Source organism: Micromonospora sp. DT53 (assembly GCF_049841535.1).
GTDB lineage: Bacteria > Actinomycetota > Actinomycetes > Mycobacteriales > Micromonosporaceae > Micromonospora.
In genome coordinates, this window is the sequence record NZ_JBNCKM010000005.1 from 237168 (window position 1) to 294838 (window position 57671).

Sequence of the window (57671 nt, forward strand, 5' to 3'; positions counted from 1 at the left end):
TGAGCGCCGGCCCGCGCGGCCCGTCGACAGTCTTGTCGCCGGGGATCGCGGTGTACGTGGCGCCGCCGTCGGTCGACACGGTGACGTAGCCGTAGTCGTAGCCGAGCTCCGCGCCGTACTTGGCCTGGAACCGCAGCGTCGGGTCGGCGGTCGGCACGGCGACCGAGGTGACGGCCGTCGAGTCGAGGCTGTTGGCGTTGCCGGAGAAGAGCACCGCGTTGCCCGGCCGGTCCGGGTCCTGGTTGGTGGTCGTCCAGGACAGCGGAAGCGCGGGCAGGGTCTTGGCGCCCTGGAACTTCACCGATCGCAGGTCACGACCGCTGAGCACCTTGCCCTTGGCCGCGCCCAGCTGCACGTAGTCGGCACCGTTCGGCGCGACGCCCGGCGTACCGTTGGCCGCCGCGCTGGCCAGGTTGACCGTGGAGCGCAGGCTCGGCGTGGTGACCCGGCTCTTGGCGACGCCGAGGGTGATGCCGAGCTTCGACTCGCCGACGAGCTTGTCGAGCAGCGTCATCGACTGGAAATCGTGGATGACCTGGTAGACGTCGTGGACCCCGACCGTCTCCAGCTCGGCGTCCAGGCTCGCGAGGCCCTGCCGGGCACCGTCGCGGTGCAACCGGGACATGAACTCGGCGCCGTAGCGGTCGTACAGGAAGAGCATCAACGAGTACGCGTTGCCGTAGTCGGCGAGGACCGCGTTCGGGTTGGGGCTCTCGTCCCAGAGGGTGAGGGAGTTCTCCGGGCCGCCGCAGTCCCGCGGATTGGTGTTGTACGGCGTCTGGACCGTGCCGAACCCCTGGTAGCAGTAGAGGTGACCGTCGGCGCCCCGGTCGAAGACCGTGGCCTTCGAGTCGCTGTACCCGGTCAACGACATGGCGAAGTCGGAGAGACCCTCGTTGATCCAGTTACCCTCGAACGGGTCCGCGTAGTAGTGCGCGAGGTGCTGCCACTCGTGCGCGAACGTGCCCTCGTAGCTGTTCGGCCGGGCGCCCCGGCTGGTGCACAGGTCGCTGGTCGGCTCGTCCGGCGGGTTCGCCGTCATGCGGTGCAGCCAGTCGAACGCGTCGACTGTCATCACGTTGCGGTCGAGCAGCTCGTTGAACTGCGCGGAGAAGAACCCGGCGATGTACGTCGGTGCCGCCGGGAACGTGTAGTAGTTGTCGTCCCGCACGTTGTCGACGAGGGTGACGGTCTTGTTGCCGGCACCGGTGTAGACCCCACCGTTGCCGTTGGCGTCCGCACCGATCTGGGCGTTGGTGCCGTCCCGGTCCGGCGGGGTGCTGAAGGCGTTGGTCTCCTTCGGGTACATGTTCGTGTCGAACTCGTCGACGAGGTGCTTCACCTGCGCGTCGGTGATCTGCGTCGAGGTCGGCACCTGGGCGCGGCAGTCACCGGCCGGGAAGGACAGGTCGTTGGCGACCCAGACCTCGATGTGCTCACCGACCGCCCGCAGCGTGTAGTCCTTGCGGTAGACGGAGCCCTGGACGTCGTCGAGGCCGAGCCACTGACGGACCGTGCCGACCGGTGGCGTCTCGACCGACTGCGCCTGCCGCCGCGCGCCCGTGCGCGGCTGGTACCGCGAGGGCGTCGCGATCGGTCGACCGTCCAGCGTGAAGTCCTTCCGGGTGAGCTCACGCATGTCACTCGGCGGGGCGACCTTCGGCGCGGCGGCTTGCGCCGACGCCGGTGACGTCACGGCCACGACGGTGAGAGCCGGTAGGACGAGGACAGCGGCGAGCGCCCCAACCATGCGGGTGCGAGCCATGGAACCTCCTTCGGGTGTGCAACCCGGTTCCCGTGAGTCCGGTCGGGTGTCGACCGCTCACGATGATCACTTGAACCGGGACACGGTAGCCCGAGGCAACCTTCACCTTCGACGGGTTGGGAAAGCGATACATATCACCGAGCAGGAGCGGCAATCCGCAACATTCGGCTGCTCCGAGTCCTTGGCCAGGCCCGACGCACTGGCCAGTGTGGACACGAGAGCCCGAGCGCTTTGAAAAACGTTTAAGGAATTGTCGAGCACGGGCGGTGGGGGCGCCGGACCTGCGACAACTACGGCTACCAGAAATAGCCGGGGCCAGGCCCGTGTCGGCCTGGCCCCGGGGTCTGGTCGGGTCAGCTACGCAGCGTCCACCGCTGGTTCGTGCCGCCGTTGCAGGACCAGAGGATGAGCTTGGTGCCGTTGGCGGTGGCGGCGCCGTTGGCGTCGAGGCAGAGCCCGGACTGGGCGTTCGTCACGGTGCCGTTGCTGTTGACGTTCCACTGCTGGTTGAGCCCACCGTGGCAGTCCCAGATGATGACCGCGGTGCCGTTGGCCGTGCCGGCACCGGAGGCGTCCAGGCACTTGTTGCCGTACACGGTCAACTGCTTGCTGGCGGTCTGGGTCCAGCGCTGGTTGGCGCCGGTGGAGCAGTCCCAGAGTTGGGCCTGAGTGCCGTTGGTGGTCGAGGAGTTCGGCACCTCGGCACACCGACCGGACTGGGCACCCACGAGCTGTCCGTTCCCCGTACCGCCGCCGCCCTGCTGCTGCCGGACGATCGCTGTCGACTCGGCCGACCGGTTGCCCTGTGCGTCGACGACGTAGAGCCGGTACTCGCCCTGGGTGGTCGGCACGGCGATGGACGTGGCGGTGCCGGCCGCCCTGGTCATCGTCGCCCCGGCGGTGAAGGTGGTCGTGCCGAACGGAGCCAGCCAGACCGACTTGGTGGCGTCACCAATGCTCCGGATCGGAATCGACGCGGTGGCACTGGCGACGAATGTGCTGGCCGGCAGCACGTAGTTCGGTGCGGAGAAATTGCTCGCCGGAATGATGTCCCGGTACGCGTCCTCAAGGCCGGAATTCGCGGCGATGCCGTACGCCACCGCCGGCCAGACGTAGTCGGACGAGACGATGATGTCTGCGACAGTGCTGTTCGGCAGGTTCTTGTTCGAGACCTTGTTGATCGGGCCGTAGATCTGCGTGATGCTCAGATCGTGTTTCCGCCCGAAGTCGTCTGAGTTGATCATCCAGGTGACGTTCTTGTCGATACTCAGCACGTTGTCGCGGAACGTGATGAACGCCGATCCCTCATCCGGGTGCAGCCCGTACTTGTGGCCCGACGGAACACCCTGGAGGTAGTTGTTGGTGATGGTGGTCCCGGGCTGACTTCCCAACGTGTAGATGGGGGCCGTGTCACTGAGGCGCTGCACCGTGTCGATGATGTGGTTGTAGCTGATGGTGTTGTTTCGTGCCGTCGTGGTGGGCCGGTTGGGCACGATCGAGCCCGATGATCCGTCGAAGTTCCACCAGCCCCAGCCGAGCGTGATGCCGGACCACGGGGTCTTCTCGATCCGGTTGTGCTGGATGGTGAGGGTGTCGGCGAAGTACGCCGAGATGGCGCTGTGCCCGTTGAACAGGACCGCGCTGTCGTAGAGGTAGTTGTTCTTGATGTCGATGTTCTTCGGCAGCCCCTCGACCTGCGCGGAGTACTTCTCCCGGTTGGTCGAGGTGCCGTCTCCGATGTAGACGTGCTGCGGATGGCCCACGAGGATCGCTGAACCGGCGATGTCGTTTGTGTGGTTGCCGATCAACTGTGCGCCCTGCACGTCGTTGACCATGCTGATTCCGTCGGCACCTGTGTGTTGGATCCGGTTGCGTTGAAAGAGGATCCCGTCGGCGTTCTGCACCTGGACGATGCCGGGAACCACGTCGACGTTGCGGTAGTGGTAGACGTGGAAGTTGCCCTTGGCGTACACGTTCGCGCTCAGGTTGCCCTGCTGCGCCTGCTTGAGGACCGAGCCCGCGACGTTTACCAGGTTCCAGTCGGAGTGCTGCACCGTCAGGCCGGAGAACGTGATGTTGCGCGCGTGGCTGCTCGTCGAGGTGCCGGCAACCCGCAGCAGTGTGGTGACGTTGTTCGGAGCGTAGACCGTCGCGGTCGACATGTTCTCGGCGCTGGCCTTGTAGTAGTAGACCGTCCGGGTGCCCTTGTCGAAGTAGAACTCACCGGGGGCGTCCAGGAACTCGTAGGCGTTCATCAGCTTGTGGGTTCCGCCGACCTGCGCGTTGCCGTTGAACGACCCCTGGGCGATGGCCGCACCGGGTTGCTGGAAGAGGGCGACCCGGTTCGCGCCGTCGGAACTCGTGGTCACCTGGCGAACGCCCACGATGGCCGTGGTCCAGGTCGTGCCCGTCTCGATCTCGATGTCGTCCTGGTTGCGGGCGACGGCCGGGAAATCGTTCAGGCTGTATTTCGCGCCGTCACACTGCGACCCCGACTCCCAGGCCCACGCGGCCTGGTTGGCGGTGATGTTGTACGTCCCGTAACAGCCCCCAGAGCTGATCGTCTTCGATGCCATGTAGGCGCGCTTGTCATTGACGTAGAGCGCCCGCAGCTTGTTGGCGCGGTCGAGCGGCGCCTTCCAGATGTTGCCGCTGTGCTGGCTCCACCCGGTCACCTGGACGCCGCCGTCGAGGACCGGCGTCTCGCCGGGATAGGCAGCGTAGGCGACCCGGAAACCGTTGTTTCCGGAGTCGCTGGCACCGAACTCGACGGTGCTGGTGACCGGGTATCTCCCGCCGCGGAGATAAACGTTGATGTCACCGCTCATGGTCGAATTTATCGTGCGAACCACGTCCCGCGCGCGTTCAACCGTCTTGAACGGTGATTGCAGGGTTCCCGGGTTGGCGTCGTTACCGTCCGGGGCGACGTAGTAGGTCGCCTGGACCGCGGCCGAGGCCGGCACCTGGTTTGTCAGCACGGCCGGCAGCGTGGCGGCGACAAGCGCCGCCACCGCCAACACTGACATTCGAGCGGTGGATATGGCTGACTTCACGTCTGTTCCTCTCACTGGTCGTCGATGTGGTGCCCAAAGTGCGTATCGAGCGACGAGTACGGAACAGCGACGCCACTAAGGGCCGGCGGGGACTTCCGTCGCCCCGACCGCACTCTTTGTTAACCGCCCCGAAATTCTTACTGGGAGCGTAGGTTACACGTCTGACGAATGCAACCGGCAATTGGGGGGCGTCTATGTAGAAATACTCCCGGATCGGGCAGATCAGCCACCCTGGCCGCAGACCCCTACCCGCGTCGTCCGACGAATCCGCAGCGACGGGGCGCCAACGGCGAGCTGACCAACCACAGGCCGGGGCCGGGTCGACGATCGACCCGGCCCCGGCCTCCGCTCACCTGATGGAGAAGTCCGCCAGGCGCAGCGGGGAGTCGAACACCAGGTACACGTCGTGGGTGCCGGTGGCCCGGGCCAACCCGGTGCTGGTGCTGACGTACCGGTAGTCGTCGCCGGTGCTGGCCACGGTGGCCGTGCCCAGCAGTCGGCCGGTGGGCGACCCCGACCGGATCTGAATGGTGCCGGCGCCCGCGCCGGCCTTGGCGACAGTCGCGGTGAAGGTGCGTGCGCCGGCACGCAGCGCGGAACCGTCGAAGGAGATCCACTGGCCGGCGGCGGTGGCGCCGACCGCCGTACCGCTGGGCTTCGACTCGTCGACGAGCCGGACCCCCGCGTACCTGTCGAAGTTCTCCGCCCTGGTGGGACGGGACAGGTCGCGGGCCGGGATCGTCTCGCCGCGGACCCGGACCGCCGCGCGGGCCCGGATGTCCCCGGCGGACGCCCCGACCATCAGGTCGTGGACGGACGACTCGACCACCCACCGGCTGCGGGTGACGTCCCAGTGCGCCAGGTCCGCGGCGGGCAGGCGCAGAGTCACGGTACGGGTCTGCCCGGGCGCGAGTTTCACCTGCTGGAACGCCTTGAGCTGGCGGATCGGCGTGGTGTCCCGCGAGGTGCGCTGGTGGGTGTAGAGCTGAACGACCTCGGACCCGGCCCGACTGCCGACGTTCGTCACGTCGACACTGGCCGTGATGGTGCCGTCGGCCGCGACCGACTGGGCACCGGCACGCAGTTGGCCGTACCGGAAACGGGTGTACGACAGCCCGTGGCCGAACGGGTAGAGCGGCTTCGCGGTGCTGTACAGGTAGGTCTGCCTGGACGAGATGATGTCGTACTCCAGCAGGTCCGGTGGCAGTTGCGAGTCCGAGCGGTACCAGGTCTGGGTGAGCCGGCCGGACGGGTTGCGGTCGCCGAAGAGGACGTCGGCGACGGCGTGACCGGTCTCCGCGCCCGCGTGGGTGGTCCAGACGATGGCCGGTACGTTCTCCTGCTCCCATCGGATGGTGACCGGGTAGCTGGTCTGGAGCACGAGCACGGTGCGCGGGTTGGCCCTGGTCACTGCCTTGACCAGCGCCTCCTGGCCGGCGCTCAGCGCCGTGGAGGTCCGGTCGTGCGCCTCGCGGCCGTTGATGAACGGGTTGCTGCCGACCACCAACACGGCGGTGTCGGCCGCCTTGGCCGCCGCCACGGCCCTGTCGATTCCGCTGCTGATCACCTCGCGACTGAAGTGGGTCGCGGCGGCCGGGGTCGATGCGCCGAGCTTGAGGGCGCCATCGTCGCCGACCGTCACGTACGTGTCGGCGCCGAACCAACTCTCAGTGGTCTCGTACCCGGCGTAGCGCAGCACCACAGTGCCGTCGGCCTGCGGCTCCAGCTTGAACTGCTGCTGGACGTACCAGCCGTTGGGCTGCTCGTCGCGGGTGACGAACGGCCCCCAGTTGTAGCCGAGGTAGCGGCCGTTGGCGGCGTTGCGCAGCGTCACCACGTCCTGCCCCCAGTCGACCACGTCGAACTGGGCGACGAGCGCCGGGGTGGCGCCGGTCCCGAGGACCGGGTCGGCGTCGGTGGTGCCGGTGGCCGAGACGTACCGGCCGGTCGCCGCTACCTTCAGGGCGATCCGGTCCGCCCCGTCGAGCCCACTCACACTTGCCGAGTTGCCGAGCCGTTCGCGAATGCCGTCGAGCGCCGTCACCTGGTACGGCAGGTCACCGCCGTACCAGTCGGAGTACAGGGTGTCGGCCAGCGGACCGAGCACCGCCACCTTGCGGGTCCGGGCCGGGTCCAGCGGCAGCGCCTGCCGCTCGTTCTTCAGCAACACCATCGCCTCGCCGGCGGCCTGCCGGGCGAGTCGCTGGTGTTCGGGGCTGTTGATGACGTCCGGGGTGATGCCGCCGTACCGACCGCCGCCCGGGTCGAACTCACCCAGTCGGAACCTGACGTTCAGGATCTCGCGGATCCGGGCGTCGATGTCGGCCTCGGTGAGCAGGCCGGTCGCCAGCGCCTGCTTGATGGCGGTGATCGTCGGCTGCGCGTTCGTGTCGTCGGTGATGAAGCTGTTCAGGCCGGCCTTGATGATCGCGGCGTTGCCCTCGGCCTGGGTGGCGTAGTACCCCTGGGAGGCGACGAGGTTGTTCGGCGCCCAGGCGTCCGTGACGTTCATCAGCGGTTGGTCGGTCCAGTCGCGTACCACAGTGGCCAGGTCCGGGTCCACAGTGGCCGGACGGCCGTTGACCAGGTTGTACGCGGCCATCATGCCGGTCGCCGCGTCGGCGGCGATGGCCGGTCTGAAGGCGGCACGGTCGTACTCGTTGAGCACTCTGGGCGGCACGTTCGAGGAGGTCACGTCGCGCCGGACCTCGTTGTTGTAGGCCAGGTAGTGCTTGAGGGTCGGTGCGCTCTTCAGGTGGTTCGGGTCACCGCCTGTCATTCCCGAGCCGTACGCGGTGGAGATCTCGGCGGTGAGCAGCGGGTCCTCGGAGTAGCCCTCCTCGTTGCGGCCCCAGCGGGGGTCGCGCAGCAGGTTGACCACCGGGGCCCAGAGGTTGAGCCCCCAGACCCGGGGATTCTGCGCGTGGTAGCCGCGCGCCTCGTCGCCGACGGCCGAACCGACCTGCCGGATCAGGTCGGTGTTCCAGGTGCTCGCCATGCCCACCGGCTGGGGGAAGGCGGTGCCGCGAGCCTTGACCACCGCGCCGTTGTTGTCGATGTCGGTGGACCAGGCCACCCCGTGCAGCGCCTCGGTGCCGGTCTTGAACAGGCCGATGCCCAGCCGGGGAACGGCCGGCTGGTACTGGTGCAGCCAGGAGATCTTCTCGTCCTGGGTGAGGCGGCCGAGCAGGTCGTCGACCCGGGCGTCCACGGGTAGGCGGGGATCTCGGAACGGGTACGTGGGCTCGGCGAGCGCGGTGCCGGGAACGGCCGGTAGGGCTAGCAGGGCGAGCGCGAGCGCGGTGATTCCGCGCCGAAGGCGCCAGTTCCGCATGCGTTTCTCCTCATGTCGTACGACAGACGCCCAGCGGGCGCCCAGACCGACGTGACCAGGCTCGACACCCGGCTGACGGGCCTGAACGACGAATCGTCGAAGCGCTTCGACGACCCGGCCGCGTCACCACGGCCATGATTGTTGTGATCCGCGCAACTATAGATGTGCGCCAATGACCCGGCAATACCTGCTCGCCCTACCGGCCACCGCTGGGCCGCCCTCGGTAACGCCGCCAGAAGGAGAAAGGTCCTATGATTTCCAGCGGGAGGACCAATGACGCGGGGCACGGTACGTCGATGCTGGGGATAGCCGCGTCGCAATGGCGTGTACGGCTGCGCCGGTCGCTGGCCCTGCTCTCGATGATCGCCGTCGCGGTCGCCGGGTTCACCCTGCTCACCGGGGCCGCGGTGACCTCCCGGCTGGACGCGGTGGGCACCGTCACCGCCAACTACCGCCCGGTCTACGACCTGCTGGTACGCCCCCAGGACGCGGTGCTGCCACTGGAGCAGGAGCGCAACCTGGTCCAGTCGGGCCAGTTGGCCGGCATGCGTGGCGGCATCACCCACGATCAGTGGCACGAGATCCAGTCGGTGCGCGGCGTGTCGGTCGCGGCGCCGGTCGCGATGATCGGGTACGTGATGCGCACCGTGCCGGTGACTGTCGACCTGTCGGATCACCTCGACCCGACCGCCGAGCGTCAGGTGTTGCGGGTCCAGCCGACCTGGGCGACGGACGCGGGGCTGAGCCAGATTCCGGACGGGCCGGCGTTCCTCTACGTGACGCGTAACCGGCTGGAGGTGGTGCCCAACAGTGAGCTGACGAGCGGCGGGGGCCTGCCACCGCCGGAAGAGGTCGACGCCGACGGAAAGCGGGTGAAGATCTGCCCAGTGGCGGTGGCCGTCGGCACGCAGGACTGGCTCGCACCGACGGACCTTCGAGCCCGGTCGTCGTTGACCTGCGTCGGTGGCCCAGGTTCGACGGATCGTGAGGGAAAGCCGATGCGGCCGACAGTCACGTTGGCGTGGACGGTGCCGTTCCTGATGGCCGCTGTCGACCCGGAGTCGGAGGCCGCGCTGGCGGGGCTGGACCAGGCGGTCACCTCGGGCCGCTACTTCAGCTCGGCGGAAGCGCCGACGTCACGGCGACTGGACGGAATGCCGTACCCCTACTCGGTGCTCCCGATCCTCGTCGCGGACCGGCCCCAGGTCGACAGGACGCTCACCATCAGCGTGCAGCGCCTGGACGCTGATGTGCCCGAACTGGTCCGGAAATCCGCCGACGACCAGCGGCTGCGCGCCGCTCTGGTCAACGAGCCCGGCACGCCCGTCGCCCAACGGGCGATGTCGTTCGAAGAGCCGTACCAGAACATGCTCGACCGGATGCTCCGCCCCGACGACCTGGGCGTCGAGTACGACCTGGCAACGGCGAACACCAGGTGGCTCGACCAGTTCTGGACCGTCGGACCGCCGAAGAGGGTGCGGGCCGGGGACGGTCTGCGGGCCCTGCCGGATCCGTACGACCTGAAGATCTGGGGTCAGGGCGCCGACGACGGCGGGTCGTCCCGGCACGTGCCGATGGAGTTCGCCGACACCAGTGTGCGCAGCGCCGTCGCCGTGCATCGGAACCTGTCCCACGGGTACGACGAGCAGCCAGGAGACGTGGGCATGCCCGATGCCGCGCTGGGCGCGGTGGGCACCTTCGACCCCGGCAAGGTCTCGCTCGGCAGCGCACTGTCGGCGGTGCCCATGGACACGTACTTCAACCCGGGTGCCGAGGGCGCCGACGACGCGTCGCGGCAGGCGCTGGGCGGCCAACGCCTGGCTCCGAACTCGAATGTCACAGGGCTGCTCAGCCAACCACCGCTGATGCTCACCACCATGGCCTCCCTCCCCGCCATCTTCGACCCCGGCGCGTACAGCACCGAGCCCAGCTACCCGGAATACCAGCTCAACACCAGCGCACCGATCAGTGTGGTGCGAGTCCGGCTGGCCGGAGACGTCGGCATCGACACGGTTTCCCGCGAGCGAGTCCGGGTGATCGCCGAGGAGATCGCGCAGCGCACCGGCCTCCAGGTCGACATCACACTGGGATCGTCACCCACCGCGATGACCGTGCAGTACCCGGCGGGCAACTACGGCCGGCCCGACCTCGCCCTGGCCGAGCCCTGGGTGCAGAAGGGCGTCGCATCGGTGCTGGTCCGCGCGGCCGACCGCAAGAGCGTGCTGCTGTCCGTCCTGGTGCTCGCGGTGTGCGCGCTGGCAGTGCTCAACGCCAACACCGCCGCCATCCGCGCCAGACGCACCGAGTTCGGCATCCTCACCTGTCTCGGCTGGGGCCGGCGGCACCTCCTCCAGCTGATGTTCATCGAGATCGCCGGCATCGGTCTCGCCGCAGGCATCGCGGGCACCGGGCTGGCGCTCGGGATCGCGTTCGGTCTCGGGCTGAACATCGCGTGGAGCCATACCCTGCTCGCCGTACCCGCTGCGGTGGCCCTTGCCCTGCTCGCCGGCGGCTGGCCGGCCTGGCGGGCCGCCCGGCCGGACCCCGGCGAGATCATCCGCCCCGCCGTCTCGGGTTTCGCCATCCGCCGGCAGGCGCCGCGCCGGTTGGCCACCCTCGCCCTGGCCAACCTCGCCCGCACACCCGGTCGGACCGCGCTCGGCGCGCTGAGCCTGATGATCGGCGTGGCCGCGCTGACCATGTTGTTGGCGATCACGTTCGCGTTCCGGGGGGCGATCACCGGCACCCTGCTCGGTGATGCCATCACCCTCCAGGCCCGCACCGTCGATCACATCGCCGTGGCGGTCACGATCGTGCTGGGCATCGTGTCGGTCGCCGACGTGCTCTATCTCAACATCTCCGAGCGCGCGGCCGAGTTCGCCCTGTTCGGTGCCGTCGGCTGGACCGACGCCATGCTGAACCGGCTGGTCATCATCGAGGGCATTGGCATGGGCGCCATCGGCGGCATCCTCGGCGCCGCTGCCGGCCTGGGCGCGGCGGCGGTCTTCGCCGGGGGCGTCACCGCTCCGATCCTCTGGTGTTCCGGGGCCGCACTGGTGTTCGGCGTCGCCGTCTCGACCCTGTCCGTGGTGGTGCCGATCGCCGTGCTCCGCCGACTGCCCACCGCCCACCTGCTCGCCGAGGGGTGAGCGGCAAAGGAGTAGGTCCGATGGAACGGACGTCAGCTGCGACGTCGAGCACGGTCACCATGCCGCTGGTGTGTCTCACCCGGGTACGGAAGTCCTTCCCGCTGCCCGACGGCGTACCGCTGGTCGCGGTGAACGACGTCAGCCTCGCGATCGGCGCCGGCACCGCGATCGCGTTGACCGGGCCGAGCGGCTCGGGCAAGTCGACGCTCCTGCACCTGATCGGCGCCATCGAACGGAGTGACGGTGGCACCATCGAGGTCGGCGGCCAGGAGGTGACCGGCCTGTCCGGCCGGGGGTTGGCGGCCTACCGGCGACGGGTCGGCTTCGTGTTCCAACGGTTCCACCTGCTGCCCACGCTCACCGCCCTGGACAACGTCATGGCACCGCTGATCCCGTTCCGCACCGATTTCGACAAGGTCGCTCGGGCACACGAACTGCTGGCGACGGTGGGGCTCGCCGACCGGGCCGCCGCCCTGCCGTCGCGGCTCTCCGGCGGGCAGCAGCAACGGGTCGCCATCGCCCGTGCGCTGATCAACCGACCTGCCCTGTTGCTCGCCGACGAACCCACAGGCAACCTCGACAGTCAGACCGGCACCGCGATCGTCGACCTGTTGCTGCGGCTGCGCGACGAGCAGGGCACGACAGTCATCATGGCCACCCACGACACCGCCATCGCCGCGCGCTGCGACCGAACCGTCCAGATGCGGGACGGGCGCCTCAACTCATAGCTGACGGTTCACCAGCGGTAGAGCACGCTCAGGGTCAGCGCGGCCACCACTGTGGCGAAGAATACGGCCGGGCCCACCAGCTGACGGGAGCCGACGCGCAGGTGCGCGATGAGCGCGCCGATGAAGTACAGCACCAGCCCAGCGGCGGCGAGAGTGCCCAGCAGCGGTACGGCGAAGCCGGCCAGCAGCCCCAGCGAGCCTGCCGCCAGCGCTGTGCCCAACCACGGTAACCACGACCGTGGCACCCGCTTCATGTCGGCCTGGGCCTTCGGGTAGTCGTGGCCGATCAGGTAGGTGACGGCGGCGATGCCGGTGAAGACCGCCGCGAGAATGGTGACCGTGACATAGGCAGCGAACATGGTTCCTCCGTTGTGGTTGCTCGCTCCCTGGACGATCTGCCGCGGTGGAACGTGACGACTCCCGGGCGCCTCCGCGATCAGCTCGCCGGACGCAGCGCGGCGAACCGTACGCCGGTGGCCTTTTCGGACAGTTCCCACAGACGGCGGCCGTGCTCCGGGTCGGTCGCGGCAGCGGCGAGTTTCCCCGGCGCGGGGTGGCCGCGTAGCTCGCCCGGCCCGCCGGGGGCGACGAGTTGGCCGGGCTGCGCCCCGGGGTCGGTGGCGGCATACAGCTGCGGCCAGACGCCGCGGTCGACCGGCTGGGCCAGGAGTGGGTTGCCGATCCGGCCCAGCAGCAACCTCCAGATCGGCGTGGTGGCGCCGCTCTGCAGGTTGGTCGCGGTGTAGCCGGGGTGGGCGAGAAAGCTGCCCAGCGGGCTGGCCACGGCGCTGAGCCGCCGGTGCAGCTCGCAGCCGAAGATGGCGTTGGCCAGCTTGGACGTGTTGTAGAAGCCCATCGGGGAGTAGCCGCGCTCGCCGGTCGGGTCGGCGAAGCGCACCCTCGCCTGCCGGTGGTTGACCGAGGTGACAGTGACCACCCGTGGGTCCCGGCCGGCCAGCAGGAGGTCGAGCAGGAGCCCGGTGAGAGCGAAGTGCCCGAGGTGGTTCGTGGCGAACTGCACCTCGTGCCCCTGCGGGCTGAGGGTACGCGGCACGGCCATCACCCCCGCGTTGTTGATCAGCACGTCCACCCGACGGTGGTCGGCGTGCATCCCCTCGGCGAACGCCCGGACCGAGTCGAGGTCGGCGAGGTCGATCCGCCGGACTTCCAGGTCGACGCCGGGCCGGGCGGCGTCGATGTCGGCCGCCACCAGCCGGCCCCTCTCCTCGTCGCGGACGGCCAGGACGACGCGGGCACCGCGGACGGCGAGCTCCCGGGTGGTGACCAGGCCGAGGCCCGCCGTGGCACCGGTGACGACGAAGGTACGGCCGCTCAGGTCGGGAATCTGGGCAGTGGACCAGCCATTGACAGTCATGCGACCCACTGTGCTAGCGGTGGCACTGAGTGTCAAGCACTGCGCGGAATGCCAACATGGGCATGGCGTAGCACCTGATGACGTAGCATCGGCGGATGAGATCTCGTGCGGACAACAGCCTGGCCGAACGCAAACGCCAGCTCGTTGCCGACGAACTCCGCGACGCCGCCCTGATGCTGCTCGCCACCAAGGGCTTCGACCTGGTGACCGTCGACGACATCGTGGCGGCGGCCGGCATGTCGCGGCGTACCTTCTTCCGGTACTTCGCGTCCAAAGAGGACGTGGTCGTTCGGTTCCTGGCCGACACCAGCACGGACATCATCGCCGAACTCACCTCCCGGCCACCCGCCGAGCCACCGTCGGTCGCGCTGCGCCACGCCCTCTGGGTGCCGCTCGCCGCCTGCAACGACCACCCGGAGCACTCCGAGCGAGCCCGGGTCGTCGTCCGTCTCATCCTGGACACCCCCGCCCTGCACGCCCGCTGGCTGGAACGCCAGATCGAGTGGCGCGCCGAGCTGGCCGCCGAGCTGGCCAACCGCATCGGCCACGACCCGAACACCGACCCCTACCCGCGAATGGCCGCCGGAATGGCCCTGCTGGCCCTCGACACCGTGCTCCAGCGGTGGCAGCCGGGCGACGACGAGCAGCACCTGGCCGAGCTGATGGACCAGGCGTTCGCCGTGGTGGCGCCGGCCCTCGACGCGCCTACCGCGTCATACCGTGCCGAATCCCCATCGCCGTTGAGCTGACGGTGGTCCGCGGCCACCGGCGTAACGCTCCTGGAATGCACGGTCAACGGTCAGCCCGGTCTGGTGGCTCAGCTCGACGACGCCACCGTGTCGGTGATGGCGTTCGACATCACCGGCGGCCGGATCGACCACATCTGGGCCGTCCTCAACCCCGACAAGCTGCGCTCCTGCAGCATCGGCTGTCTGGCCCCTCGGGGCTGAGGTTGGCTACGGTGCGCCAGCATGGAACCTCGGCGCGCAGGCGTACGCCATGGTGATGCCGCAGAACCCGACGTACGCCGCCCAGGTCAGCGCCGGTCGGCGGCGCAGATCGAGGTGGAGGGCATCCGCATCGCCGACCTCGCGGCCAGCTTCGGTCGGCCGGCCGATCGACTGGCGGACCCACGCCCAGCTCCCCCGCCGCGACGTGAGTCAGCCCGTTCAACGTGGCTCATTCATCGGCCAGAACGTCCGCGAGATCATCCGCGGCCGCTGAAAGGCCGTCGGTCAGTCCCACCCCGACGGTGTTGATGATCACTTCGTCGACGCCGGCGTCGCGATAACGGCGGATGCCGTCGCGGATCTGCTCGGGAGTGCCATGGAGGAACGTGCCGGACCGAACGAGGAGGCGCGCCCCGACCGACGGTTGTGTGTGGTGCACCCGAAGCCCGGCCCGGCGCAGCATGTCGACGTAGTGCGGGGCTGAGAGGTGGTTCCGCGTCGCGTTCAGCACGACCTGGCAGAGGTCACGGCCCGGCCGGTCGACGGCAGCGTGCACCACAGTGGCTACGCGCGGGCGCGGCCGGTCGGCGGCGCCTTCGGCGAGCGCGGGGGCGAGGACGTCGCGGACGTACTCCGGCGGAGTCAGCCAGGTGATCGCGACGTCCGCGATCTCGCCGGCGAGCCGGGCCATCGCCGGGCGGAGTACGCCCAGTCCGAGCGCCACCGGGGGATGCTTCAGCGGGACCAACGCCCCGTGCATGGCGTGGTAGCGGCCGGCCCGGTCGACCTCACGACCGTCGAGCAGGTCGCGCAGTATGGTCAGATACTCGCGCATCGCGGTCAACGGGCTTGCGTAAGCGCTGCCGCGCAGTGTGCCGACGAACTCGCCGGTGCCCGGACCAACGCCGAACACCAGGCCGTGGCCGGTAATCGCGGCGAGCGAGCGGGCCTCCAGGGCGGCCTCGAACGGGTGGCGCAGCGCAGCCAGGGTGACGCTCGTCCCGACCGGAACACGCTGGCCGTGGCCGGCAGCGTAAGCGAAAGCCTGATGTACCTCTATCCCGAGAGTCTGCCCCTGCCAGAGGCGCTCGGCGCGGGTACCGGCCACCAGCGCGGCAAACGGCAGCACGTCGTCCGCCTCGGAGGGAGCCGTCGGGATCAGAATCGAGGTCGTCATACCGGCTCCTGCTCGGTCTCCGGGTGGTATCCCGCCGCCTGCAGATTGAAGAGGTAGGCGTAGTGCCCGCCCCCGGCGAGCAACTCGCCGTGCGTGCCCTGCTCAACCAGGCGGCCATCCTCGATCACGACGATCTTGTCGGCGATCCGGACCGTGGAGAAGCGGTGCGCGATCAGCAGGCAGGTGGCCCCGCCGGCGATCTCGCGGAGCCGGTGGAACAGCTCGGCCTCGGCCTCGGCGTCGATGGAGGCGGTCGGCTCGTCCAGCACCATCAGCTGCGCCGAGCGCATGAACGATCGAGCCAGCGCGACCTTCTGCCACTGGCCACCGGAGAGCTGGACACCGTTCTCGAAGTGCCGGCCGAGCATGGTCTCGTAGCGGGCCGGCATGCCTTCGACAACGCGTGACGCGCCGCTGGCCCGCGCCGCAGTGTCAATGCGGTCGTCATCGTCGAGCCAATCGACGTTGCCGAAACCGATGTTGTTGCGGACCGTCATCTCGTACTTGATGTAGTCCTGGAAGATCACGCCCATATTGCGGCGAAGGTCGTCCAGGTCGTAGTTCTCGATCGGCACACCGTCGAGCAGGATCTGCCCCCCGTCCGGCTCGTAGAGCCGGGTCAACAGTTTGACGAGGGTGGTCTTGCCAGCGCCGTTCTGGCCGACCAGGGCCGTGCAGGTGCCCGCATCGAGCGTGAAGGTGACCCCGTCGAGCACGCGTTCGGTGGTGCCCGGGTACGTGAAGGTGACGTCGCGGAACTCGATGCCCCGGGTGAGCCTCGCCGGGAACGGCACGTCGCCGCCCTTGATGTGCCTCTCCGGCATGTCGAACAGGGCAAAGAGGTTGCCGACGAACAGGGCGTTCTGGAACAGCATCGCCACGCCCAGCAGCATCGTGTGTGCGGACACCTGCACCACGCCGATGGCCTGGAGGTACCCGGCCAGCTGACCTATTTGACCCGTCGAGATGGTGCTGGTCATCGCATAGATGATCGCGCCGGAAGAGGCCAGGACGCTGATCAGGCCCAGCGCACCGAGCGCCATCGACTGACGGCGGGTGATCTGCCGGTCGATCCGCAGGAACTCGCGAACCAGGATGCGGTAGCGCTCGATCAGGTACGGCGCCAACCCGAAGAGGCGGACCTCTTTGAACGTGTGGTCCGTGGTGGTGAGGTACTGCAAATACAGCAACCTGCGGCGGTCGTGGGCGCGGCCGTACTCGATCTCGTACATCTTCTTGCCGTACAGCATCTGTGCCGCCGCCGATGGGATCGGCGAGAGCAGGATGAACAGGGCCACCCACGGATTCCAGGACACCAGCACGGCGGCGACCGAGATGATCGTGATGGTCTCCCGGACGAACTGCAGCGTGTCGGTGAACAGCTGATGCACCCGTGAGCCGCCGGCTTCCTGGTACGCCCGCTGCAGCTTGTCGTACGACTCCGAGTTTTCGTAGTCCTGCAGCTCCATCCGCGTGCCCTTGAGCATCACCTGCTCACTGATCGCTGTGGTGAGCTGCAGTCGCAGCACGGAGTCGAGGTACTGATGGACGACACCGAACAGGTGTCCAGCGACCGAGGCCATCAGGATCAGCACGCCGATCAGCACCACGTCGCGAGCGTCGCCGGCGAGCGTGCCGGCCCCGATGGCGTCCGCCACCGACTGCACGGCGGCGGCGGTGAGCGCCAGCTGCAGGGCCGGCACCACCGAGATGGCGAACGTGGTCAGCATGAGCAGGCTCACCCGGCCCGGGCTGAGCCGCCACAGCAGGCCGCCGATCCGAACCCAATGACTCAGCCGCATCCGGGGCTTGTCGTCGTCGATGACGCTCTCCTCGCTCATCCCGTCGGCCGGCCCCGAAGCGACCGCAAGACCTGCCGCCAGATGGCGTAGCAGCGCGCCTCCCGGCCTAGGTCGACCGGCATCAACCGGTTGATCTGCATGTGCGCCAGGCTGCCCAGTACGGTGGCGTACCCACCGGCCAGCAGGCCGACCGCGTCCGCCTCGGCGACTGCCCTCGCCGCCTCCGCAGCGGCCTCCGCCTGTGCATCGAGGACTGGTCGAAGCAGCGCACGGTGGGCGCGTCCCCGCTCGTCCGGCCGCCGATCCCAGGGCATCAGCAGCTCACAGAGGTAGGCTCGGTGCTCCCGGTATCGGCGACGGGCCTCGGCCGAGTCGTCGCCGCGCGGCATCAGCCTGCTCCGCTCGGCCACGTCGACCCCGAACTGCTCGTACAGGGCGTCCACCGCCGCCACCGCGACCAACTCCGGGTCCAGGCCATGACCGGCGCCGAGCAGCGCGACCAAGCCGGCGGTGGTGTCACTGTTGGCCCAGAAAAACCGCTCGACCGCGTCGAACGTGTGTGGGCCGCCGTACCTGTCGATCTCCGGGCGGTAGCTGTCCACGGTGAACGCGGCCCCGCTGCCGGCGTCGACCACGCCACGCGCCCAGGCCATGAGTCGGAGGAGCAGCGCGGGCGCGGCGTCATCGCTCGCCGCTCGCAGCCGGATCCGCAGATGTGGCGCGGGATCGCCGTACCGCAGGTAGAACCAGCGGTCCAGCAGCCCCTCGTGTCGCAGATCGGCGACCAGGTCGCGGAGCGGCCCACCGATGATTGCGTCGTGCTGCGGATAGGTCGAATAGAGCTTGAGGTACGCCCATCGCTGCCCGGGCAGGTGCAGGCGCGGCAGCTCGGTCGTGGACTGCACGGTCGGCGGTAGCGGCGTACGGACGACGTCCTCGGGCCGGCGCACGATCAGTGGCACCACGATCTCGTCCAGATACGTCGCCCCACCCGTGTTGGCCAACCACTGCTCCCCGAAGGCTGGCAGCATCTCCTGCACGGTCACCTGGCCGGGGCCCTTGCGGACCTCGTCGAGCAGCTCGGCGGCGCCCATCCGGTGGTCGAGGTCGATGAGGAGACGGTTGTCGTCCTCGGTCAGATAGACGTACCTGGGCACCCGCCAGCGTTCGCGCCAACAGGCCAGCGCAACGGTCGCGTCTGGGTCGAGAGCAGCGAGTTGCGACTGCCGTACCGTCCACTGCGCCGGCCGCAGCACAGCTCTGCCACGGGCGATCCGAGGCAGGAACGGCATGGACGTCAGCGGGCCCCAGCCGAAGCCGCCCGGCATTACGTACCCGTCGTTGGAGACCTCCAGCAGGAAGCGGGCCACATTCGGGGCGACCTGTGGGCTGAGCATGTGCGTCTGGGTCACCGCCACCTCCCGACCCAGGCGCTTCGACCAGAGGTACAGCCGGTTCTCAGCCGCACCGAGATAGATGTCGTCCAGTGTGAGGAGGTTCTCGGTGCTGACCGCTGGAGTGGTGTTCAGCGGGATCTCGTACTCGCGGATCTGCGGGCGCAGCGCCACGTTCGTGGCGCGGCCCACCGACGGAAGGTAGGCCATTTCCGCGTACGCCACTTCTGGGTTGAGCTGTTCTTCTCGGCGGGCGTAGTCGCGCAGCTCCGCTACCTGGTGCTCGGGCAGCAAGTCGAAGAACCGGCCGTAGGTGCGCCCACCGAATGCCAGGGCCTCGTCCCGAAGCACCACCCGCCAGTCGCCGTCATCCACGTTGCCGTGCACCTGGAGCTGGACGTACGCGTCCAGCGTGGGGTAGAGCGCCAGCCTGGGGTCGGTCGGCCCGGGAGCCAGCCGATCCAGCCAGGCGTCGGTGAGCTGCACCTCGCGCGCACCGCTCCACCACGCTTCAGCGGCGAACTCGGCGAGCACCCGGTCCGCGGCGCTGGTGTCCACCGGGCGGGTCATTGTCGGCAGTGGATACGTTCGCGGCGGTGCCGTGTAGGTCGGCGGCGCGTCCAGCCCGCGGTCGGGATCGAGCACCTCGAGCACCGGCACGAGCGCGTTGGCGCCGTACCGGTCGGTGAACGCCTCCCGGTAGCGGGCCAGGTGGTAGTTGTGCCCGGGCACCGCTGCGGTGAGCCGCATCAGGCAGTCGATCGCCTCGGCGACCGCCGCGCCGACCTCGGCGGTGAGGGTGCCTCCGTGCAGGTCGAGCATCGAGTCGAGCTGGAAGGTGGGTGTCGCCAGCCCGGGCACCAAGCTCTGGTGCAGTCGTCCGAGTTCGACCAGCTCATCGGTGCCGCCGACGGCAGCGCGGCAGCTCACCTCGACGCTCTCGGCCAATGTCGCCGCAACCCCGGCGGCGGGAACGACACCATGCAGGCGCTTGATCAGGTGCTCCTCCGGCCGGGCTGCGGTGAGCGGTGGCCGCAGGTCGCTGGTCAGGAAGTTGAGATCCCACAGCTGCCCGACCATGCCGGCGACCTGGCCCGGTCCGGCTTCCGGGAACTCCGCTTCCAGCTCGGCGATCAACTGGGCGTACGGGATCGGCGTGCGCACCAGCCGCATTGCCGCCTCGACCGCGACCGTGGCGCGCACACTAATCAGGCGATCGTCGTTCTGGCCGTAGACGTCCGCGAACGGCAGCACCGCTCGGCCGCCGCTGACGAAGACGCTCGAATTGAGGGTCACCTGTAGCTGCGGGCGCACCTCCTCGTCCGCCTCGAGCTGCTTGATCAGGGCGAGCAGCAGGCTCATGTCCGCGCGCACCCGACTGCCCCCCAGCGCTTGCGGGCCGAGCCGAGCGGTCGTGGTGGCACCGAATCGGCCGATCGCCACTCCTGAGAACGCTCCGAACGGCGTCGGCCGTGTGCACATCCGGGTCAGGTACCGCAATAACCGGGAGTGGACGCGGGTGGCCCGTTTGCCCGTGAGGTCCGCACCGAGGCGGTCGAGCGCGGCCACGAGATCGGCGCTGGCCACGGTCAGTGCGCGGCGGATCGCCGGGTCCGCGGCCAGTTCCCGAAGCCGGTCCTGGGTTCGGGCGACATCGGCGTCCGCGGTCAACTTCAGGAAGAGCGCACCCGGGTGGGCCGGCGCACGCAGCAGGAAGAAGTCGAGGTGCTCGTAACGGGCGGTCATTGAACTCACCGAGCCAGGAACGCGCGAAACCACGCCGGGCGACGCTGGGCGGTCGCGGCTAGCAGACTGAGCGCCACACCGGGTGCGCCATTGAGCAGCGAAGGGCTGTCCACCAGGTTGCCCGGCCGGTCCTCGTCGGCGAAGACCAGTGGTCGATCCGGCGCGGCGTAGTCCATGACCTCGGCAAGTAGGACAGGTACGAATTCCCTCGCAAGTTCACTGTTGGTAGTGGCGGCGAACTCCAGACATATCACCAACAGCCCAGCCAGCCCGTGACACAGCGTGGGTGAGAGCACCGGAAACTCGCGGGTGCGCTGCAGTACCGCCTCGTACCCCTCGACAGCGACCGTGCGCACCTCGTCGTCGCCCAACGCGTCCGCGACCGTGAGCAGGGCGGCCGAGACACCGGCGGTCCCGTAGCACCAGGCGAGCTGATCGCGCAGGACGGTGTCGCCGGTACGCGCCGGAGGGATACCCACCGGCACATCACCCGTCCACAGTGGTCCGTGGGAGTCGTTTTTGCGTACCTCAAGGACCCAGCGCGTCATCTCGCGCAGCACCTCCTCGTGACCGGGCCGCCGCAGGCCGGCCCGCCACGCCCCGGCGAGCGCCGCGATCACACCCGGCACACCGTGTGACATGCCGAGGTTGAGGTATCCGCCCTCGTAACCGCTGCGGTCGCGGACCTGCTCCGGCAACATCTCTGGCGCAATCAGGAAGCGCCACGGCAACACTGGGTCGTCCGGCGTCCCTCCCAGCCAGATCAGGTGGTCGACCAGGATCTCGGCGGCCTGGCCGAGGCGCTCGCCGGGGTCCGCCACCCCGCTGATGTACGCGAGAGCGCCCGCAGCGCCAGAGATCATGTCGTAGTGCTGGTCGGCGACGCCGCGCTCCACCCGCGGCAGGTCCCAGCTGGTGACCCGTTCGGCGAGCTGCTCGTGTAGGCGGACCAGGCTCGGCCCGAACCGAGGCTCGGCCTCGACCGCCTCGCTCAGCACGAGCGCCAATCCGCTCATTCCGGCGAAGACTCCTGGGCCGTCCAGCGGCTCGGCCCGCGTCGCGCCGAACGCCTCGCGCAGCAACCCGAACGCCGACTGGCGTAGCGCCTCCCGCCGGGCGCCGACCGCTTGCCGGGCCGCGTGCAGCGGCAGCAGTGCCAGGCCAGCGTGCCCCTGCCCAAAACTCGGGTAGTACCAGCCCATCGGATGTTCGGCCTGCTCGGCGGAGGTCACGATCAGATCCAGCACCCGGTCACCGTCGTCGATTCGCTCGGCGACCTCGCCGGCTAGGTGCCGAGCACGCTCGGCCAATTCGGCGGGAATCGCGCCGTGCCACGTCCGCACCGGCTTCTCAATCTTCACGTCCACGGTTTCCTCCTCGCCGACAGTTCGCTCGTCGCTCGACTGCTCCGATAGCCTGCTCCCGGGGGGGGTGCTGCCATGTCTAAGCCTCATGGCAGCACCCCTCGTCGCAGGTCAGTCGTCGCGCGCCGCGCAGCCCACGGTGCAGGAGAGGAGGGTGCACAGGCAGGAGAAGTTTGAGCAGATCGGCGTCCGAGTACAGGCGAGCCGGGTCACGATGCTCGTGATCGAGGCTTGCGCATGCGGAGCTTCGCTGTTGGGTCGGACGACCTGGGCGTCGAGGTCGAATGCGCTCATGCTTAGGTCCCTTCTCTTCACGAGGCCCCACCTCGTGGTGGCGGCCTTCTCCAATCAGCGTGCCGCAGCGCCCGAGGCTTCGTAATTGTCACTTCCGACAGTCTGGGATTCAGCCCTGTCATGGATGAACACGTAGGCCGCCAGACATACCTGCATGCGTGAGTCAAGGCCGAGCTTCATCATTATTTTGGCGAGATGCGCCCGAACGGTCCGCTCGGTGATGAACAACTGATCGGCGATCACCTGATTCTGCTCACCCTCCGCCAACAGCGTGAAGACCTGCATCTCGCGGTCGGTGAGGGTGGCAGTCTTGGACAACGCGCCAACCCATCTGCAACACGCGAACTTGTCTACTGAACCCATTTTTCCCCCGTAATCGACAGTGTGGCCCACGATAGCGACAGCAACACCCGAGCGGGGACCCCAACCGGCGGCCGGTGTCCGCTGCGGTAGGTCCTAGGGATGCCATTCCGCGGGAGGGCCACGTTGCGGTGGGTGTGGTCGAGCATCGATACGCAATGAGCTACCGAATCATGCAGAGGTGGCATATTCGACTGTTCGAGGCTGCTGACCTTGTTCGGAACAGACCCGGACGCCGGGTTCTGACCGGTACTGCGATGCTTTTCGTTCGCCGGAACTGACCTCGATTGCCGCGAGACACCGGGAGCCGGCCTGGCTGCCCTACCGGGACGGAACGCTCGGAGGAAAGTCGTCGTCGCGTCCGGTCTGGCATAGCCCGGCGGCAACGGCGACGGCCTCGACGGCGTCGACCAGGGTGGTGGTCTCCGGTAGGACGAGTTCGCCTGGCCAGCCCAGGACGTCATGGGCGGCGTACCAGCCGCTCATGTGCTCGGCGGTGAACTCACCGGCCTGCGGGCGCGTGAGGTGCCGGCGCAGGGTCTCGGGCAGGGACACGTCGAGATAGCAGAACAGCGACCGGCCGCGGTTACCAACCGTCACTCCGCCGAGCTTGTCATCGCTAGTCATGTTACTGCGTTGAGCTGCGCAAACGCCGTCTAGCGTTGATCGGGGCTTGTCACTGGTAGTCAACACTTGGGAAGGGTTTTCGGGGGGTAAACGGGGGCACCTTGCCCGGTGCCATCAGTGAACGGATGCTGGCGCAGGTTGGTGCCCTGGGCTAGCGACAAACCTGCACGGCTTGACCGTGACGCTGCCTGGATTGAGCTGCGCCGATGCGTGCGTTGACCTGGTGTCGAGCTGCCAAGGTGGTTGCAGGTTGGCGGTTCCAAACGGTGCTTCGTGCGCTGACGGCCGGCCCGTTGCCAGCGCTCGCACCACGCCCTGGGCACGTTGGGTGGGTGGTCTGTCATGGCGGTGGACGTGTTGTCTTGAGGTCTCGGGTCGACGGTCGGTGCTCGTTAGACGGAACAGCCCAGGGCGCGGGATCGCCGCGATCTGAATGAACGTAGCGGCAAGTTGGATGCCCTGGGCATGTGGCGGGGATGCCGTAGCCGCCGGCGGCGTTGGCCGGTTACCGGGAGGCAGAGCTCGGTCTTCCAACACGACCTCGTGCGCACCTGCAGGTCTGACAAGATTTCGCCGACGTCGCGCAGAGCCGGGTAAGTCCGCTCGCGCATCCATCACTCCCAGGCCGTGACATCAGATGGCACACCCTGAGGGATGCCGCCGACAGGGGTTGTCCCGCCGGCTTCGTGATGTCGATCGGACGCGCCCGCGGCAAACTGAGGATCCCCGCCGTGTTTTCGTCGCGCGGTCATTGCCGGATCGCGCAGCAGGGCCAGAAACATTCTGGCTGTCTCGGGGATGAGTGTGCCCTATAGCAGCGAAGCTGGCACGTAACTCAATCGATGGTCTTCGTTAATCAAAGCATGCTGTGATCGCTCCGAGCGGACTTGCGCGGTGGACAGCACCGTTGCCTGCCTGCCTGCCCGCCCACCACCCGCGTTCTTACGAGACCTCGGCGGCCTCCCGGGCGGCACCAACGACGGAGGACCTGTGAGAAGAAGCGGCGACCTGCGGCCCCGGCCGAAATCCGCTGTGTTGGCCCGCGTGCGGATCAGTACCGCGATGATCGTGGTGGCAGCCCTGATCGGCGGCGGGCTGGCGGCACCGGCCCAGGCCGTTCCGGACCGGGCGCCGGCCACGCTGCCCGCCCAGGTTCCGATGGGCCCACTCGGCAGCATGACCGTCGAGGCCGCGGACGATGACATCATCTTCACCCTGGACCTGGGGGAGACGGTCGATGTCGCCCGGGTACGCGAGGCGGCTTCGGAATTCCAAGGCCGCGGCCCGGCGTTCGGGTCGACATTCCAGGCGGAGACCCAGGCGAATCCGCCCGGTGCCACGTACCCGGGTATGGACACGTGGCCCGACTTCGACGGCACGATCAGCGTGACGGAGGCCGAACTGTCTCTCACGGTCACCAGGCCGGAGGTCCAGACCGATGCCGGCTGGCTGGCACAGATTCTCGCCACCGGCGCCGGCGTCACAGCGCTGATCGTTTCGCGGGCGCTCTGCGTCGGGGCACTGGTGGCCATCACCAGCCCGGCCGTGCTTCCCGTCGCGAAGCCCGTCTGCGCCTTCGTGGGCACGTTCCTGGGCAACCTCACCCGCGGCGGCATCCTGATCGCGGTGGACGGCGGCACGCTCGATGGCAGCGTCTGGGGACATCTGATCGTCGCGGGAATCATCCAGGCCGCCGGTGCGGCCGCGTGGGAATCCGGCATCGGACTCTGGGCCGAGAAGTCCCTGCCCGGCATCCTCATCTGGGCCGGGAACGGCACCATCGCGCTGGCCGCGAAGGTGGGCCGTTGGTTCGCGTCTTTCCGGCCCGCGCTGATCCGGGCAGGGACCTGGCTCAGAGAGCACGTGACCGATGTTCGCAGGGCCGTCGACGAGGTCGGCATGGCCGATGTGCCGCTGAGGGTCATGCCGCTGGGCGACTCGATCACGTACGGCGTGAGCAGTTCGACCGGGTCGGGATACCGCTCGGATCTCCACAGCGCTTTGACCGCTCAGGGCGGGCGGGTCGAGTTCGTCGGCTCGCAGCGCTCCGGCCCGGCACCGAACGCCAACGAGGGGCACTCCGGCTGGCGCATCGCGGACATCGCCGGCATCGCGGACTCCGTGCTGAGCACTTACCGGCCCAATGTGGTGCTGCTGCACATCGGCACCAACGACATGCACCAGAACGGCGAACCAGCCGGCGCCCCGGGCCGGCTCGGCAGCCTGATCGACCAGATCTTCCGGGCGGTGCCACAGGTGACGTTGTTGGTCTCGACCATCGTCCCGTCCGGCAACTCGGCCACCCAGGCCCGGATCGCCGCCTTCAACCAGGCGGTGCCCGGCCTGGTGGCGACGAGGCGGGCGGACGGCAAACACGTGTATCTGGTCAGCATGAGCGCGGTGACCACATCCGACCTGGCCGACGGAATTCATCCCAACGACGCCGGCTACCGGAAGATGAGCGCGGCGTTCTACCGCGGTGTTCTCGCCGTGGCCGACGCCGGCTGGATCGTGGCACCCGGCGCCGTGACCCCGACAGCCGCCCCGGTCCGGGCGTGGAACTCGCAAGGCGTGATAGCGCCCGGCACGATGAGCCGCGATTCCTACCCGGGCAGCCTGTCGCTCGGCAGCGGCGACAAGGTCCTGTTCGGCGATGTCGACGGTGACGGCCGAGACGACTACCTCGTCAGCCACTCCGACGGCTCGGTGAACGTGTGGCTCAACGGCGGCGCCGGCCTGGACGGCACGATCGCCTGGATCGGACACGGTTCCAGCGGCTTCCCGTACGCTCCGGGCTTCCTGTGGCAGACCGCCGATATGAACGTCGACGGCCGGGCCGACCTGGTGCAGATCAACCCCAACACCGGCTCCCTGGGCCTGTATGTCAACGGCGGCACCGACTCGCAAGGCCGGTACATCTGGAACTCGGCAGGGCAGATCGTCCCCAGTCTCGATGCTCCCGGCAGCCAGGTCCGCTTGGCCGACATCAACGATGACGGCCGGCCCGACTACCTCTGGGTCCGGCCGGACAGCTCGGTGCTCGCCTGGCTCATCGGCCGGACGGGGGCGGGGGTATGGGGCTGGTTCAAGCAAGGCGAGATCGCCGCCGGCGTCAGCTCTCCGGGCAACCAGATCCGCTTCGCCGACCTCAACGGTGACGGCAAGGCCGACTACCTCGACATCGGGCCGGACAGTTCGATACGGGCCTGGCTCAACGGAGCGACGGACACGGACTTTCATATCGTCCCGCCCAACCTGAGATGGTCCTCGCAAGGGGTGGTGGCCCCCGGCGTCGGTTCCCCCGGCAGCCAGATCCAGCTCGCCGACCTGGACGGCGACCGCAAGGCGGACTATCTCGACGTCGACCCGGTCACCGGCGGCATCCGGATGTGGAAGAACTCCGGCGCGGCCCCCGGCGGCGGGTGGCAATGGGCCTCGCGGGGCTCGGTCGCCACCGGCAACCACGCCCGGGTCGTGTACGCCGACCTCAACGGCGATCGCCGGGTGGACTATCTGGAGGTCAGCGCGGACAGCTCGGTCAAGGCCTGGCTGAACGGCGGCTCCCAGGGCAACGGCGCCTGGGCGTGGAACTTCGTCGGCACGGTCGCCACCGGTGTCGGCGTGCCCGGCAGCAATGTGCGGTTCGCCGACATCAGCGGGGACGGCAAGGCCGACTACCTGGCCGTCGACGCCGACAGCTCGGTCGAGGGGTGGATCAACGGCGGGCCGGGCAACGGTGGTGGTTGGGTCTTCAACTCGCAGGGCATCGTGGCCACCGGCGTCGGGTCCCCGGGCGGCCAGATCCGTTTCGCCGACGTCAACGGGGACGGCAAGGCCGACTACCTCGATGTGGCGCCGGACAGCTCGGTCGAAGCCTGGCTGAGCGTCGGCGCATCCAGCGGCGGCGGTTGGCGGTGGACCTCGATCGACACGGTCGCCGTCGGCGTCCACGTGGCTGGCACCAGCGTGCGGTTCGCGCCGCTCTACGGGACGGCACGGGCCGACTACATCGCCCTCGGTGACAACGGCACCATCGACGTCTGGCAGAACGGTGGTCGTAACGGCAACGGCAACTGGCTGTGGCTGAACGGCGGCAAGGTCGCCGGCGGTGTCGGCAGCCCCGGCAACCAGATCCAGCTCGCCGACATCAACGGCGACGGCCGGGCCGACTATCTCGACGTCAACCCTGCCACCGGCGCCACGCGAGCCTGGACCAACGCCAGCTGACAACAGGAAACGCCCGGCGGCTCGTTGCGAGCCGCCGGGCGTTCTCGTCGGTGGGGCTGGAGCGACTGGAGATCACCGGCCTGCTCGGTTGGCTTTACGACGCGGTGATGGGCCCGGTGCTCGACCGCCTGTCCGCGCCCGATGGGACCGAGGCCGTACGACTGTGGCTGTGTCCCGGCGGCATGCTCGGACAGTTTCCCTGCACGCGGCAGGACACGTACGGGCCTCCGGCACCGAGCCGGTCCGAACGGTTCTCGATCGAGCGGTCGTCTCGTACACGCCGACCGCACGCGCGTTGCGCCATGCGCGCTCACGTACGGCGAGCGGACGGCTGGTGGACCGGGCGCTCATCGTCGCGATGCCCACCACCCCGGGCGCACGCGAACTGCCGTTCGCCGCGCAGGAGGCCCAGCTCGTCGCCGGCAGCTTCGCAGAGCACACCATTCTCTCGGACGGGACCGCCTCCGGCCGGGCTGTGCACGAGGTGCTCGCCGCCTGCGACGTGGCGGATTTCGCGTGTCACGGTGTCGTCGACACGCTGCGCCCGTCACAGAGCCGGCTTCTACTGGCCGACCACCTCAGCGATCCATTCACCGTCGCCCGGGTCCTCCACCCCCACCAGGAACGATGAGCGGCGGGCTCGCCGGGGGAATGGCGAGCCCGCCGCCGCATCACGGCGGCTGGGAGCAGGCCGCCGATCACCCACCCACGCAGCCCTCATGGCGGTACGCAGGCGGGGAGAACACCGAGACAGTTCGTTCCAGGACGGGCCGAGCCAGCGGCCCAAGCCGTGGAGTGGCGCGCCGTCCATCGATCCCTCCATCTGCAGCTCCCTGTTAGTCATCCCGACACCGGCATCGACACGCGCCGGTGACCTGGGGTGAACTGAACGTAGGGGCGGTCCGTACGGAGGACCGGGAAAATCCGTACCGGGTCCGGCGGCCTTCAGCGGGCAGGGTGATGGTGTGCGAGGGATGACGGACGACATGACCATCGGCCAGCGCGTCGCCTTCTACCGGCGTCGACGAGGCCTCTCCCAGGAGGTGCTAGCCGGTCTGGTCGGCAAGACCCAGGAGTGGTTACGCAAGGTCGAGACGAACCGGGCCGACCTCGACCGGCTGTCGGTCATACGCGCGATCGCCAAAGCCCTCGACGTATCCCTCGGCGATCTGATCGGTGCACCGAGCCTGTTCGAGTGGTCGGACGACTCAGGGCGCGAGACCATCCCGGCCTTGCGGGCCGCACTTCACGACTATCGTCACCTCGCGCCGACGCTGGCCAGCACGGGGGACGTCGAGGCCCCCGCCCTGCGCGAGATCGAGAACGACGTCGCCGAAATCTGGACCGCCTACCAGCACTCGCGATACGGCACCCTCGCCCGCCGGCTGCCCTACCTCATCCACGACTGCCTCACCGCCACCGAGGCGTACGACGGAGACGATGGCCAGCGCGCGCACGCGATGACCGCCTACGCCCACCAGCTGGCCGCGTTGTTCCTCACCAAGCTCGGCGAAGGTGACCTCGCGTGGACCGCCGCCAGCCGTGGGCTGGCCGCCGCCAACGCCAGCCACGACCACGTCGTCATCGGCTCGCTCAGCCGCTCCGCCGCGCACTCGCTGGCGTCCATCGGCGAATATGCGCAGGCTCGTGGCCTCGCCGCCACGGCGGCGCAGTTCCTGGAACCACGGCTCGCCAAACCCACTCCGCAGCTGCTGTCGGTCTACGGCAGCCTGCACCTCGTCTGCGCGCTGGCCGCCGCCCGAGACGACGACCGCGCCTCCGCCGACACCCACATCGCCGAGGCCGATGCCGCCGCACGGCGGCTCGGCGCCGATGGCAACCACGTCTGGACCGCCTTCGGGCCGACCAACGTGTCGATCCACAAGACGACCGTGGCGATGGAACTCGGCGACGTGCAGCGCGCCATCGCCATCGGCGCCACACTCGACACCAGCACCGTGCCCGTCGAGCGGCAGGTTCGGCACGCCATCGAAACCGCCCGGGCCCTTGCCCGGCGGAACCGCATCGACGACGCGCTCACGGCGCTCCTGGAGGCCGAGGTCATCGGCCCCGACCAGGTGCGCTACCACCAACTCTCCCGCGACCTCGTCCGCGACATCCTCACCCGCCCCCGGCCACCCCGACTGGCCGTCAAACTCAGCGACCGGATGGGCGTCCGGTCGGGAGGGCCGCGCTGGTAGCCGGGCTCAAATTAGTCGGCTCGTGTAGCCAGCCGCCACCAGGCGCTCGAACGCCGTCCGCACCTCGTCCGGAATCTCCTGCGGGATCGCGAACCCGCGCCCCGCGTACACCTCGATCCGCTGCGTGTCGCCCACCAGCATGTCCACCACCCGCCGCGGATCACCGATGCTGCTCACGTAGTCGTCCAGTTCGAGTGGGTTCGACGCGCAGACCACATCGATTTCCGGCCACATCAGCCTGCAGGTGGCGTAGGCCCGACGCTGTTGGTAGGGCCGCGACATGATCAGCACCGACTTCACCGGGATCCGGTGTTCGGTCAGGAGCTGACGCGAGTACTCCAGGTTCTGGGCGGTGTTCGTGGCACGCGGCTCCACGAGAATCGCTTCCGCGGATACACCCTGCTCGATGGCGTACTCGCGGTAGTGCACTGCTTCTCCACGCGGGAACCGCTCGACGGTCGTTGGGGCGTTCGCGCCGGTGAACACGATCCTTGGGAACAGGCCCTCGTGAAACAAGCGCGTCGCGATGACGGCCACGCCGAGATCGTGACTGCCCAACCCAATCCCCACGTCGCACGGGCGCAACTCGTGGCGCATGTCGTGGTAGCGCCACAGCGTCTCCACATCGGCCCGAATCGCGTCAGGGATCGCCTCGGCAGATGCCGCTGCATGCCGGTTCATCAGCACCTACCAGGTCCGGTCCGCGCTGGTTCCCTCATGCCGCCAGCGTAGGGCTAGCAGGGCAGCACGCCGCCGCTGACTCCCAGCACCACGCCGCTGGCTGAGAGGCCAACCCTGACCCCTGCCGACTGGTGCCAGATCCGCTCAAATGTGAGACCGTCTATGTAACTAAAAGTGCCTAGGCGGCTGCGTATAGCGATGTGGGTGGTTCCGTTGGAACAGCTTCCGTTGTGGGGACCGAGCACCGACGAAAATCCAAGACTGAAGCCAGTCCTGGCACGACCAGCGACACTCCGCCTCCTGATCACAGTGAAGGCGGCACCCAACCCCTCCGCGCGGTACGGCGAGACGGTCTGCGTCGGGGCACTGGGCATGGACCCGCCCTGGACGGGTTGGATTCGCCTCTACCCGGTCCACTATCGAGACCTCGACGACGACGGCAAGTTCCACAAGTACGACATCATCCACGTCGACGCACTGCCAGCCAGTCAGGACCAGCGGCGCGAGAGCTGGAAGCCGATCGTGGACACCATCACCACCGAGCGGCACATCGCCAGCCGACAGTCGCGTCGAAACCTCCTCGATCCGCTCGTCGAAGACTCCATGTGCTGGCTCAACAAACAGGCCCGCGACGACCGGAGCGCACGATCGATCGCGCTGATTCGCGTGGCCGACATCTCGTCTCTTCAGGTCAAGCGCCATCCCGGCTGGTCGGCGGAAGATCGCAAGAAGATCGCTGGCTACCTCAACCAGCTCGACCTACTGGAACCGGCCAAGCGCAGCCCGCTTCAAGCACCACGCTTCACTGGTGCCTACCGCTATCGCTGCGCAGACCGTCAATGCCGCGGTCACCAACAGACACTCTGGGACTGGGAGTTCGTCGCCCTACAACGTCGTCTAGACCAGCTCACCGACGCGGAGGCCGCGGAACAGCTGAGAAACAAGTTCCTCACCCAGCTCTGCGCCGCCGACCGCGACGTCGCCTTCTACGTAGGCAACCAAGCGGCAAGACCGCAGTCCTTCAGCATTGGCGGTGTCTACGCACCGAGACGGCCCACCTCGCGATACCGATTGCACCTCAACCGATGATGTCGGCCAGCACGTCGGCATGGCACGAATCCTCGACGCGGCACCAGCACGCCAACTGCTTCCCCGTGAGCTCCCGCCGCGCCCGGTCAACAAGGGCCGGCTGCCCCACAAGCCACTGCCGATAGAGACGTAACGCCTCCGCCCGATCATGCTTCCGCAGGCTGAACGGATTGGCCCAGGGAGAACGCCGCAGCCCGAACCCCTGCCGCCCCACATACACGGCTCCGGGCGGCACCATCGGGTGATAGAGATCCCCCTGCACGCGAACCCGCAGCTGTCCCCCCACACCACCAGCGTAATCGCCAACGACTGGATGCTCGAAGAAGCGCGGCGGACGCCTCGGCGGTCGGATGCGCCAATGCCCTGACGCCCTGTACCGGATGGCCACCTCACAAATGACGATGAGCGCGGGCATCCACGAAACAACGACGTGTCCCGGCAACGCCGGCCCGGTCCAACGGCTCCCGAGCACCCAGCGAGCGACCGCCCACCACCGAAGCACACGAAAAAGGCCCTGCCCCAGTGTGAACCACCAGGTCAGGGCCTTGATCGTTGGTGCGCCGCCAGGGACTCGAACCCCGAACCCGCGGATTAAGAGTCCGCTGCTCTGCCAGTTGAGCTAGCGGCGCTCGTCGGCAACGGAGAGAACATTAGCACCCCTGGAACGTGGGCTCCAATTCGGTTACCCGGGTCCCCCCTTCGGTCGAGCTTTGCCGGCAAAAAGCCCCAAACCGACCACCGTCGCCAAGATCGGGGCGTGAGTTGCGGCGGTGATGCGGCACGATGTCCGCCAGGTACGCGAGAACAGAGGTGGGCATGGCACGGTTCACGCGAGCCGGGGCGGTGGTGGGCGCCCTGACTCTGGCGGCGTCGCTGGCACTGACCGGATGCGGCGGCGACGAGAAGAAGCCGGAGTTCGTTGGCGGGGCGTCCTCGGACGCGAGCGCCGCCCCTGGCTCAGCCGCACCTTCGACGCCGAGCACACCGAGCGGGCCGCCGCTCACGTTGAGCCCGGCGAACGGCACGAAGAACAGGCCGGTGAGCACGGAGATCAGCGCGAAGCTCCCGGACGGCGGGAAGGTGTCCGCGGTGACCCTGACGGCGGACGGCGGCGGCTCGATCCAGGGCAAGCTACGTACCGATGGTTCGTCCTGGGTGCCGTCCACCCCGTTGAAGTGGGGCACCCGCTACACGGCCACGGTGACGGCGAGCGCGTCGGACGGCACGGGCAGTCAGGGCACCAGCAGCTTCACCACGATGGCCAAGCCGAAGTCGACAATCGGGTCGGGCCTGTACCTCTTCGACGACAAGAGTTACGGGGTGGCCATGCCGGTGGTCACCGAGTTCCACCCGGGCATTCCGAAGAAGGACCGGGCGGCGGTCCAGAAGCGGATGTTCGTCCAGACCGACCCGCCGCAGCCGGGCGCGTGGCACTGGGTCAGCAACGGCACGCAGGCCTACTACCGGGCCCCGGAGTACTGGAAGCCGGGCACGACCATCACGGTGCGGATCGCGTTGGCGGGGGTGCCGCTGAGCAACGGCAAGTATGGCGACATCGACCGCAAGGCCACCGCGAAGATCGGCCGGTCGTTCGAGATGAAGGTCGACAACGCCAACAAGAAGATGACGGTTTACGAGAACGGCACGGCGGTGCGCACCATTCCGGTGAGCCTGGGCAAGAAGAGCACGCCGTCGTCGAGCGGCACGCTTGTCGTGATGGAGAAGAAGGAAGCCACGGTCTTCGACACCCGCGACGATCCGGACCCGGCCAACCGCTACGTGACCGACATCCAGTTCGCCCAGCGGCTCACCTGGGGTGGCGAGTACATCCACGCCGCGCCCTGGTCGGAGCACGTGCAGGGGCGGCAGAACGTCTCGCACGGCTGCGTGAACGTGTCGATGGCGAACGCCAGGTGGTTGTTCGACAAGACCCGGATCGGTGATCCGATCACGATCAAGGGCACCGAGCGCAGGATCGCCGCCGGCAACGGTTGGACGGCGTGGAGCCTGAGCTGGTCGGAGTTCATCAAGGGCAGCGCGTTGCCGGTGCCCAGTGGTGGAGCCGGCCCGGCGGTCTGAGCCGTCGGCTCGTTGCGCCGGCCCTGCCGTTGGCGGGGCCGGCGTACTCTTGCACTCCCGCCGTGCGATGACGGCGCGGCGACCCCCGCAATCCCGGCACGAAGACGAACCAGGCTCACGAAACGCCGGATAGTAGCAGAATTCGGGCACTATTGATGGCGTGTTTCGGTTCACCCTCGGCAACCGGGGCCGGCTCTGGCGCGTCAGTAGGAGACGATGGGGCAGCGACCACGACTGTGAGGGAATTCATGCGAGCTAGCCAGGACCAGCTGATCAGGCCCGGTGGGCGACGCCGCGTGCTCGCGGCGGGACTTCTCGCCGTGGCGTTGGCCTTCACCTCCGCCTGCACCGATGACGGCGGTAAGCCGTCCTCGTGGCACGGCGGTGGCGAGAACCCGGCGCCGAAGGCCGCGGCGACGATCAGTGAGCCGGCGGCCGACGCCAAGGACGTGCCGGCGTCCACAGGCATCACCTTCACCACGAAGGACGCCACGGAGACCACGGTCGAGCTGAAGGACGCCGCCGGCAAGGCGGTCGAGGGCGCCGTCGCCAAGGACGGCAAGTCCTGGCTGCCGACCGGCGCGCTGGCGTACGGCACGAGCTACACGGCGACCGTGACCGCCACCGGCGACGACGGGCGTCCGGCCACCGCGACCAGCACCTTCACCACCATGGCCAAGCCCGGCAATCAGGTACGCGTGAGCAGCTTCCTCGGCGACAACCAGGTGGTCGGTGTGGGGATGCCGCTGATCGTGAAGTTCAGTCGGGGCATCCCGGAGGACTACCGCGACGACGTGCAGCGCCGGATGACTGTCACCTCGACGCCGGTCCAGGCGGGGATCTGGCACTGGGTCAGCCCCACCGAGATCCGGTACCGGCCGAAGGAGTTCTGGAAGCCCAACAGCAAGGTCTCCTACCGGGTGCAGGCGGGCGGCCTGCCGATGGGTGAGGGCTGGTACGGCCGCGCCGACCTCTCGGTGGACGTCAAGATCGGCGCGTCGGTGGTCATGACTGTCGACAACAAGACCAAGCGGATGACGGTGACCCGCAACGGCGCCGTGGTCAAGACCATCCCGGTCAGCCTGGGCAAGAAGAGCACCCCGTCGTCCAGCGGCACGATGGTCGTGATCGAGAAGTTGCGCAAGACGGTCTTCGACACGTTCGAGGAGCTGGGCCCGGAGGACGGCTACCGCACCAAGATTGACTTCGCGCAGCGCCTCACCTGGGGCGGGGAGTTCATCCACGCGGCACCCTGGTCCGAAGGCCAGCAGGGCACCACGAACGTGTCGCACGGCTGCGTGAACGTGTCGATGGCCAACGGCGACTGGCTCTTCAAGAACACCCAGATCGGCGACCCGATCACGGTCAAGGGCACCGAACGCAAGCTGCAGAACGGCAACGGCTGGACCGACTGGAACATGAGCTGGGACGAGTACGTCAAGGGCAGCGCCCTCCCGTACGAGCCTCCGGCCGACCCGGACGCCACGCCGACCCCGGACGGGACTGTCACCCCGTCCCCCACGCCGACCGCCTGAGCCGAACGACGAAAGCCCCCTCCTCGGAGGGGGCTTTCGCGTGGGCCCCTGTCTCGCCCCCACAACGACTCAGGCCCCCTCCGAAGAGGGGGCCTGAGTGGTGAAACCAGTGGGGTGACTGATGGGAATTGAACCCACGACAACCGGGACCACAACCCGGTGCTCTGCCAACTGAGCTACAGCCACCATGCCGCCGTCGCCCGGTCGATCGCTCCGGGCGGGGTGCGGACCAATAATAGCCACACCACGGCGCGCCTCGTCCAGCGGGTTCCCTGCTGCCCGCGAGGAGTTGCCGCGGTCAGAGTTCGGCGGCGATCGCCTTGGCGGTCTCGACATCCGGGCCGGGCAGCGGAACGAAGATGGTGCGCCGGTAGTACTCCAACTCCCGGATGCTCTCCCGGATGTCGGCAAGCGCCCGGTGCGCGAGGCCCTTCTGCGGCTGGCCGAAGTACACACGGGGGTACCAGCGACGGCAGAGTTCCTTGATCGACGAGACGTCGATCATCCGATAGTGCAGGTGCGCGTCGAGGCGGGGCATGTCCCGGGCGATGAAGCCCCGGTCGGTGGCGATCGAGTTGCCGCACAGCGGAGCCGTACGCGGATCCTTCACGAAGGTGCGGACGTAATCCAGGACCAGGTCTTCGGCCTCGGCGAGGGTGACCACCGAACGGCGGACCTCCTCGGTGAGGCCGGACTTGGCGTGCATGGTCTGCACGATCTCCGGCATCCCCTCCAGTGCCGCCTCGTCGGCGTGGATAACCACGTCGACACCGTCACCCAGCACGTTGAGGTCGGGATCGGTGACCAGTGCCGCAACCTCGATCAGTTTGTCCCTGCCGAGGTCCAACCCAGTCATCTCACAGTCGATCCAGACGAGGAGATCAGCCACCGGGACAGCCTACGCGCAGCCCACGCCCCGCGGCTGCGCGCTCTCGGCGGACCGGCCCGCTAGGGTTTCGGGGTGCCAGCAGAACCCGTCGCACCGCCCGCCGTCACCGAAGACGATCCCGGCGGCCGTACGGTCCGTCGCCTGGTCGCGGTGGTGGCCCTCGTCGCTGTGCTGCCAGCGCTCTACCTGCCCGGCCTCGTGCACAACTTCTTCGATCTCAAGATCTACATGTCCGCGATGGACTGGTGGCGCGTCGGTCACCCGCTCTACGACTACGTTCAACCCGACCGGGTGCAGGGCGAGCTGTACTTCACCTACCCGCCGTTCAGCGCGCTGCTGCTGTGGCCGTTCGGTCTGCTGCGGCTCGGCGCCACCGTGGCGATCTTCACGGCGCTCACCGTGCTGGCCGTCGTGCTGACCACCAGGTGGCTGGTGGTGCCGGTGATCGCCCGACACGCCCTGCCCCGAACGTTCACCCTGGTCGCCGCCGTGCTGCTGGTGCTGGCTGTGGAGAGCATCCGCGAGACGATCACCTTCGGGCAGATCAACATGCTGCTGGTCGTGCTGATCCTGGCCGATCTGCTCTTCGCGGTGCCGCAGGCGCGACGCTGGGCCGGGGTGGGTGTGGGGCTGGCGACGGCGCTCAAGCTCTTTCCCGGCATCTTCATCGTGTATTTGCTGGCCACCCGGCGGTGGCGGGCCGCGGCGGTGGCGAGCGCGACCGCGGCGGCGGCGACCCTGCTCGCGGCGGCGATCGCCCCCCGCGACTCGTGGCGGTTCTGGACGCACGAGCTGTGGACCACCGAGCGGGTGGGACGCACCGACATCGTCGGCAACCAGTCGCTGTTCGGTCTGCTCAGCCGGTTCACCGAGCCGGAGAAGCCGGACCGGCTGCTCTGGCTGCTGGTGGTCGCCGTGGTCGCCGCCTACGGGCTGTGGCGCGCCGCCCGCGCGGCGCGGGCGGGTGACCCGTTGACGGGCCTGACGTTGACCGGGTTGGTCGGTTCCCTGGCGAGCCCGATCACCTGGACCCACCACATCTACTGGTTCGTGCCCGCGGTGGTGCTGCTCGCCGACGCGGCGCTGAGCGCCGACCGCCCCGACGAGGCACGCCGACGTCGGTGGCTGGGCGGGCTCGCGCTGGGCATCACCGCCGTGACCATCTACGGCGTGGTGACGTTCCAGGCCTGGGGCGCGGAACCGGTCCGCACTCACGACCCGGTGGACTTCGTCGTGCAGAACACCTACGTGCTGCTCAGTCTGCTGCTGTTGGCGGCGTTGCCGGTGCGTCCGAAGCTCGGTGTGGAAAATCGCACCAATTGGACAGACCTCCCGAGTAGCCACATTCGGGGCTAACCTGTCCTCATCTACCTCAAGCGTCGCTCGGGTAGCACCGATCCCCCGGTGAGAGTGGCCCTCCGCGTCGGCAGCGTGGAGGGCCACTCGCCGTTCCACCGCGCCGTCACCCGGCAGGGTCGCCACCGGCCGGGCCGCCGCCAACCGGTGGGACCGCCACCGGCCGGTCGGTGGGCTCGTCCGGGTCGGCCGGCGGCCAGGCGAGACTCAGCCTCACCTCGGGTGGGTGGGGCAGCCGGACCGGCTCGCCCAGGTCGGCGAGGGTGGCCGCGCGCGCGGCGCCGATCGCCGGCCGGGGAGGTTCCGCGGCTCCGGCGCCGACCGGGGCGAGTTGTCGCACCGGCAACGGCGGGGTCGAGTCGGGTTGCCGGGGGCGGCCCAGGCCACTCAGCGAGGTGACCCCGAGGCGGCCGGCGAGCACCGGAACCTGGTCCGGCTCGACCACGAAGATCACTTCGCGCGGGCGCAGCTGTCGCAGCAGGAGCAGCACCGCGCACGCCACCAGCAGCACGCCGACGGTCAGCAGACCCCAGGTGGCCGGACCGGTCCACCCGGCCCGCAACTCCGCGCGCAGGTCCAGGGCCAGGTCGGCACCGCCGTCGGGGCGCATCACCACAAGGCTCATGGGTTCGCCGGCGAGGTCGTCCGCGCTCCACTCCAGCGAGCCGATCCCCTCGCGTACCCAGAAGGGCCGGCCCAGCGGCGTGACCGGCTCGTCGGCCGTCGCGGCGCCCGGGTTGGCGGTGGCCGGTCCGGCCGGATCGAGCCGGACCGGCAGCGGGCCCCGGGCCAGCGCCACCCGCCGGACCGTGGCGTGCGGCACCGCCGCCAGCCAGCCACGCACCTCGGCGGTGGGCGCCAACCCGACGAAGGCCGGGCCGCCCGTGGTGCGGGCGTCCAGTCGAAGCCGCGTCTGCGCGGTACGCGCGAAGGGCGCCTCCTGGCGCAGCAACCTGTCGAGGTCGGTGATCACGACCGCGTGACCGGACGTGCGGACCGTTTCGAAGCGGGCGGCGAAGGCCCCGCCGGGGTCGGCGTGTCGGGTCACCAGCCACAACCCGCCGCCGGCGAACAGCGCCGGAATCCCCACGACCAACAGCAGCACCCCGGCGATCACCCGCACGAACCGCATCCGCACCGCCCCCCTCCGTAGCCAAACACCCGGCCGACCTTACCGACGTACACCGTCTGATCAGGGGATATCCACGGCACGGCCGGTACCGGCTGCGGAAAGCGCACTGGCCCGCCGGTTGATCCGGCGGGCCAGCGGGTGAGGCAGGGGTCAGGCCTTGGCGACCGGCTCCCGGCGGCTACGCGCGAACGCCAGCCCGCCCAGCACCAGGCCGGCCAGACCGGCGACGAGACCGGCCACACCGAGGCCGACCGCGAGCCCGTTGCCGTCCTCGTCGTCATCGTCGGGCGCCGCGACGGCGGCTGCGGAGGCCGGTGCGGCCGAACCCTCCGGCGCTGCGGCGGCCAGGGTGAGCACCGGGGCCGGGTGCTCCGGCTCCTCGGCACCCGGCGCCGGCTCGTCGATCCACCGCGAGATGTTGCCGTCCGAGTAGGTCTGGAGGACCTTGAAGACCATCGAGTCGACCTTCGGCAGCGGCCCCAGCGAGACGGGGAACTCCTGGAACTGACCAGGCTTCACCGCCGCGTCACCGGAGGCCGTCCAGGTGATCTTGGAAACCGCTTCGGTGAGCTGACTGCCGTGCACCTCGATCGGCGGGTCCACCTTGCGCTTCTCCGTGGCGACCGTCCAGCCGGGCACCGGCATCGTCGACACCGAGCCGACCGGGGCGTTCTCCGGCAACACCACCTCCAGCTTGGTGGTGGAGGCGCTGTCGCTCTCGTTGGGCACCCGGAACGCCACGCGGGCGTAGCCGCCCTGGGTCGCCTCCTTCGGGTTCACCGTGACGTGCGCGGACGCCGGTCCGGCGAAGCCGAGCACAGCGGTGGCGGCGGCGGTGAACGCCAGGGCGGCAGCGGCGGTAGCGGTACGCCGGAATCGGCTCATGGGTTTCGCGAACCTCTCTAACGGACGGGCACGGTGGCGGTCACCGTGGCCTGGTCGATGTCGGTCGTGCGGGCGGTGATCTTCAGTTGCCACTCGCCGGCGGTCGGCAGGCTGATGTCGCCGTAGGCGTGACTGTCCGTCAACCGCAGCAACGGCACCTCGATCGGCTCGATCCCGGCCGAGGGCAGCGCGGCGGTGGCCTTCCACTCCGCGACCAGCAGTGGCTGGTTGTTCTTGTCGTACGCGTACAGGTGCACCGAGTTGTTGCCCCGCTCGGCCGGGCTCACCTCGACCTCCACCGACAGGAGTGGGCTGGACAGCCTGGTGCTGAAGAGGCCGGCCTCGGCACCGGCGGACGGGCCGGCCGCGGCGGTGCGGGCGGGCGTGGTCTGCACGAGCGTCGCGGACACAGCCAGCACCACCACGGTGACGGCCAACTCCGCCAGGACCGCCCGGCGCACCGGTGCCGGGCGCTGCGCCGCGACCCGGCTGCGCACCAACTGCCGGGAGTACGCGGCCACGCCGATGACGAGCGCGAACAGACCGATCTTGGCGAGCAGTAGACGCCCGTACGTGGTGTCGAAGAGCGCCCGCGGGGTGGCCACCTCGATCAACGCCTGGACGGTGCCGGCCAGCAGCAGCGCCGAGACCGCGAGCGCCGCCCAGCGCGACCAGATCGGCAGGATCGCGCCCAACTCCCGTTCGTCGGCCTGCCGCAGCAGGAAGACGGCGAGCATGAGCAGGCCGCCCAGCCAGACGGCCATGCTGCCCAGGTGGACCGCGTCGACCATCACCGAGACCGCCGGCGCCGGGGAGGCCGCCGGGTGCCCGGCCAGCGGCCAGGTCAGCAGGGCGGCGCCGCCGAGCACCGCCAGGATGGTCGCGTCCGCCCGGCCGGCGGGCCGGGTCAGCAGCGGGCGGAGCAGGAAGACGGACGCGGCCAGCAGGCCGAGCCGGATCAGGTGGGCGGCGCCGAAGGTGCTGCCGAAGACACTGCCGAACCCCTCGCCGGTGACGTCGAAGAGACCACCACCGGCGGTGTAGGGCACCTGCAACCACAGGTCGGCGAGGGTGGCGACGGCCACCAGACCGAGGCCGGCCCAGGCCAGCCGGGTCGGCCCCCGCCGGGAGAGCCGTCGTGGCCAGAGCGCGGCGAGCACCAGCACCGGCCCCACCAGCAGCACCAGGCCGGCGTAGCCGAGGAAACGGGCCACCTTCACCGCCGTCTCGACCACCGGGTTGGCGCGGCTGTCCGTGCCGGAGTCGACGGGTGGGGTCGAGGGCGCGCCGACCGAGTAGGTGAACGCCCCGGAGACCGGGTGGCTGTCGGCGGAGATCACCCGGAAGCTGACCAGGTAGGTGCCGCGCGCGCCGGCCGGATCCACCGGGATGGTCACGACCCCGCCGCTGAACGACGGTTCGCCCCGGTTGGCCCGGGACCCGTCCGGCGCGATGACCCGGATCTTGTCGGGCACCTTGCGGACCGACTCGCTGAACGTGAGGACCACCTCGGACGGCCCGCTCGGCACGATGGACGCGGCGGCCGGACTGCTGCTCTCCAGCACCGCGTGGGCGCTGGCGGAGGTGGCCGGCGCGATCAACAAGGCGACGACGGTGACCAGGAGGCCGGCGGCTGCGGCCAGCCGGGCAGCCCAACGGCGGGGGGCGACAGTCATGCCGGACATGGTCGCCGATAGGTGTCCCCTTCGGCGACCCGAGGGGGGTGGGCGCGTCGGTGGTCGCACGTCATGAACTGGTAGTCGGCCCGGGGCGGGGAAAAGTTCCCGACGTGGCGCAGACCATCCAAGGGGCGAACGACCCGGACGCGCCGCCGGCTGCCGCGTAACCTGGTGTGTCGTGATCCCTGTCCCGCGTGACTCCGGTGCCGCCCATCCGGCCGCCCCGGTCGACGAGGTCGCCCGGGACCCGGCAACCGACTGGGCGCTTACCGCCCGCGACGGTGACCCCACCGCCCAGGCGGCGTTCGTTCGGCTGACCCAGGCCGAGGTCTGGCGGTTCGCCGCCGCCCTGGTCGACCCGGACAGCGCCGACGACCTGACCCAGGAAACCTACCTGCGGGCGTTTCGGGCCCTGCCCGCGTTCGAGGGTCGCTCCAGCGCCCGCACCTGGCTGCTCGGCATCGCCCGGCGGGCCTGCGCCGACCACCTGCGCACGGTCATCAGGCGTCGGCGGCTCGACGAGCGCCTGGCGGCGAACGCGTACACCGACCGACCGCACCCGGACCCGGCCGGCCAGCTCGGCGCCGCCGACCTGGTCCGCCGCCTCGGCCCCGAGCGGCGCTCCGCGTTCGTGCTCACCCAACTGCTCGGCCTGTCGTACGCCGAGGCCGCCGCCGTCGAAGGGGTGCCGGTGGGCACCATCCGGTCCCGGGTCGCCCGGGCACGTGACGACCTGGTCGAGGCGGTCGGCGACGCCCTGACCGGCTGAACGCGGAACTTCCGGCGCGGACGGGACGACAAATGAACGTGACAGCACCTTCCACCCGAGGCGGCCGTTGGCCTGTGGCCCGCCCCTGGCTCGGCGTCGCGGCCCGACTCGGCCTCGCCGCCGTCTGGCTGGTCGCCGGCGCGTCGAAGGTCAGCGACCTCGCCGCCTCCGGGCGGGCGGTCAACGCCTACCAGGTGCTGCCGTACGACGTGGCGACAGTTGTCGGGGCGGCCCTGCCCTTCGTCGAGCTGGCGTTGGGCGTGCTGCTGCTGCTCGGGCTGGCCACCCGGCTCGTCGCCGGGGTCTCCGCCGCGCTGCTGGTGGTCTTCATCGCGGGGATCGCCTCGGCCTGGGCGCGTGGGCTGGCCATCGACTGCGGCTGCTTCGGCAGCGGCGGGCAGCTGGCCGCGGGGCAGGCACCCAGTTATCTCCCGGAGATCCTCCGAGACCTGGGATTCTTGGTTCTGGCCGGGTTTCTGCTGATCTGGCCGCGTACGCCGGTATCGGTGGACGGGTGGTTGTCCGGCGAACCCGTTGTGGAGGACGAGGATGAGTAGTCGCAAGGGGCAGCGGGACGCCGCCCGGGTGGTCCGCGAGCAGTTGGCCCGTGAGCGGCGTCGCCGCCGCACGATCTGGGTCTCCGCCGCAGCGGTCGTCGTCCTGGTCATCGCCGGAGTCGTCGGCTGGGCCGTCTGGTCCAACCAGCGCTCCGACGACTTCACCACCCCACCCGGCGCCAACGCGGCCGGCACCGGCATCGTCACCGGCGGCGGCCCGGTCACCGTCGACGTCTACGAGGACTTCCTCTGCCCGATCTGCAGGCAGTTCGAGCAGAGCAGCGGGTCGACACTCGAACAGTTGGTGACCGAGAACAAGGCGACCGTGGTCTACCACCCCGTCGCGTTCCTGAACCGCTTCTCCACCACCGACTACTCCACCCGCTCCTCGGCCGCCTCCGGCTGCGCCGCGGCGGGCGGCAAGTACCACGAGTACGCCAAGGCGCTCTTCGCCCAGCAGCCGCCGGAGGGCAGCGCCGGGCTCACCGACGACAAGCTCATCGACATCGGCACCAGCGTGGGCCTCGACCGGGGCTCCTTCGGCAGCTGCGTGAAGGACGACACGTACCGGGCGTGGACCGAACACGTCACCGAGGACGCCAGCCGGAGCAACGTCACCGGCACGCCCACCGTCAAGATCAACGGCCAGCCCCTGGAAAACCCCACCCCGGACGCTCTCACCGCAGCCGTGGCGGCGGCCGGCAAGTGATCCGTACCCTGGTGGGCCGCGCCGGCCTGGTCGCCGCCGCGGCCGGCCTGGTGACCCTGATCAGCGCGGCGCCCGCCGCCGCGCACGGCACGGACGCACCGGACGGCACCGACTACCGCACCCGGACCACAGGCGTCGCACCGGCGCGGCCAGGGCTTGAGGTACGCGTCATCGAGGCCGGCGCCCGACTGGAGCTGACCAACAACACCGGCCGCGCCATCGAGGTCATCGGCTACTCCGGTGAGCCGTACCTACGCGTCGGCCCGGACGGGGTCTTCGAGAACAGCCACTCCCCCGCCACGTACCTGAACCGCACCATCACCGGCGACACCGCGCTCCCGGCCGAGGCGGACCCGGCCGCCGCACCGTCGTGGCGGCGGATCGCCGACGGCACCACCGCGCGGTGGCACGACCAACGCGCCCTGTGGCAGGAGTCGACGCCACCGGCCCCGGTACGCGCCGCACCGGACCGCGAGCACCGGGTCCGAGACTGGACGATCCCGCTGCGCGACGGCACCGACCCGGTGGTGATCGGCGGCACCCTCGACTGGGTGCCACCGCCGGACGCGTACACCTGGTGGGCGGTGACCATCGTGGGGCTGCTCGCGGTGGGCGCGCTCGGCCTGCTCGCCGCCACCGCACCGGCCGGCGCCCGCGCGCTGTCCGCGCTGGGCGTGTTGCTGATCGTCGGCGGCGCGCTGGCCGTCGCGTACCCGGTGGGACGGGAACTGGACGCCGGCGCCCAGGGCGTGGGTCGGGTGCTGCTCGGGCTGCTGTCCGGGCAGATCTGGTCCCTGCTCACCGGCCTCGGCGCGATCGCCGCCGGCTGGTACGCGCTGAGCCGCCGCCCGGCCGCCGACTTCGTTGTCGCGCTTTCCGGGGCCTGCCTGGCGCTCTTCGCCGGAGCGGCGAACGCCGCCGTCTTCGCCCGCTCCATCGCCCCGGTGCCCTGGTCGCCCACGACCGCCCGCGTGCTGGTGGCGCTCTTCCTGATCACCGGCGCCGGCGCGACAGCCGCCGGCGTCCTGCGCCTGCACGCCACCTCCCGCACCACCGCGGCGGCACCTCGGGTCGAGGCCGCCGAGAGTGGGTCTACGGCTGCGGGGTGAAGCCGTAGGGGAGTTCCAGGCGGTGCTTTGCCAGCAGGGGGGCGTCGCTCAGCAGACTGCGGGTGGGGGCGTCGGCGACGATCCGGCCGTTGTCCAGGATCACCGAGCGCTCGCACAGCTCCGCCGCGTACGGCAAATCGTGCGTGACCATCAGCAGGGTCACCGGCAGGCCGCGCAGGATCTCGGCGAGCTCACGACGGGCCGCCGGGTCCAGGTTCGACGACGGCTCGTCGAGCACCAGGATCTCCGGGTGCATGGCGAGCACGGTGGCCACCGCCACCCGGCGGCGCTGCCCGAACGACAGGTGCTGTGGGGTCCGGTTCCGGTGCTCACTCATCCCCACCGCGGCGAGCGCCTCGTCCACCCGGGCGGCCAGCTCGGCCCCGCGCAGACCCAGGTTCGCCGGCCCGAACGCCACGTCCTCCGCCACCGTGGGCAGGAACAACTGGTCGTCCGGGTCCTGGAAGACGATGCCCACCCGGCGACGCACCTCGGCCAGCGTGCCCCGATCCGGCGTGACCGTCAGCCCACCGACGCTCACGCTCCCCTCGGTCGGGGTGAGGATGCCGTTGAGGTGCAGCACAAGTGTGGTCTTGCCGGCGCCGTTGGGCCCGAGCAACGCCACCCGGTCGCCACGCGGCACGTTCAGGTCGACCCCCTGCAGGGCGACGTGCCCGTCCGGGTACGCGTAACGAACGCCCCGAACGTCCAGCGAGACAGCGGTCTGCACGACACCGATCATGACAGCACGACGGCGGTGGCGGCGATGGAGGCCGCCAACACCGGCACGGTCGCCGCGACCAGCCACTGACCGGCGCTCGCCGCGCCCTCGCCCTGCCACACCGCGGGCATCCGCCCGGTGTAACCCCGGGACAGCATCGCCAGATAGACCCGCTCGCCGCGCTCGAAGGCGCGCAGGAACAACGCCCCGATCCCGGCGGCGAAGCCGCGCAGCTGCCAGAGGAAGCGCGGGTCGTCGCCCCGGGAGATCCGGGCCACCCGCATCCGCCGTGCCTCGCCGACCAGCACGTCGAGGTAGCGCAGCATGAACGTGGCGATCTGGGTGAGCACCTGCGGGCAGTGCAGCCGGTCCAGCCCCACGATCAGGTCCCGGGTGGTGGTGGTCGCGGCGAGCAGCAGCGAGGCGAGCACCCCCAGGGTGCCCTTGGCCAGGATGTTCCAGGCGCCGTGCAGCCCGTCCTCGGACAGCCGCAGGCCCAGCACCTCGACCCGGTCGCCGCTACCGAGGAACGGCAGGGCCACGGCGAACAGCACGAACGGCAGCTCGATCAACGCTCGGCTGAGCAACCACCGTGGTCCCACCCGGGCCAGCGCCGCCACCGCCGCCACCAGCACGGCGTACGCGCCGAAGGCCCAGAACGCCTCGCGTGGGGTGGCCACCACGGCGATGGTGAAGACCACCATCGCCACGATCTTGACCTCGGGCGGGAGCCGGTGCACCGGCGAGTCCGACTCGCGGTACAGCACGTGCCCGTGACCGGCTCCCATTCGCGTACCCCCGCTCAGCTGGCCGTGCCGGCGCGCGCCGCCGCAGCGTCACCCTCGGCGGGCGTGGCACCCTCGGCGGACGTCGTCGCGTCACCGTCGGTCGGCGTGCTGCCTCGACGGCGCAGCAGCCAGAACCCGCCGGCCCCGATCGCGAAGGTGACAAGCACGCCGAGCACCCCGGAGAGGCCGGTGGAGACGAAGCTGTTCCGCACGCCCCGTACCCCGTAGTCGGCGAGCGGGCTGTCGGCCAACTCGTGGTCGCGGGCCTGCTGGGCCGGGCAACTCCCCCCGACGATGTTGTCGTCGGCGTCGACGGTGCAGCCCTTCAGCAGGGACGAGTCCAGCCCATCCGGGTGCGACGAGGCGTAGTTGCTCACCACACCGGCGAGCAGCAGGGCGACCAGCAGGCCGCCGGCCAGGAAGGCCCAGGAACGGTTCTTCATCGGACACCTCCGGTGACCGGGACGGCGGGGGCGGTGGGCGTGCGCAGGGAACGCAGCGCGTACACCAGGTCGGGGCGCACCTTCGCGACGGTGAGCACCGTGGTCGCGGTGATCAGGCCCTCGCCGATGCCGATCAGCAGGTGGACGCCGGCCATCGTGCCGGCCAGGCCACCCAGGTTGCTGCCCAGGTCGGTGGTGCCACCCAGCCAGTACTCCAGGACGAAGCCCTGCGACGCCACCACCACGCTGAGCGTCGCGGCGACGAACGCGGTCACGGCCAGACCGGCCCGCGTCCGGGGCAGCACCCGCAACAGCAGCGCGATCAGCGCGTACGCCGCCGCGGTGCCGAGCAGCGCCATGTTCGTGATGTTGAGGCCGAGCATCGCCACGCCGCCGTCACCGAAGATCAGTGCCTGCACGACAAGCACCACTGCCACGCAGAGCGCTCCGACCCAGGGGCCGACCAGCATGGCGGCGAGCGCGCCACCGAGCAGGTGGCCACTGACACCGGCGGTGAAGATCGGGAAGTTGAGCATCTGGACGGCGAAGATGAACGCCGCCACCAGGCCGGCCATCGGGGCCAACCGGTCGTCCAGGTCGCGCCGGCCGCGCAGAACGCAGGCGGTGAGCGCGGCAAGAGCGAGCGCAGCGAAGATCGCTGCCACGGGACCGTCGATGATCCCGTTCGAGATGTGCATCGCCAGTGTCTCCACGCGACCTCCCACGCGTCAGCGGGCCCGACCGGGCCGGCGTGGGTCAGCCTATTTCCCAAGCATCGTTGTTGCCAGACTCTGGCAACAACGGATGGCCTTGATCACTCCAGACCAGGCTCCCACCGCCCACCAGCCGACCCGCCGACGTGTCTCGCCGACGGCAGCGCCCGCCGGCTCGGCGGTAGGGTCGGGCCATGACCGCGCCCGACCGTCTCTCCCCCGGTGACCCCGCGCCCGAGTTCACCCTCGACACCGACACCGGCGCCCAGCTCTCCCTCGCCGACCTGCGCGGCCGCAAGGTAGTCCTGTACGCCTACCCGGCCGCGATGACCCCCGGCTGCACCAAACAGGCCTGCGACTTCCGCGACTCGCTCGCCTCACTCCAGGCCGCCGGCTACGAGGTCGTCGGCATCTCCCCGGACAAGCCGGAGAAGCTGGCGAAGTTCCGCGAGCGCGACGCGATCACCTTCCCGCTGGTGTCGGACCCGGACAAGGCGGTGTTGATCTCCTACGGCGCGTACGGCGAGAAGCAGCTGTACGGCAAGACCGTCACCGGCGTGATCCGCTCGACGTTCGTGATCGACGCCGACGGCAAGATCGAGCGGGCGCTCTACAACGTCAAGGCCACCGGGCACGTCGCCAAGCTCCGCCGCGACCTCGGCCTGGACTGACTGTCGCACCGGTTCGCTACGGTCCGTCAGTGGTCCGATACAAGTACACACCCGAAGCGCTGGCCGCCGCTGCCGCCGTCGCCCGCAACATCACCGAGGTGATGCGGTTGCTCGGCGTCCGCGTCAGCGGTGGCTCGCACGCGCACATCAGCCGGCAGCTCAAGAGGTTCGGCATCGACACGTCGCATTTCACCGGTCAGGCACACAATCGAGGCGTGCGTTGGCGGCGGATGTCCCCGACAGAATTGCTGGTAGTGCTGCCGCCCGACTCTCGCCGAATTCCAGGGATCCGCCTCAGACGTGCCTTGGCGACAATCGGCCTCCCCGAGAGCTGCGAGGTGTGCGGCACCGGTTCAACGTGGCAAGGCGCCAGGCTGACGCTGCACGTGGACCACATCAATGGCGATTTTCTCGACAACCGGCCGCGCAACCTTCGTCTGCTTTGCCCCAACTGCCACAGCCAGACATCCACATACGCTGGTCAGCGACGGCCTGCACTCGTCGAGCCCGAGGTGGTCTACGATCCTGATGCGGTTACTCCGACCGGCTTCCCGATAGGCAGGCGACTGCCGAGTCGGCAGGAGTGGCCGTGGACGCTTGTGGAGTTCAGCTTCAAGGGGCCGTAGCCCAACGGCAGGAGGCATGCGGTTTAGGTCCGCACCAGTGCGGGTTCGAATCCCGTCGGCCCCACATCACCATTGATATGCGACGGATCCTGGCTCGGTCAGAGCCAGGATTGGTTGTCGGACGCGTCACTGTCGCGGGTCGTGGGCCTGCTCGTCGGGTCAGGATGGCGAGCGTGAGTCTGCGCTTCGTCCTCGACCCGGACCTGACCCCGCGGCTACGTGCCGAGATCGTCGACCTCTGGGTGGACGTCAGCAACGCCGGCGGCGCGGTCGGCTTCGTGCCACCGGTCTCCGCCGCCGACGTGCACGTCATCGCCGATCCGACCTTCGCCGGCATCGTCGACGGACCGGACCGGCTGCTGGTCGCCTACGCCGGGGGCCGGCTGGCGGCCATGCTGGTCTTCAGCGACAACCGTTTCCCGCTCAAGGCGCACTGGTGTGTGTTGAAGCGGGTGATGGTCCACCCGGACACCCAGGGCAGCGGATACGGCTCGGCACTGATGGTGGAGGCCGTCCGGCTGGGCAGGGCGTTCGGCCACGAGGCGCTGCACGTCACGGTGCGCGACGGGCTGGGGCTGGACAAGTTCTACTGTCGTCTCGGGTTTCAGGAGATCGGCCGGCTGCCGGGCGCGCTGCGGGTGGCCCCCGGCGACGACCGGGACGAGATCCTGATGTGGCTCGATCTGACGGCGGCCGACTGAGCGGTCAGCCCGCGCACCACCTGGCGTTCGCGCGGGCCGAGCTGGTGGTCGGCGCGTCGGTGGCCGGCGCGCTGGCCCTTGCCACCTCGACCGGACGACGGGTCGGCGTCGGTGTGACGGCGGGTCGCTTGTTCGGCGGTCGGGTCGACGCGGACGGACGCCGGGTGGCCGCGCCGGCGCCCGGTGCGTACATCCGGACCGTGCTGTTCTGCACCTGGCCGGGCGCCATCCGAATGCCACCGACGGTGACCCGGTTGCCGTACACGTCGCTGATCCGCAGGTTGAACGGGCCCGGCCCGGCGCCGGAGGCGATCAACCAGTAGTTGTAGTCCTGCCGGGCGGCCGACTGCCAGGGCGCGCTGTCACCCTGCCGGACCTCGACGGACCGTAGCGGGTTGCCGTGGTTGCCGACGCGGACGGCGAACCACCACTGCGACGCGCCCTCCTTGAGCCGGAAGGTGAGCGGTCCGGGCAGCGGCGGGTTGACCACCGCGCGGTAGGTGACCGGGACGAGGCCCTGGACCGGGTCGGCGATCCGGGCGAACGCCTCGCGGGACAGGTCGAGGTGGCCGGGCTCGCACTCCGGGCACTGGTCCATGATGAGCACCCGGACGGTGCCCTTCGGGCCGACGACGTCGAGGAATCCGCCGCAGGCGGCGCCGGCGGAGTATTCCGTCGGTCCGAGCGCGACGTAGAGCCGGTTGGCCGGGGCAGCCGGGTTCGAGCAGTTGCCCCCAGCGCCCTTGGAGTCGTAGAAGGTCGCCTTGCCGCTGTGCGTGGCGTTGCCGGTGGGCGGCGCGGCGGCGAGCGTCCGGCCGGCGGCGCAGGCCGGGGTGGAGCCGGAGCGCAGGGTGAGGGTGAGCCCGAGCGCCGCCGCGAGGACTGTGACGCCGGTGGCGACCAGCCAGGGCTTCGCGCCGGACGACGGCGCGGGCCGGTCCTCGGGAGGATGGTCCAGGTCGATGTTGATGTCGACAGCGCTTCCGTCCGTCACGACCGCGATGCTGCCGGACTCGGGCGCGTACCGACAAGCGGGCTAAGCCAAAGCTAAGACAGCGTCGACGGACGGTGATCGTGGGGTGCGGATTGCCGGTCGGCGGGTCGCTGAACTTGGTCACACTGAGACGCGGAGCACCTTTGCGTCGTGGCGGGCGATGCGGGCGAGCCGTTTGGGGCACGCGGCGACGGGCGCGAGCGGGCGACGGGCGATGAATCGGCGCAGCTGGGCGGCGTCCACGGGAGGTTGATTACACCTCTGCACGCGCACCGGCGGAGAGGAGCACGGATGGTCCGCCGCCCGATTCGGAACCCACGTCGGGCGATGGTGGCCGGACGAGGGTACGCGATAAGAAACCACGTTCAGTAGCATCGCGCCCATGCCACGTCGTGAACAAACAGCGGAGCACTGGACGGAACCGAGTTACGGCGCCGCCGGCGGGCCTGAACCGACCGAGGAGACGACGCCGGCCGCCGCACCACCGCGCCGCCGCCGCTGGCGCCGGATCGCCCTGTTCAGCCTGCTGATCCTGCTGGTACTGGGCGGCAGCGGCATGGTGGCCGGCGGTCTCTACCTGCGATCGGTCGAGTCGGGTATCGAGCGGGTCGACGCCTTCGACGGCGTGCCCGAGGAGTCCCGCCCACAGGCGGGTGTCGACGGTGCCATGAACATCATGATTCTGGGCAGCGACTCACGCGACCCGGAGAAGACGAGCGGCTCGCGTACCGACACGATCATCCTGGCCCACCTGCCGAAGGACCGGAAGAGCGCCCAGCTGATCTCGATCCCGCGTGACACCTGGGTTTCGGTGCCGAAGTCGAAGGACGGCAACAACGGTGGCCGGGACGCCAAGGTGAACGCCGCGTACGCCTGGGGTGGGGTCCCCCTGATGGTGCAGACGGTGGAGAAGTTCACGGGTGTCCGGGTGGACCACGTGACGTTGATCGACTTTGCCGGCTTCAAGGAGATCATCGACGCGCTGGGTGGCATCGACATCAACTCGGAGAAGAGCTTCACCTCGATCCACGAGCCGTTCCGCAAGTTCAAGCAGGGCGTGCAGCGGATGGACGGCGAGGCGGCTCTGGACTACTCCCGCCAGCGCAAGCAGTTCGCCGATGGTGACTTCGCGCGGATCCGCCACCAGCAGCAGGTGATCCGCGCCATCATCGACAAGGCCTCCTCGGGGGGCATCCTCACCAACCCCGGCAAGTTGAACAGCTTCCTCAAGGCCACCTCGAACTCGGTCTCGGTGGACAAGGAGCTGTCGCTGTTGGACATGGCGACGCAGATGCGCGGTGTTCGCGGCGGAAACATGACCTTCGTGACCAGCCCCACCAAGGGCACCGGCCGGGTCGGCTCGGAGAGCGTGGTGTTGGCCGACAACGGCCGAGCCAAGACGTTCTACGACGCGGTCCGTCGGGACTCGGTCGGCGAGATCGTCAGCCTCGGCAAGAAGTGACCCGGGGCCGGCGCGGGAACCGCCGGTAGTCGAAACACCAGACGGGCGGCGGCCTCACGGCCGCCGCCCGTCGCTGTAGGTCGGTGGGTCAGTACGCCCCGCGCCGGGCCAGCACCACGCTGGCCGTCTTCCAGAGGATGGCGAGGTCGTACACCAGCGACCAGTTGTCCACGTAGTGCAGATCCAGTCGGACCGCGTCGTCCCAGGTGAGGTCGGAGCGGCCGGAGATCTGCCAGAGGCCGGTGATGCCCGGCCGCACCAGCAGCCGCCGGCGGACGTCACCGCGGTAGTCGTCGTCCTCGGTGGGCAGCGGACGCGGGCCGACGAGCGACATCTGCCCGCGCAGCACGTTGATCAGCTGGGGCAGTTCGTCAAGTGAGAGCGCCCGCAGGTGCCGACCGATCGGGGTGACCCGAGGGTCGTCCTTCATCTTGAAGAGCAGGCCGTCGCTCTCGTTCCGATGCTGCAGGGCTGCCAGCCGCTGCTCGGCGTCGGTGTACATCGTCCGGAACTTCCAGACCTTGAACGCGCGACCCTCGTGGCCGATCCGGGTCTGCCGGAACATCACCGGGCCGGGGTCGTTGAACTTGATGGCCAGGGCGATGGCGAGCAGCACCGGGCTCAGCAGCACCAGCCCGACCAGCGCGGTCGCCCGGTCCAGAACGCTCTTGGCCAGCAGTGAGAGACCGGAGATGGTCGGCTCGTCCACGTTGAGCAGGGGAAGGCCCTCGATGGGCCGGACGTGGATGCGGGGGCCGGTGACGTCGGTGACCTGAGGAACCACCACCAGGTTCAGGCCGGTGCCCTCCAACTGCCAGGCGAGCTTGCGAAGCTCGTACGACTCCAGGCTGGCCGGGCCGCAGACCGCGATGGTGTCCGCGCCGAGTTGCTGGACCAACGGCACCAGGTCCCAGCCCACGTACACCGGCACCGGGGCGTTCACCCGCTCGCCTGGGCGGGGGTGGTGTGGCAGGTGGATGGCGATCGGGTGCAGCCCGGCCCCGTAGTTACGGGTCACCACCTCGTGCACCGCGAGCGCGTCGGCGAGACGGCCGACCAGCAGCACCTTCTGCGATGCCCGGCCGGTACGTCGGATCCGGCGCAGCACCACACGGGCGCCGAACCGAACCACGAGCGTGTAGAGCAGCAGGCAGATGATGATGGCCGCGACCGTCGCCCGGGACAGGTCCTTCTTGAAGCCGAGCGCCAGGAACGACACCGCGGCGGCCATCGCGAGGTTGGCCCGGGCGACCCGCTTGAGCTCTTCGGTGCCCAGCCCGAGCGCACGCTGGTCGTACGCTCCGGCGGCGACGAGCATGAGCAGCCAGCCCACCGGAACGCCGACGAAGGCGGCGAGGCTGAAGGAGCTGACGTTGCCGAGCACACGCTGGTCCCAGAAACCGGCGTCCGCGTCGGCCAGCAGGGCGACGACCGTCCGGCTGGCGGCCAGGGCCGCGAGTATGTCGAGCAGGACCAGCCAGGCCACGTAGTGGCGCCGCCAGTTGGCCCGAGGTGCGACCGGACGTGCGAATACCGACCGGGCCATGCCGTTGGAGGGGGGCGTGATCACCCCCAGGTCAGGGTCGAAACTCGGTCGCTGCTGTGACGTGACAACCGCGAGGAACTCGGTGTGTGCGGACACGACCTTCCTTTCCCATGTCGCCCCCGTCGGGAGATCGCGACGTGCACCCTATGCGTCGGGAAGGCGTCCTGCCTAGTGGCGGTTCGGGTGCTCCTGCCATGGCCTGATCAGTTCTTTCGACGCGTCGCAACGGGCTGAAACTCCCGCCTCGGCGCGTCAGAACTCCGCTGTGGCCCCAGGGCCTGGGCACAAAGCGGAGCAAGAGGTCGTGAATGGATGGTGCTGTCCGGCGAGCCGCTCCGCTGCGGCTCGCCGACGGTGGATCACCGCCCGGCGGCGGTGACCGCCCATTTACCGAGTTCACTCACCGCGCGCACCGTCACGATGCACAACGCGAGGCCCGGAACGCGTGGGCGGATGTACTTCTTGATCATCTTGCGCCAGGCGAGGAGGCCGGCGATGCGCCGCCGGCTGATGCTGCCACTGTGCCTGTGGAATCGAACGATCGGGTCGTCGAGTCGTTGCAGGTGCACCCCGTTGCTGAGGGCGCGCAGCACCAGCTCGACATCCACCTTGATCGACATCTGCTCGTCGTACCCGCCGAGCTCAAGCAGCAGCAGGCGGTCGATGGTCATGCCGGAGTGCTTGAAGGGCAGCCGGGGCCGGGTCAACACGGACCAGAGCATCCGACGGGCATCGGGGAACGAGGGGAGCCTGATCACCTTCGCCGAATCGCCGACGATCTCCTCGTAGTCGGTGTAGACCCAGCGCGCGCCCGTCCGAGCAAGGAAGTCGTGCAGCTTGGCCAGGCCGTCGGGTGCCAACTCGTCGTCCGAGTCGAGCACGGTGACCACTCTGCCGCGGGCGACCCGCAGGGCTGCGTTGCGCGCCGCGCTGATCCCCGTCGGGTCCTGGCGGACGACGCGGATCCGACGGTCGGAGAGCAGGCCCGCGGCGGCCAAGCCGTCCCGTACGGCGACTGCCGAGCCGTCGTCGACGACGATCAGCTCGAAGTCACTGAAAGTGCCGGCGAGCACACTCCGGATGGACTTCACCAGGAGCTCGGGCCGGTCCCGGACGGCGATGCACACCGAGAAGGCGGGGGTCACCTGCTCCACCGCCCGCATCTGCGGGAGCGTCGCGGCGTCGACAGCCGGCATCGCCGGCACCGTCGGCCCGTCGATCATCGGAGGCTTGGTGTCCTGTTCGGACGAGAGGGTGTTGCCAGCGGAGTCATGCCGCAAGGAGGGGGGCGAGTATGCGGGGTGGTTCGTCACGGAAGGAAGCCGCCTCGGAGCCCGCCAGAGCTGCCCAGGCCCTTCAGAAGACCACCCCGGTCGGTCCACGTGACACGACGATTCAACACGCCCACCTTCGCCACCCCCATGAAAAGCCACCATTCGCAGCGATTTTCAGCGACGCGTTCGCAGGACCGTTCCCTCGATCGACGACAATGAAGATCCATCGCGCAACATGACGGAGTATAGCGATCGCCGCACCAGCGCACCATCACCTGGCGGCGACCTCGATCTCGACCGGGAAAAGCTGACCCAGCAAGCGGATTCGCTGCCCAACGCCTGGATTGACACAGGGTGAACACTCCGTCGGAGCAAGCAAGCCGAGTAGCACCGTCCGGCGGAATCGGCTCAACCGAACATCCACTCTTTTCCCCGGTACGGATTGTTCCTTGTGGGTGAATGACCAATGAGGGCGATCATCAACCGGGGAAAGTCAGCGTTTATATTCCGATGTGTCCGATCCGCGAAATTGGTGACGAGTGGTCACCGGTCACGCCGACGGATGAGCAGCACGGCGAGGATCACCAGGGCGACGAGCAACACGCCGGCGCATCCGACCAGCACGAGCACGAGGGTGCCGGACTGCTCCCGCGACGCGTCCTCCAACCGCTGACGCTCGGTGGCGTTCTGCCGGTAGGCCTGGGCGAGAAGGTTGTCGGGCGCCGCGGTGGCCGCCTTCTGGAGCTGAGTGACGGCACCGGACGAGTCACCGCGGAAGTACGCGTCCAACCCGCTGCGGTAGACCTTGTCGGCGTCGCCGAGCGTGTTCGCGACACCGGCCTCGCCCAGCAGCGCGCTGATCGTCGACGCCGGCAGGATCGCTCGGTTCGCGCGGTCCGGCGCTGCCTGGTCCTGGTAGATGAGGCCGGCGACCCGGCCGGCGGAATCGAGGGCGACGCCCCCGTGCGAGGCGGGCCCGAGGTCCTCGTTGACGAGATAGATCGAGACCGGCCCGCGCTGGCTGGTTCCGGTGATCGTCACCGTCCTCGACTGGGGACGGTACGCGGCGTTACGGAAGACGACGTCGGAGGTCGCGTAGGCGAGGATGCGCACCGGCGAGCCCTCGGCGAGGCTCGCCGAGGGGTTGAGTTCCACCGCCGGCAGATTGCCCCGGGCGAGCTTGATCAGCGCGGTGTTGCCGCTGTCCTCGGGCAGGCTCCGGACGACCTCGGCCTTGATGGCCGGCTCCTCCACCGCGTTCCCCTTGGCCCTGTTGAGCTGACCGTAGACCGCACTCGTCGGCTCGGTTCCCGGCTCGACGCCCGTGAAGCGCACCTTCGGAAGGTTGGTCGCGACGTACGCGGAGATCTGCCCGGCGGGAAGTTGCTTTCCCTGCACGAGCGTCCTGGCCAACGCGTCGACGGCGAGCCAACGGGCACGCGCTTCGGCGGGCTTGACGCAGGATCCGTTGGTGACGGCGTGGCCGTCCGGAGTCAGCAGGAAACCACTGCACCGACGGATGAAGGAGACAGGCTGAGGGTGCACCAGGGCGTTCGTCCTGGCGTCCCGGACGTAGCCGGTGAAGACCGCTTCGACGAAGACCAGCGATGGCGCGGCGACGGCGAGGGCCTTCTCCTCCGGGCTGTACAGGGAGGCCTGGGCCCACGGCTTCAACGGCGGCTCGACCGGCGCGACGGTGGAGGACCCCGTGGTGGAGGCGCCGGTCGGCGGGACGTACGAATCGGGCTGCTCGTTGCCGGCGATCGCCCAGATTCCCACGCCGCTCGCCACGGCCACCACCAGCACGACCGCGGCGAGCCCGACCCAGAGCCCGGTACGTCGCGGTGGCGGCTCCGACGGCTTGATCCGCCGGACCGGGGCGCGGAACGGGTCGTACGGCGGTGGGTCCGCCGGGGCGGCGGACACCGGTGCGGGTGACTGGGGTGCGTCGTCGTTGGGCGGAGGCACCGGGGCGGGCGGCACGGTGGGCAGCGCACCGGAGTGCAGCGCCCATGGCGCGATCGGCGCTCCGGAGGTTGGCTGCGGCGCACCGGAGACGGGCTGTGGCACACCGGAGACGGGCTGTGGCGGCGCGGAGACCGGATGCGGCGGGCCGGACACCGACTGCGGAGGCCCGGACGGCTGGCGCGGCACCCCGCTGACCGGCTTCGTGGAGTCGTCCTGCTTCGGCGAGCCAGCCTGCTCGGTCGGCACCGGGTGATATTCCTGGCCCAGCGCGCGGAACAACTTCTCGGCCCCCGGGCCCGCCTCAGCCGGGTAGGCCGCCCACGGCTCGTCGGCGAAGAAGTCGGCGTAGGTGAAGGCCTGGCCGCCCGGCCGTTGCGACATGGCGTTGGCGGTTCCGGCGAAGGCTTCCCGCCAGCCGGGTGTGTTCGCCGCCACGGCGTTCAGCACGGCGACGGTCACGAACCGGCCCTGCTCATCGATCGCGGCCCAGGCCTTGCCCACGGGGCAGGTGCCCAAGATGTGGGTGAACCGGTACGGGCCAACCGACTGCATGCGCACTCCTCTGCTCGACCGCCGTGCGGATCCTACAGAGGGGACGCTCGCCTGGTCGCCCGCCGGTCGACCAACCGACCACCGCGCGGATCGGGTGGCCCGACGCGAACGGTTGCCCTGTGAAAGTTTTCATGCATAGAGTCATCGCGTGAATGAAGGAGCTGTCGGGGCGTCGGTCGAGCAGGTCCTCGACCTGTTCGACGGGGTGCGACTCACCCCTACCCAGCGCCGGATCGCGCACTGTCTGGTGCAGCACGCCCCCACCGTGGCCTACCTGTCCGCCGCCGAGGTCGCCGAGCTGGCCGGGGTCAGCCAACCGTCGGTCACCCGGTTCGCCGTGGCGCTCGGCCACGACGGCTACCCGGCGCTGCGCCGCCGTCTGCGCGACCTGACCACCGCGACGCCGGTCGGCTCGACGGACGCCGGCAACGAGCTCCAGCAGGCGGTACGCGCCGAGATGGGCAACCTGGACCGACTGGCCGGTCAGCTCGCCGACCGGGACCGGATCGCCGAGACCGGGCGGCTGCTCGCCGAGAGTCGCCCACTGCCGGTGCTCGGCCTGCGCGCCGCCGCGCCGCTGGCCGCGTACTTCGCCTACTTCGCGGCCAAGGTGCACCCGGACGTACGGGTCCTCGACGACGGTGGCAGCCTGCTCACCGACCGTTTGGAGCAGGCCGCCGAGGCCGGGGCGTCGGCAGTTCTCGCCTTCGTGCTGCCCCGCTACCCCCGGGAGACCCTGGACGCTCTGCGCGACGCCCGCGACGCCGGGTTGACAGTGGTGGCGATCACCGACTCGCCGGTCAGCCCGGCCACCGAGCACGCCCACGTGGTGCTCGCCGCCGCGGTCGGCGCGCAGCTCGTCTTCGACCTGCACACCGCCCCGATGACCCTGGCCATGGTGCTGTTGCAGGCGATCTGCGATGCCGCGCCGGCCGACACCCAGCGCCGACTGGAGGCGTTCGAAGCCTCCGCGGCCCGCCGACAGTTGTTCCTCGGTTGACCGGAGGAGAACCAGAGATGACCCAGCCCATTCGTGCCGCACGGGGCAGCCAGCTCACCACCCGCGGGTGGCAGCAGGAGGCCGCCCTGCGGATGTTGATGAACAACCTCGACCCCGAGGTGGCCGAACGCCCCGACGACCTGGTGGTCTACGGCGGCACCGGCAAGGCGGCGCGGGACTGGCCGTCGTACCACGCG

47 protein-coding genes, 3 tRNA genes and 1 pseudogene (2 of these 51 cut by a window edge) are annotated in these 57671 nt (G+C 69.5%); 22 read left to right on the forward strand and 29 right to left on the reverse strand.

All coding sequences use genetic code 11. The annotated features are described in order from the left end of the window. From ACLQ3B_RS18070 to ACLQ3B_RS18080, 3 genes are all read right to left on the reverse strand, one after another. Positions 1-1765, reverse strand: the 5' portion of a protein-coding gene (locus ACLQ3B_RS18070) for a peptidase M6 immune inhibitor A (RefSeq protein ID WP_425781896.1). Its footprint begins 455 nt before the window's first position; 1765 of the gene's 2220 nt are visible here — the first part of the coding sequence; its start codon is at positions 1763-1765; its stop codon lies off the left edge, out of view. Positions 1766-2118: 353 nt separating this feature from the next. Continuing rightward, positions 2119-4791 (reverse strand): ricin-type beta-trefoil lectin domain protein, encoded by a 2673-nt coding sequence (locus ACLQ3B_RS18075; protein WP_425781897.1) that lies wholly within the window; start codon positions 4789-4791, stop codon positions 2119-2121. A 376-nt stretch (positions 4792-5167) separates the two neighbouring features. After that, positions 5168-8152 (reverse strand): glycoside hydrolase family 3 C-terminal domain-containing protein, encoded by a 2985-nt coding sequence (locus ACLQ3B_RS18080; protein ID WP_425781898.1) that lies wholly within the window; start codon positions 8150-8152, stop codon positions 5168-5170. Positions 8153-8448: 296 nt separating this feature from the next. On the opposite strand from ACLQ3B_RS18080, the gene ACLQ3B_RS18085 reads away from it, so the two are divergent. Together ACLQ3B_RS18085 and ACLQ3B_RS18090 are read left to right on the forward strand one after the other, a co-directional pair. Beyond that, positions 8449-11301, forward strand: a complete 2853-nt coding sequence (locus ACLQ3B_RS18085) for an FtsX-like permease family protein (RefSeq protein ID WP_425781899.1) — start codon at positions 8449-8451, stop codon at positions 11299-11301. 20 nt (positions 11302-11321) lie between these two features. After that, positions 11322-12029 carry an ABC transporter ATP-binding protein gene (locus ACLQ3B_RS18090; protein ID WP_425781900.1) on the forward strand — a complete coding sequence of 236 codons (708 nt, stop codon included), beginning with the start codon at positions 11322-11324 and terminating at the stop codon, positions 12027-12029. 8 nt (positions 12030-12037) lie between these two features. Here the strand turns inward: ACLQ3B_RS18090 and ACLQ3B_RS18095 are convergent, their stop codons facing one another. Both ACLQ3B_RS18095 and ACLQ3B_RS18100 read right to left on the reverse strand, forming a co-directional pair. Next, positions 12038-12388, reverse strand: a complete 351-nt coding sequence (locus ACLQ3B_RS18095; protein ID WP_425781901.1) for a DoxX family protein — start codon at positions 12386-12388, stop codon at positions 12038-12040. Between the two features lie 77 nt (positions 12389-12465). Next, the gene (locus ACLQ3B_RS18100) at positions 12466-13404 is read right to left on the reverse strand and encodes an oxidoreductase (protein ID WP_425781902.1); all 939 of its coding nucleotides are present in this window, start codon (positions 13402-13404) and stop codon (positions 12466-12468) included. Between the two features lie 95 nt (positions 13405-13499). On the opposite strand from ACLQ3B_RS18100, the gene ACLQ3B_RS18105 reads away from it, so the two are divergent. Together ACLQ3B_RS18105 and ACLQ3B_RS18110 are read left to right on the forward strand one after the other, a co-directional pair. Then, positions 13500-14153, forward strand: coding sequence for a TetR family transcriptional regulator (locus tag ACLQ3B_RS18105; RefSeq protein ID WP_425781903.1), 654 nt, complete (start codon positions 13500-13502; stop codon positions 14151-14153). Positions 14154-14216: 63 nt separating this feature from the next. Next, positions 14217-14354: a hypothetical protein gene (locus tag ACLQ3B_RS18110; RefSeq protein ID WP_425781904.1), complete on the forward strand. Its 138-nt coding sequence runs from the start codon at positions 14217-14219 to the stop codon at positions 14352-14354. 229 nt (positions 14355-14583) lie between these two features. Here the strand turns inward: ACLQ3B_RS18110 and ACLQ3B_RS18115 are convergent, their stop codons facing one another. From ACLQ3B_RS18115 to ACLQ3B_RS18145, 7 genes and pseudogenes are all read right to left on the reverse strand, one after another. After that, positions 14584-15531: an LLM class flavin-dependent oxidoreductase gene (locus ACLQ3B_RS18115; protein WP_425781905.1), complete on the reverse strand. Its 948-nt coding sequence runs from the start codon at positions 15529-15531 to the stop codon at positions 14584-14586. Further along, a complete protein-coding gene (locus ACLQ3B_RS18120; protein ID WP_425781906.1) occupies positions 15528-17372 on the reverse strand; it encodes an ABC transporter ATP-binding protein in 1845 nt (614 codons plus the stop codon). Before ACLQ3B_RS18120 ends, ACLQ3B_RS18115 begins: the two co-directional genes overlap by 4 nt. After that, on the reverse strand, positions 17369-20473 hold the full coding sequence (locus ACLQ3B_RS18125) for a lantibiotic dehydratase (protein WP_425781907.1): 3105 nt from the start codon (positions 20471-20473) through the stop codon (positions 17369-17371). The genes ACLQ3B_RS18120 and ACLQ3B_RS18125 overlap by 4 nt, the downstream gene beginning before the upstream one ends. A 5-nt stretch (positions 20474-20478) precedes the next feature. Next, positions 20479-21840, reverse strand: a complete 1362-nt coding sequence (locus ACLQ3B_RS18130) for a lanthionine synthetase C family protein (RefSeq protein ID WP_425781908.1) — start codon at positions 21838-21840, stop codon at positions 20479-20481. Positions 21841-21948: 108 nt separating this feature from the next. Beyond that, the gene (locus tag ACLQ3B_RS18135; RefSeq protein WP_425781909.1) at positions 21949-22131 is read right to left on the reverse strand and encodes a hypothetical protein; all 183 of its coding nucleotides are present in this window, start codon (positions 22129-22131) and stop codon (positions 21949-21951) included. Between the two features lie 54 nt (positions 22132-22185). Continuing rightward, on the reverse strand, positions 22186-22449 hold the full coding sequence (locus tag ACLQ3B_RS18140) for a LuxR C-terminal-related transcriptional regulator (RefSeq protein ID WP_425781910.1): 264 nt from the start codon (positions 22447-22449) through the stop codon (positions 22186-22188). A 363-nt stretch (positions 22450-22812) separates the two neighbouring features. Next, positions 22813-23082 (reverse strand): annotated as a pseudogene (locus ACLQ3B_RS18145) (kinase); the annotation flags it as partial. A 1080-nt stretch (positions 23083-24162) separates the two neighbouring features. Between ACLQ3B_RS18145 and ACLQ3B_RS18150 the strand changes: the two are divergent. The 3 genes from ACLQ3B_RS18150 (at position 24163) to ACLQ3B_RS18160 (ending at position 29546) form a co-directional block, all read left to right on the forward strand. Next, entirely contained in the window at positions 24163-27345 is a 3183-nt protein-coding gene (locus ACLQ3B_RS18150) for an FG-GAP-like repeat-containing protein (RefSeq protein ID WP_425781911.1), read from the forward strand. A 169-nt stretch (positions 27346-27514) separates the two neighbouring features. Continuing rightward, positions 27515-27976 carry a CHAT domain-containing protein gene (locus ACLQ3B_RS18155; protein WP_425781912.1) on the forward strand — a complete coding sequence of 154 codons (462 nt, stop codon included), beginning with the start codon at positions 27515-27517 and terminating at the stop codon, positions 27974-27976. A gap of 343 nt (positions 27977-28319) precedes the next feature. Then, entirely contained in the window at positions 28320-29546 is a 1227-nt protein-coding gene (locus ACLQ3B_RS18160) for a helix-turn-helix domain-containing protein (RefSeq protein WP_425781913.1), read from the forward strand. A gap of 6 nt (positions 29547-29552) precedes the next feature. Here ACLQ3B_RS18160 and ACLQ3B_RS18165 read toward each other — a convergent pair whose 3' ends face one another. After that, positions 29553-30233, reverse strand: coding sequence for a YdcF family protein (locus ACLQ3B_RS18165; protein ID WP_425781914.1), 681 nt, complete (start codon positions 30231-30233; stop codon positions 29553-29555). 192 nt (positions 30234-30425) lie between these two features. On the opposite strand from ACLQ3B_RS18165, the gene ACLQ3B_RS18170 reads away from it, so the two are divergent. Next, on the forward strand, positions 30426-31316 hold the full coding sequence (locus tag ACLQ3B_RS18170) for a hypothetical protein (RefSeq protein ID WP_425781915.1): 891 nt from the start codon (positions 30426-30428) through the stop codon (positions 31314-31316). Here the strand turns inward: ACLQ3B_RS18170 and ACLQ3B_RS18175 are convergent. From ACLQ3B_RS18175 to ACLQ3B_RS18185, 3 genes are all read right to left on the reverse strand, one after another. Further along, complete coding sequence (locus ACLQ3B_RS18175; RefSeq protein WP_425781916.1) at positions 31306-31602, reverse strand: DUF4326 domain-containing protein; 297 nt, start codon at positions 31600-31602, stop codon at positions 31306-31308. The genes ACLQ3B_RS18170 and ACLQ3B_RS18175 overlap by 11 nt on opposite strands. A gap of 267 nt (positions 31603-31869) precedes the next feature. Next, positions 31870-31945: transfer RNA gene (locus ACLQ3B_RS18180), tRNA-Lys, on the reverse strand. 21 nt (positions 31946-31966) lie between these two features. Beyond that, positions 31967-32362 (reverse strand): hypothetical protein, encoded by a 396-nt coding sequence (locus ACLQ3B_RS18185; RefSeq protein WP_425781917.1) that lies wholly within the window; start codon positions 32360-32362, stop codon positions 31967-31969. Here ACLQ3B_RS18185 and ACLQ3B_RS18190 point away from each other — a divergent pair. Beyond that, complete coding sequence (locus ACLQ3B_RS18190) at positions 32355-33395, forward strand: Ig-like domain-containing protein (protein WP_425781918.1); 1041 nt, start codon at positions 32355-32357, stop codon at positions 33393-33395. The genes ACLQ3B_RS18185 and ACLQ3B_RS18190 overlap by 8 nt on opposite strands. A gap of 248 nt (positions 33396-33643) precedes the next feature. After that, a complete protein-coding gene (locus ACLQ3B_RS18195) occupies positions 33644-34930 on the forward strand; it encodes an Ig-like domain-containing protein (protein ID WP_425781919.1) in 1287 nt (428 codons plus the stop codon). Between the two features lie 110 nt (positions 34931-35040). Here the strand turns inward: ACLQ3B_RS18195 and ACLQ3B_RS18200 are convergent. Beyond that, positions 35041-35116, reverse strand: a tRNA-His gene (locus ACLQ3B_RS18200). A 112-nt stretch (positions 35117-35228) separates the two neighbouring features. Next, positions 35229-35819, reverse strand: coding sequence for an oligoribonuclease (orn, locus tag ACLQ3B_RS18205; protein ID WP_425781920.1), 591 nt, complete (start codon positions 35817-35819; stop codon positions 35229-35231). Between the two features lie 72 nt (positions 35820-35891). Between orn and ACLQ3B_RS18210 the strand changes: the two genes are divergently transcribed. Next, positions 35892-37175 (forward strand): glycosyltransferase family 87 protein, encoded by a 1284-nt coding sequence (locus ACLQ3B_RS18210; protein ID WP_425781921.1) that lies wholly within the window; start codon positions 35892-35894, stop codon positions 37173-37175. Positions 37176-37281: 106 nt separating this feature from the next. On the opposite strand, the gene ACLQ3B_RS18215 is transcribed toward ACLQ3B_RS18210, so the two are convergent. The 3 genes from ACLQ3B_RS18215 to ACLQ3B_RS18225 all read right to left on the reverse strand — a co-directional run bounded on the left by ACLQ3B_RS18215 (position 37282) and on the right by ACLQ3B_RS18225 (position 40877). Then, positions 37282-38307, reverse strand: a complete 1026-nt coding sequence (locus ACLQ3B_RS18215; protein ID WP_425782141.1) for a hypothetical protein — start codon at positions 38305-38307, stop codon at positions 37282-37284. Between the two features lie 150 nt (positions 38308-38457). Then, complete coding sequence (locus ACLQ3B_RS18220) at positions 38458-39192, reverse strand: YcnI family protein (protein ID WP_425781922.1); 735 nt, start codon at positions 39190-39192, stop codon at positions 38458-38460. A 17-nt stretch (positions 39193-39209) separates the two neighbouring features. Further along, positions 39210-40877 carry a copper resistance CopC/CopD family protein gene (locus ACLQ3B_RS18225; RefSeq protein WP_425781923.1) on the reverse strand — a complete coding sequence of 556 codons (1668 nt, stop codon included), beginning with the start codon at positions 40875-40877 and terminating at the stop codon, positions 39210-39212. Between the two features lie 172 nt (positions 40878-41049). Here ACLQ3B_RS18225 and ACLQ3B_RS18230 point away from each other — a divergent pair, with 172 nt between their 5' ends. From ACLQ3B_RS18230 to ACLQ3B_RS18245, 4 genes are read left to right on the forward strand one after another with little or no spacing between them, the layout of a single operon-like run. Beyond that, positions 41050-41640, forward strand: coding sequence for a sigma-70 family RNA polymerase sigma factor (locus tag ACLQ3B_RS18230; RefSeq protein WP_425781924.1), 591 nt, complete (start codon positions 41050-41052; stop codon positions 41638-41640). A gap of 32 nt (positions 41641-41672) precedes the next feature. Then, the gene (locus ACLQ3B_RS18235) at positions 41673-42197 is read left to right on the forward strand and encodes a MauE/DoxX family redox-associated membrane protein (RefSeq protein ID WP_425781925.1); all 525 of its coding nucleotides are present in this window, start codon (positions 41673-41675) and stop codon (positions 42195-42197) included. Continuing rightward, positions 42190-42906 carry a DsbA family protein gene (locus tag ACLQ3B_RS18240; protein ID WP_425781926.1) on the forward strand — a complete coding sequence of 239 codons (717 nt, stop codon included), beginning with the start codon at positions 42190-42192 and terminating at the stop codon, positions 42904-42906. Before ACLQ3B_RS18235 ends, ACLQ3B_RS18240 begins: the two co-directional genes overlap by 8 nt. Continuing rightward, entirely contained in the window at positions 42903-44015 is a 1113-nt protein-coding gene (locus ACLQ3B_RS18245) for a hypothetical protein (RefSeq protein ID WP_425781927.1), read from the forward strand. The genes ACLQ3B_RS18240 and ACLQ3B_RS18245 overlap by 4 nt, the downstream gene beginning before the upstream one ends. Here the strand turns inward: ACLQ3B_RS18245 and ACLQ3B_RS18250 are convergent. Genes ACLQ3B_RS18250 through ACLQ3B_RS18265 form a run of 4 tightly spaced genes read right to left on the reverse strand, consistent with a single transcriptional unit; the run spans position 43999 to position 46680 of the window. Continuing rightward, positions 43999-44757 (reverse strand): energy-coupling factor ABC transporter ATP-binding protein, encoded by a 759-nt coding sequence (locus ACLQ3B_RS18250; RefSeq protein WP_425781928.1) that lies wholly within the window; start codon positions 44755-44757, stop codon positions 43999-44001. The genes ACLQ3B_RS18245 and ACLQ3B_RS18250 overlap by 17 nt on opposite strands. Then, positions 44754-45524 carry a cobalt ECF transporter T component CbiQ gene (gene cbiQ, locus ACLQ3B_RS18255; RefSeq protein WP_425781929.1) on the reverse strand — a complete coding sequence of 257 codons (771 nt, stop codon included), beginning with the start codon at positions 45522-45524 and terminating at the stop codon, positions 44754-44756. The genes ACLQ3B_RS18250 and cbiQ overlap by 4 nt, the downstream gene beginning before the upstream one ends. A 14-nt stretch (positions 45525-45538) precedes the next feature. Beyond that, the gene (locus ACLQ3B_RS18260) at positions 45539-45967 is read right to left on the reverse strand and encodes a PDGLE domain-containing protein (protein ID WP_425781930.1); all 429 of its coding nucleotides are present in this window, start codon (positions 45965-45967) and stop codon (positions 45539-45541) included. Then, on the reverse strand, positions 45964-46680 hold the full coding sequence (locus ACLQ3B_RS18265; protein ID WP_425781931.1) for an energy-coupling factor ABC transporter permease: 717 nt from the start codon (positions 46678-46680) through the stop codon (positions 45964-45966). Before ACLQ3B_RS18265 ends, ACLQ3B_RS18260 begins: the two co-directional genes overlap by 4 nt. Before the next feature lie 194 nt (positions 46681-46874). Between ACLQ3B_RS18265 and bcp the strand changes: the two genes are divergently transcribed. From bcp to ACLQ3B_RS18285, 4 genes are all read left to right on the forward strand, one after another. Further along, entirely contained in the window at positions 46875-47351 is a 477-nt protein-coding gene (bcp, locus tag ACLQ3B_RS18270; RefSeq protein WP_425781932.1) for a thioredoxin-dependent thiol peroxidase, read from the forward strand. 29 nt (positions 47352-47380) lie between these two features. Beyond that, positions 47381-47977, forward strand: coding sequence for an HNH endonuclease (locus ACLQ3B_RS18275; protein ID WP_425781933.1), 597 nt, complete (start codon positions 47381-47383; stop codon positions 47975-47977). Further along, positions 47968-48041: transfer RNA gene (locus ACLQ3B_RS18280), tRNA-Leu, on the forward strand. Before ACLQ3B_RS18275 ends, ACLQ3B_RS18280 begins: the two co-directional genes overlap by 10 nt. 109 nt (positions 48042-48150) lie before the next feature. Beyond that, a complete protein-coding gene (locus ACLQ3B_RS18285) occupies positions 48151-48678 on the forward strand; it encodes a GNAT family N-acetyltransferase (RefSeq protein WP_425781934.1) in 528 nt (175 codons plus the stop codon). A 4-nt stretch (positions 48679-48682) separates the two neighbouring features. Here ACLQ3B_RS18285 and ACLQ3B_RS18290 read toward each other — a convergent pair whose 3' ends face one another. Next, positions 48683-49672, reverse strand: a complete 990-nt coding sequence (locus ACLQ3B_RS18290; RefSeq protein ID WP_425781935.1) for an expansin EXLX1 family cellulose-binding protein — start codon at positions 49670-49672, stop codon at positions 48683-48685. A 382-nt stretch (positions 49673-50054) separates the two neighbouring features. On the opposite strand from ACLQ3B_RS18290, the gene ACLQ3B_RS18295 reads away from it, so the two are divergent. Further along, entirely contained in the window at positions 50055-51134 is a 1080-nt protein-coding gene (locus ACLQ3B_RS18295) for an LCP family protein (RefSeq protein WP_425781936.1), read from the forward strand. Between the two features lie 88 nt (positions 51135-51222). On the opposite strand, the gene ACLQ3B_RS18300 is transcribed toward ACLQ3B_RS18295, so the two are convergent. The 3 genes from ACLQ3B_RS18300 to ACLQ3B_RS18310 all read right to left on the reverse strand — a co-directional run bounded on the left by ACLQ3B_RS18300 (position 51223) and on the right by ACLQ3B_RS18310 (position 56474). Then, a complete protein-coding gene (locus tag ACLQ3B_RS18300; protein ID WP_425782142.1) occupies positions 51223-52680 on the reverse strand; it encodes a sugar transferase in 1458 nt (485 codons plus the stop codon). Positions 52681-53039: 359 nt separating this feature from the next. After that, positions 53040-53903, reverse strand: a complete 864-nt coding sequence (locus ACLQ3B_RS18305; RefSeq protein WP_425781937.1) for a glycosyltransferase family 2 protein — start codon at positions 53901-53903, stop codon at positions 53040-53042. Positions 53904-54497: 594 nt separating this feature from the next. Then, complete coding sequence (locus tag ACLQ3B_RS18310; RefSeq protein WP_425781938.1) at positions 54498-56474, reverse strand: trypsin-like peptidase domain-containing protein; 1977 nt, start codon at positions 56472-56474, stop codon at positions 54498-54500. 148 nt (positions 56475-56622) lie between these two features. On the opposite strand from ACLQ3B_RS18310, the gene ACLQ3B_RS18315 reads away from it, so the two are divergent. Together ACLQ3B_RS18315 and hutU are read left to right on the forward strand one after the other, a co-directional pair. Further along, the gene (locus ACLQ3B_RS18315; protein WP_425781939.1) at positions 56623-57474 is read left to right on the forward strand and encodes a MurR/RpiR family transcriptional regulator; all 852 of its coding nucleotides are present in this window, start codon (positions 56623-56625) and stop codon (positions 57472-57474) included. 17 nt (positions 57475-57491) lie between these two features. Then, positions 57492-57671, forward strand: the beginning of a protein-coding gene (gene hutU / locus ACLQ3B_RS18320; protein WP_425781940.1) for a urocanate hydratase. The gene runs 1479 nt beyond the window's last position; only the first 180 of its 1659 coding nucleotides appear in the window; its start codon is at positions 57492-57494; its stop codon lies off the right edge, out of view.

Coding starts and splice junctions, on each gene's coding strand:
- ACLQ3B_RS18100 (WP_425781902.1), bottom strand. CDS start 13,404: ATGACTGTCAATGGCTGGTCCACTGCCCAGATTCCCGACCTGAGCGGC.
- ACLQ3B_RS18220 (WP_425781922.1), bottom strand. CDS start 39,192: ATGAGCCGATTCCGGCGTACCGCTACCGCCGCTGCCGCCCTGGCGTTC.
- ACLQ3B_RS18215 (WP_425782141.1), bottom strand. CDS start 38,307: ATGCGGTTCGTGCGGGTGATCGCCGGGGTGCTGCTGTTGGTCGTGGGG.
- ACLQ3B_RS18240 (WP_425781926.1), top strand. CDS start 42,190: ATGAGTAGTCGCAAGGGGCAGCGGGACGCCGCCCGGGTGGTCCGCGAG.
- ACLQ3B_RS18260 (WP_425781930.1), bottom strand. CDS start 45,967: ATGAAGAACCGTTCCTGGGCCTTCCTGGCCGGCGGCCTGCTGGTCGCC.
- ACLQ3B_RS18300 (WP_425782142.1), bottom strand. CDS start 52,680: ATGGCCCGGTCGGTATTCGCACGTCCGGTCGCACCTCGGGCCAACTGG.
- bcp (WP_425781932.1), top strand. CDS start 46,875: ATGACCGCGCCCGACCGTCTCTCCCCCGGTGACCCCGCGCCCGAGTTC.
- ACLQ3B_RS18115 (WP_425781905.1), bottom strand. CDS start 15,531: ATGACGACCTCGATTCTGATCCCGACGGCTCCCTCCGAGGCGGACGAC.
- ACLQ3B_RS18135 (WP_425781909.1), bottom strand. CDS start 22,131: ATGAGCGCATTCGACCTCGACGCCCAGGTCGTCCGACCCAACAGCGAA.
- ACLQ3B_RS18160 (WP_425781913.1), top strand. CDS start 28,320: ATGACGGACGACATGACCATCGGCCAGCGCGTCGCCTTCTACCGGCGT.
- ACLQ3B_RS18125 (WP_425781907.1), bottom strand. CDS start 20,473: ATGACCGCCCGTTACGAGCACCTCGACTTCTTCCTGCTGCGTGCGCCG.
- ACLQ3B_RS18120 (WP_425781906.1), bottom strand. CDS start 17,372: ATGAGCGAGGAGAGCGTCATCGACGACGACAAGCCCCGGATGCGGCTG.
- ACLQ3B_RS18305 (WP_425781937.1), bottom strand. CDS start 53,903: ATGATCGACGGGCCGACGGTGCCGGCGATGCCGGCTGTCGACGCCGCG.
- ACLQ3B_RS18080 (WP_425781898.1), bottom strand. CDS start 8,152: ATGCGGAACTGGCGCCTTCGGCGCGGAATCACCGCGCTCGCGCTCGCC.
- ACLQ3B_RS18310 (WP_425781938.1), bottom strand. CDS start 56,474: ATGCAGTCGGTTGGCCCGTACCGGTTCACCCACATCTTGGGCACCTGC.
- cbiQ (WP_425781929.1), bottom strand. CDS start 45,524: ATGGGAGCCGGTCACGGGCACGTGCTGTACCGCGAGTCGGACTCGCCG.
- ACLQ3B_RS18295 (WP_425781936.1), top strand. CDS start 50,055: ATGCCACGTCGTGAACAAACAGCGGAGCACTGGACGGAACCGAGTTAC.
- ACLQ3B_RS18075 (WP_425781897.1), bottom strand. CDS start 4,791: ATGTCAGTGTTGGCGGTGGCGGCGCTTGTCGCCGCCACGCTGCCGGCC.
- ACLQ3B_RS18225 (WP_425781923.1), bottom strand. CDS start 40,877: ATGTCCGGCATGACTGTCGCCCCCCGCCGTTGGGCTGCCCGGCTGGCC.
- ACLQ3B_RS18090 (WP_425781900.1), top strand. CDS start 11,322: ATGGAACGGACGTCAGCTGCGACGTCGAGCACGGTCACCATGCCGCTG.
- ACLQ3B_RS18105 (WP_425781903.1), top strand. CDS start 13,500: ATGAGATCTCGTGCGGACAACAGCCTGGCCGAACGCAAACGCCAGCTC.
- ACLQ3B_RS18170 (WP_425781915.1), top strand. CDS start 30,426: ATGTGGGTGGTTCCGTTGGAACAGCTTCCGTTGTGGGGACCGAGCACC.
- ACLQ3B_RS18235 (WP_425781925.1), top strand. CDS start 41,673: ATGAACGTGACAGCACCTTCCACCCGAGGCGGCCGTTGGCCTGTGGCC.
- ACLQ3B_RS18250 (WP_425781928.1), bottom strand. CDS start 44,757: ATGATCGGTGTCGTGCAGACCGCTGTCTCGCTGGACGTTCGGGGCGTT.
- ACLQ3B_RS18095 (WP_425781901.1), bottom strand. CDS start 12,388: ATGTTCGCTGCCTATGTCACGGTCACCATTCTCGCGGCGGTCTTCACC.
- ACLQ3B_RS18195 (WP_425781919.1), top strand. CDS start 33,644: ATGCGAGCTAGCCAGGACCAGCTGATCAGGCCCGGTGGGCGACGCCGC.
- ACLQ3B_RS18085 (WP_425781899.1), top strand. CDS start 8,449: ATGCTGGGGATAGCCGCGTCGCAATGGCGTGTACGGCTGCGCCGGTCG.